The 57,671-nt window shown below is 38.3% G+C and carries 51 protein-coding genes and 1 pseudogene; 10 read left to right on the forward strand and 42 right to left on the reverse strand.

Translation table 11 applies throughout. The annotated features are described in order from the left end of the window. Window positions 1-44 precede the first annotated feature (44 nt). Window positions 45-2,279, reverse strand: a complete 2,235-nt coding sequence (locus tag J7E67_RS30435; RefSeq protein WP_214733433.1) for a SpoIID/LytB domain-containing protein — start codon at window positions 2,277-2,279, stop codon at window positions 45-47. Between the two features lie 368 nt (window positions 2,280-2,647). On the opposite strand from J7E67_RS30435, the gene J7E67_RS30440 reads away from it, so the two are divergent. Next, window positions 2,648-3,073, forward strand: a complete 426-nt coding sequence (locus J7E67_RS30440; RefSeq protein WP_214718257.1) for a hypothetical protein — start codon at window positions 2,648-2,650, stop codon at window positions 3,071-3,073. Between the two features lie 229 nt (window positions 3,074-3,302). Here the strand turns inward: J7E67_RS30440 and J7E67_RS30445 are convergent, their stop codons facing one another. The 7 genes from J7E67_RS30445 to dapA all read right to left on the reverse strand — a co-directional run bounded on the left by J7E67_RS30445 (window position 3,303) and on the right by dapA (window position 11,139). Then, window positions 3,303-4,286, reverse strand: coding sequence for a proline dehydrogenase family protein (locus J7E67_RS30445; RefSeq protein ID WP_214733434.1), 984 nt, complete (start codon window positions 4,284-4,286; stop codon window positions 3,303-3,305). Between the two features lie 111 nt (window positions 4,287-4,397). Beyond that, on the reverse strand, window positions 4,398-5,084 hold the full coding sequence (locus J7E67_RS30450) for a FadR/GntR family transcriptional regulator (protein WP_214733473.1): 687 nt from the start codon (window positions 5,082-5,084) through the stop codon (window positions 4,398-4,400). A gap of 123 nt (window positions 5,085-5,207) precedes the next feature. Further along, entirely contained in the window at window positions 5,208-6,335 is a 1,128-nt protein-coding gene (locus J7E67_RS30455) for a glycerate kinase (RefSeq protein WP_214733435.1), read from the reverse strand. Window positions 6,336-6,490: 155 nt separating this feature from the next. After that, the gene (gene gudD / locus J7E67_RS30460) at window positions 6,491-7,843 is read right to left on the reverse strand and encodes a glucarate dehydratase (RefSeq protein ID WP_214733436.1); all 1,353 of its coding nucleotides are present in this window, start codon (window positions 7,841-7,843) and stop codon (window positions 6,491-6,493) included. Between the two features lie 87 nt (window positions 7,844-7,930). Next, complete coding sequence (gene garR, locus J7E67_RS30465; protein ID WP_214718249.1) at window positions 7,931-8,815, reverse strand: 2-hydroxy-3-oxopropionate reductase; 885 nt, start codon at window positions 8,813-8,815, stop codon at window positions 7,931-7,933. 76 nt (window positions 8,816-8,891) lie between these two features. After that, window positions 8,892-10,217 (reverse strand): gluconate:H+ symporter, encoded by a 1,326-nt coding sequence (locus J7E67_RS30470; protein WP_214733437.1) that lies wholly within the window; start codon window positions 10,215-10,217, stop codon window positions 8,892-8,894. A 25-nt stretch (window positions 10,218-10,242) separates the two neighbouring features. Beyond that, entirely contained in the window at window positions 10,243-11,139 is an 897-nt protein-coding gene (dapA, locus tag J7E67_RS30475) for a 4-hydroxy-tetrahydrodipicolinate synthase (protein ID WP_214718246.1), read from the reverse strand. Window positions 11,140-11,366: 227 nt separating this feature from the next. On the opposite strand from dapA, the gene J7E67_RS30480 reads away from it, so the two are divergent. Then, entirely contained in the window at window positions 11,367-12,416 is a 1,050-nt protein-coding gene (locus J7E67_RS30480) for a CdaR family transcriptional regulator (RefSeq protein ID WP_214718243.1), read from the forward strand. 106 nt (window positions 12,417-12,522) lie between these two features. Here J7E67_RS30480 and J7E67_RS30485 read toward each other — a convergent pair whose 3' ends face one another. Together J7E67_RS30485 and narI are read right to left on the reverse strand one after the other, a co-directional pair. Continuing rightward, window positions 12,523-13,854 (reverse strand): hypothetical protein, encoded by a 1,332-nt coding sequence (locus tag J7E67_RS30485; RefSeq protein WP_214733438.1) that lies wholly within the window; start codon window positions 13,852-13,854, stop codon window positions 12,523-12,525. 240 nt (window positions 13,855-14,094) lie between these two features. Next, on the reverse strand, window positions 14,095-14,775 hold the full coding sequence (gene narI, locus J7E67_RS30490) for a respiratory nitrate reductase subunit gamma (protein WP_214733474.1): 681 nt from the start codon (window positions 14,773-14,775) through the stop codon (window positions 14,095-14,097). Between the two features lie 250 nt (window positions 14,776-15,025). Between narI and J7E67_RS30495 the strand changes: the two genes are divergently transcribed. After that, window positions 15,026-15,481 carry a S1 domain-containing RNA-binding protein gene (locus tag J7E67_RS30495; RefSeq protein ID WP_166259638.1) on the forward strand — a complete coding sequence of 152 codons (456 nt, stop codon included), beginning with the start codon at window positions 15,026-15,028 and terminating at the stop codon, window positions 15,479-15,481. A gap of 141 nt (window positions 15,482-15,622) precedes the next feature. Here the strand turns inward: J7E67_RS30495 and cysI are convergent, their stop codons facing one another. The 13 genes and pseudogenes from cysI to J7E67_RS30560 form a co-directional block, all read right to left on the reverse strand. Then, the gene (gene cysI / locus J7E67_RS30500; protein WP_214733439.1) at window positions 15,623-17,341 is read right to left on the reverse strand and encodes an assimilatory sulfite reductase (NADPH) hemoprotein subunit; all 1,719 of its coding nucleotides are present in this window, start codon (window positions 17,339-17,341) and stop codon (window positions 15,623-15,625) included. A 27-nt stretch (window positions 17,342-17,368) separates the two neighbouring features. Next, window positions 17,369-19,189, reverse strand: a complete 1,821-nt coding sequence (locus J7E67_RS30505) for an assimilatory sulfite reductase (NADPH) flavoprotein subunit (protein WP_214733440.1) — start codon at window positions 19,187-19,189, stop codon at window positions 17,369-17,371. A gap of 313 nt (window positions 19,190-19,502) precedes the next feature. Further along, window positions 19,503-20,648: a cell division protein FtsZ gene (gene ftsZ / locus J7E67_RS30510; RefSeq protein ID WP_214718235.1), complete on the reverse strand. Its 1,146-nt coding sequence runs from the start codon at window positions 20,646-20,648 to the stop codon at window positions 19,503-19,505. A gap of 448 nt (window positions 20,649-21,096) precedes the next feature. Next, window positions 21,097-21,600 carry a DinB family protein gene (locus J7E67_RS30515; RefSeq protein ID WP_214718233.1) on the reverse strand — a complete coding sequence of 168 codons (504 nt, stop codon included), beginning with the start codon at window positions 21,598-21,600 and terminating at the stop codon, window positions 21,097-21,099. Between the two features lie 98 nt (window positions 21,601-21,698). Then, the gene (gene hpt, locus J7E67_RS30520; protein ID WP_214733441.1) at window positions 21,699-22,226 is read right to left on the reverse strand and encodes a hypoxanthine phosphoribosyltransferase; all 528 of its coding nucleotides are present in this window, start codon (window positions 22,224-22,226) and stop codon (window positions 21,699-21,701) included. A 79-nt stretch (window positions 22,227-22,305) separates the two neighbouring features. Further along, window positions 22,306-24,909, reverse strand: a pseudogene (gene adhE / locus J7E67_RS30525) (bifunctional acetaldehyde-CoA/alcohol dehydrogenase). A 160-nt stretch (window positions 24,910-25,069) separates the two neighbouring features. Next, window positions 25,070-25,297, reverse strand: a complete 228-nt coding sequence (locus J7E67_RS30530; protein ID WP_214733442.1) for a hypothetical protein — start codon at window positions 25,295-25,297, stop codon at window positions 25,070-25,072. 301 nt (window positions 25,298-25,598) lie between these two features. Further along, window positions 25,599-26,255: a DUF2238 domain-containing protein gene (locus J7E67_RS30535; RefSeq protein WP_214733443.1), complete on the reverse strand. Its 657-nt coding sequence runs from the start codon at window positions 26,253-26,255 to the stop codon at window positions 25,599-25,601. Between the two features lie 417 nt (window positions 26,256-26,672). Then, window positions 26,673-27,401, reverse strand: coding sequence for an amino acid ABC transporter ATP-binding protein (locus J7E67_RS30540; protein WP_285290739.1), 729 nt, complete (start codon window positions 27,399-27,401; stop codon window positions 26,673-26,675). Further along, window positions 27,398-28,042: an amino acid ABC transporter permease gene (locus J7E67_RS30545; protein ID WP_168244251.1), complete on the reverse strand. Its 645-nt coding sequence runs from the start codon at window positions 28,040-28,042 to the stop codon at window positions 27,398-27,400. Before J7E67_RS30545 ends, J7E67_RS30540 begins: the two co-directional genes overlap by 4 nt. A 61-nt stretch (window positions 28,043-28,103) precedes the next feature. After that, window positions 28,104-28,874, reverse strand: coding sequence for a transporter substrate-binding domain-containing protein (locus tag J7E67_RS30550; RefSeq protein ID WP_214718223.1), 771 nt, complete (start codon window positions 28,872-28,874; stop codon window positions 28,104-28,106). A 384-nt stretch (window positions 28,875-29,258) separates the two neighbouring features. Then, window positions 29,259-30,449, reverse strand: coding sequence for a MalY/PatB family protein (locus J7E67_RS30555; protein ID WP_214718221.1), 1,191 nt, complete (start codon window positions 30,447-30,449; stop codon window positions 29,259-29,261). Window positions 30,450-30,647: 198 nt separating this feature from the next. After that, on the reverse strand, window positions 30,648-30,959 hold the full coding sequence (locus J7E67_RS30560; protein ID WP_088087928.1) for a MerR family transcriptional regulator: 312 nt from the start codon (window positions 30,957-30,959) through the stop codon (window positions 30,648-30,650). A 480-nt stretch (window positions 30,960-31,439) separates the two neighbouring features. Here J7E67_RS30560 and J7E67_RS30565 point away from each other — a divergent pair, with 480 nt between their 5' ends. The 3 genes from J7E67_RS30565 (at window position 31,440) to J7E67_RS30575 (ending at window position 34,301) form a co-directional block, all read left to right on the forward strand. Further along, window positions 31,440-32,414, forward strand: coding sequence for a 2-hydroxyacid dehydrogenase (locus J7E67_RS30565; protein ID WP_214733444.1), 975 nt, complete (start codon window positions 31,440-31,442; stop codon window positions 32,412-32,414). A 1-nt stretch (window position 32,415) separates the two neighbouring features. After that, complete coding sequence (locus tag J7E67_RS30570) at window positions 32,416-32,865, forward strand: YdeI/OmpD-associated family protein (protein ID WP_214733445.1); 450 nt, start codon at window positions 32,416-32,418, stop codon at window positions 32,863-32,865. A 299-nt stretch (window positions 32,866-33,164) separates the two neighbouring features. Continuing rightward, window positions 33,165-34,301, forward strand: coding sequence for a CAP domain-containing protein (locus J7E67_RS30575; protein WP_214733446.1), 1,137 nt, complete (start codon window positions 33,165-33,167; stop codon window positions 34,299-34,301). Between the two features lie 115 nt (window positions 34,302-34,416). Here J7E67_RS30575 and J7E67_RS30580 read toward each other — a convergent pair whose 3' ends face one another. The 10 genes from J7E67_RS30580 to J7E67_RS30625 all read right to left on the reverse strand — a co-directional run bounded on the left by J7E67_RS30580 (window position 34,417) and on the right by J7E67_RS30625 (window position 42,374). Then, window positions 34,417-35,190, reverse strand: coding sequence for an NAD-dependent protein deacylase (locus J7E67_RS30580; protein ID WP_214733447.1), 774 nt, complete (start codon window positions 35,188-35,190; stop codon window positions 34,417-34,419). A gap of 442 nt (window positions 35,191-35,632) precedes the next feature. Then, entirely contained in the window at window positions 35,633-35,980 is a 348-nt protein-coding gene (locus tag J7E67_RS30585) for a 2Fe-2S iron-sulfur cluster-binding protein (protein WP_214718211.1), read from the reverse strand. A 184-nt stretch (window positions 35,981-36,164) separates the two neighbouring features. Continuing rightward, the gene (locus tag J7E67_RS30590; RefSeq protein WP_214733448.1) at window positions 36,165-36,866 is read right to left on the reverse strand and encodes a GntR family transcriptional regulator; all 702 of its coding nucleotides are present in this window, start codon (window positions 36,864-36,866) and stop codon (window positions 36,165-36,167) included. A gap of 44 nt (window positions 36,867-36,910) precedes the next feature. Next, complete coding sequence (locus J7E67_RS30595; RefSeq protein WP_214718209.1) at window positions 36,911-37,441, reverse strand: chromate transporter; 531 nt, start codon at window positions 37,439-37,441, stop codon at window positions 36,911-36,913. Beyond that, the gene (locus J7E67_RS30600; protein ID WP_251027110.1) at window positions 37,438-38,067 is read right to left on the reverse strand and encodes a chromate transporter; all 630 of its coding nucleotides are present in this window, start codon (window positions 38,065-38,067) and stop codon (window positions 37,438-37,440) included. The genes J7E67_RS30595 and J7E67_RS30600 overlap by 4 nt, the downstream gene beginning before the upstream one ends. A gap of 84 nt (window positions 38,068-38,151) precedes the next feature. Further along, window positions 38,152-38,631, reverse strand: coding sequence for a GlcG/HbpS family heme-binding protein (locus tag J7E67_RS30605; RefSeq protein WP_214718208.1), 480 nt, complete (start codon window positions 38,629-38,631; stop codon window positions 38,152-38,154). Between the two features lie 29 nt (window positions 38,632-38,660). Beyond that, window positions 38,661-40,124, reverse strand: coding sequence for an aldehyde dehydrogenase family protein (locus tag J7E67_RS30610; RefSeq protein WP_214733449.1), 1,464 nt, complete (start codon window positions 40,122-40,124; stop codon window positions 38,661-38,663). A gap of 109 nt (window positions 40,125-40,233) precedes the next feature. Further along, window positions 40,234-40,965 carry an iron-containing redox enzyme family protein gene (locus J7E67_RS30615; RefSeq protein ID WP_088087939.1) on the reverse strand — a complete coding sequence of 244 codons (732 nt, stop codon included), beginning with the start codon at window positions 40,963-40,965 and terminating at the stop codon, window positions 40,234-40,236. A gap of 242 nt (window positions 40,966-41,207) precedes the next feature. After that, window positions 41,208-41,978 carry a creatininase family protein gene (locus tag J7E67_RS30620; RefSeq protein ID WP_214718204.1) on the reverse strand — a complete coding sequence of 257 codons (771 nt, stop codon included), beginning with the start codon at window positions 41,976-41,978 and terminating at the stop codon, window positions 41,208-41,210. A gap of 66 nt (window positions 41,979-42,044) precedes the next feature. Further along, window positions 42,045-42,374, reverse strand: coding sequence for a 2Fe-2S iron-sulfur cluster-binding protein (locus tag J7E67_RS30625; protein WP_214733450.1), 330 nt, complete (start codon window positions 42,372-42,374; stop codon window positions 42,045-42,047). 344 nt (window positions 42,375-42,718) lie between these two features. Between J7E67_RS30625 and J7E67_RS30630 the strand changes: the two genes are divergently transcribed. After that, a complete protein-coding gene (locus J7E67_RS30630; RefSeq protein ID WP_214718202.1) occupies window positions 42,719-43,054 on the forward strand; it encodes a hypothetical protein in 336 nt (111 codons plus the stop codon). 568 nt (window positions 43,055-43,622) lie between these two features. Next, window positions 43,623-44,846 (forward strand): hypothetical protein, encoded by a 1,224-nt coding sequence (locus tag J7E67_RS30635; protein WP_251027111.1) that lies wholly within the window; start codon window positions 43,623-43,625, stop codon window positions 44,844-44,846. A gap of 53 nt (window positions 44,847-44,899) precedes the next feature. On the opposite strand, the gene J7E67_RS30640 is transcribed toward J7E67_RS30635, so the two are convergent. Both J7E67_RS30640 and J7E67_RS30645 read right to left on the reverse strand, forming a co-directional pair. Then, window positions 44,900-45,607, reverse strand: coding sequence for a hypothetical protein (locus tag J7E67_RS30640; protein WP_214718200.1), 708 nt, complete (start codon window positions 45,605-45,607; stop codon window positions 44,900-44,902). Between the two features lie 193 nt (window positions 45,608-45,800). Next, a complete protein-coding gene (locus J7E67_RS30645) occupies window positions 45,801-47,243 on the reverse strand; it encodes a hypothetical protein (protein ID WP_214718199.1) in 1,443 nt (480 codons plus the stop codon). A gap of 663 nt (window positions 47,244-47,906) precedes the next feature. Here J7E67_RS30645 and J7E67_RS30650 point away from each other — a divergent pair. Beyond that, window positions 47,907-48,713 carry an aspartate dehydrogenase gene (locus tag J7E67_RS30650; RefSeq protein WP_214718198.1) on the forward strand — a complete coding sequence of 269 codons (807 nt, stop codon included), beginning with the start codon at window positions 47,907-47,909 and terminating at the stop codon, window positions 48,711-48,713. Window positions 48,714-48,764: 51 nt separating this feature from the next. On the opposite strand, the gene J7E67_RS30655 is transcribed toward J7E67_RS30650, so the two are convergent. The 6 genes from J7E67_RS30655 to J7E67_RS30680 all read right to left on the reverse strand — a co-directional run bounded on the left by J7E67_RS30655 (window position 48,765) and on the right by J7E67_RS30680 (window position 55,432). Next, a complete protein-coding gene (locus tag J7E67_RS30655) occupies window positions 48,765-49,442 on the reverse strand; it encodes a GntR family transcriptional regulator (protein ID WP_214733452.1) in 678 nt (225 codons plus the stop codon). 115 nt (window positions 49,443-49,557) lie between these two features. After that, a complete protein-coding gene (gene yyaC, locus J7E67_RS30660) occupies window positions 49,558-50,175 on the reverse strand; it encodes a spore protease YyaC (RefSeq protein ID WP_214718194.1) in 618 nt (205 codons plus the stop codon). A 189-nt stretch (window positions 50,176-50,364) separates the two neighbouring features. Next, on the reverse strand, window positions 50,365-51,279 hold the full coding sequence (locus tag J7E67_RS30665; protein ID WP_214733476.1) for a ketopantoate reductase family protein: 915 nt from the start codon (window positions 51,277-51,279) through the stop codon (window positions 50,365-50,367). A gap of 186 nt (window positions 51,280-51,465) precedes the next feature. Beyond that, window positions 51,466-52,548 (reverse strand): sulfate permease, encoded by a 1,083-nt coding sequence (locus J7E67_RS30670; protein ID WP_214733453.1) that lies wholly within the window; start codon window positions 52,546-52,548, stop codon window positions 51,466-51,468. A 262-nt stretch (window positions 52,549-52,810) separates the two neighbouring features. Continuing rightward, entirely contained in the window at window positions 52,811-54,454 is a 1,644-nt protein-coding gene (locus tag J7E67_RS30675; RefSeq protein WP_251027112.1) for a flavin-containing monooxygenase, read from the reverse strand. A gap of 30 nt (window positions 54,455-54,484) precedes the next feature. Then, a complete protein-coding gene (locus J7E67_RS30680) occupies window positions 54,485-55,432 on the reverse strand; it encodes an alpha/beta hydrolase (RefSeq protein WP_251027113.1) in 948 nt (315 codons plus the stop codon). Window positions 55,433-55,577: 145 nt separating this feature from the next. Between J7E67_RS30680 and J7E67_RS30685 the strand changes: the two genes are divergently transcribed. Next, window positions 55,578-56,273: a helix-turn-helix domain-containing protein gene (locus J7E67_RS30685; protein WP_214733455.1), complete on the forward strand. Its 696-nt coding sequence runs from the start codon at window positions 55,578-55,580 to the stop codon at window positions 56,271-56,273. Window positions 56,274-56,359: 86 nt separating this feature from the next. On the opposite strand, the gene J7E67_RS30690 is transcribed toward J7E67_RS30685, so the two are convergent. Beyond that, a complete protein-coding gene (locus tag J7E67_RS30690) occupies window positions 56,360-57,478 on the reverse strand; it encodes an NAD(P)/FAD-dependent oxidoreductase (protein WP_214733456.1) in 1,119 nt (372 codons plus the stop codon). Window positions 57,479-57,671 lie beyond the last annotated feature (193 nt).

Here is a 57,671-nt window from a genome sequence, read left to right on the forward strand (position 1 = left end):
CCTTTTGTCTACAATCTGAGGCAGAGAGAAAGTCTCTGCCCTTTTTATTTTATATATTTACTTGAAACATAACCTGTTGCTTTACCAAATTTGATTTTTTTCCATGAACCTGTTGTTGAGACAATGGTTACTGATTGATTTTTCTTTAAAGTACCAATTACCTTGCTTTTGGTTGATGTTGTTGCACGTACATTAAGACGTGATACAGTTACTTTTCCCGTTTTTGGTTTGACCACTTTTTTTACAACGAAAGTAGTTGTCACGCTCGAACGGTTTTTACTTGTGTCTGTCGCTGCCATCACTACAGAGTATTTCCCATTTCCAAGGGAGGCAGTGCTGTATCCTAGGTTGATTGTACCTGCTTTTGTTATAACGTCCTTTTTCAGGTAGCTAAGGGTTTTACCAGAACTATTTTTTATATAGACGGTTACATATGCAGTTTCGTTTGTTTTAAAAGAAATACCGGCTTTATTTTTTGTGTTATCTACACTTGCCTTAACGCTGCTAAATTTGGGAGCGGTCTTGTCTTTTACAGCCACAACTTTTTTTACTTCAAAAGATGGCAACGTCGATGATCGGTTATTACTCAAATCTTCAGTAATGATCCCTGCATAGTATTTTCCGTTTGGTAAAGAATTAATGGTATATTCCTTCTTGAGGGTACCTGCATTTATTACAGCTTCTTTTGAAAGATAGGTTATAATATTACCTTTACTGTCTTTAATATAAACAGTTACCTTCGCTTTCTCATTGAAATGAAAAGAGATATAAGCTTTATTTTTCGTGTAATCTACACTGACTTTTACTTCACTTATGTTTGGAGCAATTTTGTCTGAAATCGGAGTTGCTGCCACAGTTGGTTCAGTGGTTTCAGTTGGTGCTTGCACAGCTTTGTCTGCAGGTACCTGTTCATCAGGATCTTCAGAAATTTGGCCAGCTGGGTTTGTAGGTGTTTGTACTGTCTGTTCTTCAGATGCTTGTCCAGTTGGTTCGGAAGGTACTTGTACAACCGTTGTTGGTCGCTCACTATAGTCTTTTACAATTGCTGCTCCTTTATAATAGAAGGCAAGAATCTCATTATATTTTTGACCATCAAGCGCACGGTTCTGGGAACCCCATTGACTTAAACCTACGCCATGACCGTCACCCAGTCCTTCTACGGTGATTGTTTCATCCGTCTCTGTTATGTTCGATACAAGATAGCTCTTCATGATTCGATTGCCAACCATAGCACGGATCTGTGATGCAGCAACATTTTTGTATTCGAACTTCTGCGGGATATAAGAGCCATTTGCGTTCACTTTATCTTTTGTAAAAAATTCAACCGTAATATTTCCTTTAGACACACGGCCTCCTGATGTTGGTGTGTTTAAAGATAATACAGGTACTGCCGTTATTTTAATTTCTTTTCCGGCATAGCCATGATTTGCCATCCATGCTTTAATCGTGTTTGTTATCGTTGTATCATTTTCCTTCATTTGACTCCATGACAAATTGACCGGATTGAATTGTTGTTTTTTAACAGAAAAATTCCAACCAGTTTTTGCATCAAATTCATCTTCTTTAATAACCAAGTAAGAGACAGGTGTTGAGCCCCAAACATTTGCATTCGATTCTGTTTTCCCGCCATTACTGGCAGAAAAAACCGCACTGATTAAGCGGCCATTTACCTTTAATACTTCCCCTTTTGTTTCATCTACTGCTGCTGTACTATTTGGGTGCCAAACGTAACCACCATACACTTGGTAATTGATCGTATCATCGATGGTGATCGCTTGATAGGATAATGCATACGTTCTAGCTGCAACCGCTTGTGTTTTTAAGGCTTCGCGGTTCCATTTAGCATACATTTCAGAAGGGACGACACCTTTTAAATAATCCTCTAAGAAGATTTCATTAATTGGCCGCACATACTTTGAATTTTCGAGGACAAATTGAAATGAACCTAAATAATTACGATTATTAATAGAAAGATAGTTTGTGTCGTTTAATGGTAAAAGACTTAATGTATCTGCGGTAAAAAGTGGTGTTGTTCCATCTAAAATAGTTATTTTGTTATTATCGTATTTTACGAGATAATTCTTTCCGGTAGTTAAGCGGACAGTTGATTGCTCCACGTTGTAATCGCCTGTAGGTCTTATCGTTATCTCCATTTTATTTCCAAGATAATTGACCAGTTTTACTTTAATCTTTGGTTCTATTTTTTCGGCCGATACACTTAGTATGAGCACGTTAATTAATAATATAAAGGCAAGAAAACCTGCGCCTAATTTTATCAAAATCATTCTCCGTTCTTATGAGGATGAAGTACTTATATAACGATATTACTTTATTAAACTATTAGTTTACAACATGTTATTATTGGTAAGTCGTTCTACTAAATATAAATAATTGTAGAAATAAAAAACTCACCCAATTAGGTGAAAAAATAAGTTTTCCGACATATATCTACATATCTCGAGTTGAATCAGCAAACACAATCAAAATATGTTATAATAAAAATAACCTACTGATTTTTCAGTGAGTAACACTAAGGGTAGTAGCTCCTAATCGACTCAAATAGCCATAAGTTTCTTAAAAACTGACTCATTGGAAAATCAACTTAATGACTCGGCAACAGAATTTAAAATATAGAAAGGGTGTTTATATGGAAAATTTTATTGAAACGGTTTATTTCTTAGAAAATCCTGAAAAGAATATTATTAAATTTGCAACTGGCACCCAGCTGCGCTATGAGGACGTAATAAAAGAGGTTTTTGGCGTAGCCTGTATCAATGATTTGCATATGATGATCCAATATAACAAGAGTTTTCAGACAAGCATTTGTAACAGTCATGGTATTAGTGAAAAGAAGATAACTCTTGATAAAATCCTTCGTGTCGCTTCAAAACTGGACATGCTTCGTCTTAAAAAAGAGTTGATGGACCAAAAGAATAACATCCTTTATGAAACTCCTACAGATAGTGATTTAGCCATTACTTGCCCTTTTGATGCCACCATAAAACTTCAAGAAGGTATTTTCCAATGGGATGACAGCAATTTTTCATATAATGCAGTGAAAACTGGTGCCTAATACCTTTGTTGTTAATAAAATAACTAACAAAGGCTAGGTGCCTTTTTTTTGTTTCGGGAGGTTTGGTCCTAAAAAAATCCGATGTTCTAAGGCGACTGCATACCAAAAATAAGTGGTTCCATTGTTTACGCACTTTTTTAGCAGAATTTAAACCCATACAAAAACCCCCCATCTGCTTAAAATGGGAGGTTGAAGGATTGCTTTTAGTTTATCATAGGAATTTAGGTCATTAACGACGTTTTTTCTTATCCGCCTTAGTCATTCTTCCTAATAGAAATGCCCCTGCTGCTACACCAATCACTGTGTTCGTTTTTTTATTAAAAACTTGTTTAGCGACAAGATTTAAGTTTTGCGGTCTTTCAGCTAGCCGTCTCATAAAATAACCATACCAGTCATTGCCGAAAGGAACATAGGTACAAAAATTGTAGCCTTCACTGGCAAGTTGCAGCTGCATATCTTTCCTAAACCCATAAAGCATTTGAAATTCGAATTTCTCATTCGAAATATCGTGCTTCTTAACAAATTCTTTCACATGATTAATAATTCGATGATCATGTGTGGCAATCGAAGTGAATTTACCATTTAATAGATGCCATTCGGTAATCTTGATAAAGTTTGCATCAATATCCTTCTTATCTTGATAAGCAATTTCTGCGGACTCTTTGTAGGCACCTTTAACTAGACGAATACGGAAGTTTTTATATTTTTCAAGGTATTCTTGTGCTTTGTGGAAATAAGATTGAATGACGGTTCCAACATTATTATATTCTAGCGACAGGTCGTCCAATAAATTAAATGTTGGCTCAAGATGTTTGAAGTCCTCCATATCAATATTGACAAAAATATCGTATCGATGTGCTTGATCGACGATTTCTCTTACATTATTTAGACAAAATTCATATTCAATATCTAATCCTACTTGAGTTGGTTTTAAGGAGATATGTGCATCCACTTTATTCTCCTGAATCGCGTCGATTACTTTGAGGATTTGTTCTTTCGCAGCTGTCGCCTCTTCTTCTTTAAAAACGAATTCTCCTAAGTTATCAACAGTACAAGAGATTCCTTGAGCATTAAGTTCCTTAATACTTTTAATCATTTCAGGTATATTTGTTCCAGCCACAACACTTTGTGCACCTAATTTAAGGCCGTATTTTTTAGCTGTATTATTTAAAAATTGATTTTGAGATAAGCCGATAAAAATATCTTTCAACATAGCGATTTCTCCTTGCTGTTGTTTTTACCACCATTATAGCATACGCTTTCAATAAAATTTATTTCGAGAATTTTCCAAAATAAAGTGCCTGATACCGCTTAATATTTAGTTTTATTTCAATAGTTTCTGTCGTACAGAATCAAGGTGTAGGAACATGTGATGAAATGCTTCAAAAGGGTCCCTTTTTTCCAAAGCTTCGTATATAGCAATGTGTTGTTGGAGTGTTCGATCACGCTCACGATAGGTAATTTCGCTATCGATTTTTCTAATCGTGATAATTAATGGATCGATCATTCCTTCGACAATTGGATTATCTGCACTTAAGGCAATGATTTGATGAAATTCCTTATCCGCTTCGACATAGTTATTGTCTTTGCTGTTGGCGATAATATCAATCGTCTCTTTTAATTTTGAAAGCTGTTTCTCACCTATTTTCTCTGCTGCAAGTGTCACTAATCCTAGTTCTAATGCCATCCGTGCCTCTATGATTGCTGGCAAATTATCATGGGCCAAAGCTAACATGACTGAAAATGGATGACTTCCAATTTTATTGTTAAAAAAAGTTCCTTCACGGGTTTTACGTGTTATTACACCAAGTGTATCGAGTGAACTTAAAGCCTCACGTAACACTGGCCGGCTGACATCTAGAACTTCCATTAGTTCCATTTCAGTCGGTAATTTATCACCTGGTTTCAATTGTCCACTAATTAATAAGTTAATAATACTTTCAACAACCTGCTTCGATAAGGTATTTCGATTTACGGATTCTACAATTATTTTTTTCGGAGAACCAACCATCATTTCGCTCCTTGAATTTTTTGTCTTTATTTGTAAGACTAATAATATTATACCTATATTAGGCAACAATTTATATGAAAAATAGCTGTCGAAAACTCGACAGCTACTTTTTATGGATAAATATTATATTTTTAATACCCGGCAAATATTTTCTGCTGCGAAAGCAAGATTAGCTTCACCTGATTCTAGTGCTTCATTTAAAGATGTAACACCCGTTAAAATTCCAATAATTGCGGTGAATCCATGATCATATAATGGCTCGACACCAGTTCCAATTCTACCTGCAAATGCAATGACTGGAATAGTATATTTCTGTGCGATGGTAGCAACCCCAAACGGTGTCTTCCCAAATAAAGTTTGGCCATCAATACTGCCCTCGCCAGTAAAAACATAGTCTGCACCCTTAACTCTTTCCTCAAGTCCAGTATACTCGATTACAAGTTCGACGCCCTTTTTTAAATGAGCATTTAGAAATGCCATTAACCCTGCACCTAGACCACCTGCGGCTCCTGCACCTTCCGTATGTGCGATATCCTTTCCGAGTTCTTGCTTGATTAAGTCAGCATAAAGAGCTAAATTTTGATCAAGAAGTTGGACTATTTCAGGTGTTGCACCCTTTTGCGGGCCAAAGATTGCGGATGCACCGTTTTCTCCAATTAGTGGATTCGTGACATCACAGGCTACATCAATTTTGACTTGGTTAATTCGGTCATCTAATCCACTTAAATCAATGGAATGTAATTGACCCAACGCACCTCCGCCAAAGACAAGTTCTTCTCCGTTCTTATCCTTAAATGAAACTCCAAGAGCTTGAAGCATTCCAACGCCGCCGTCATTGGTTGCACTTCCGCCAATTCCTATAAGGATACGGGTTACACCCTTGTCTAGGGCAGATTTAATTAACTGACCGGTACCGTATGTTGTTGTGATTAATGGATTGCGATCCTCTGGTTGGATTAATTCTAATCCACTCGCTGTAGCCATTTCAATAACAGCTGTTTGCCCTTCCCCTAAAAGACCAAATTCCGCAAATCTTTTCTCTCCTAAAGGTCCTAGAACTTCAGTTTTGATGATTTCTCCATTAGTCATACTAACAAGAGACTCAACTGTTCCTTCCCCACCGTCCGCCATTGGCACGATTACGCATTCCGCATCAGGGAAAACCTTTAGGATTCCTTTCTCCATAGCAAGTGCAGCATTTTTCGCTGTCATACTTTCCTTAAATGAATCAGGCGCTAACACAAACTTCATAGTAATCTGTCCTTTACATTTAAAGTAGAAAAAATTAATAAATAATTACTCAACCGTTCTATGACAAAGTATGAGTTTAATGGTTTTTTAGTTATGTCCCAACCTTGTATTAAGAGTAAAAAGTTTAGGGTGACCTTTCAGCCACCCTAATTTTTTTATCGGACTAAACAAGGACGTTTATTATCGAATTTCCAGTCAGGAATTAAGAATTGCATTCCGACTGCATCATCGCGAGAGCCTAGTCCCATGTTGTTATACATTTCATGTGCTTTCATAATTTGATCCATATCCACTTCAACGCCTAGACCTGGTTTGTTAGGAACTGTAATGTCACCGTCAACAATTTGGAATGGCTCCTTAGTTAACCGTTCTGTCCCTTCCTGCCAAATCCAGTGAGTATCTATTGCAGTAATCTCGCCAGGAGCTGCAGCGGCAACATGTGTAAACATAGCCAGTGAGATATCGAAATGATTATTTGAGTGGGAGCCCCATGTTAGTCCCCATTCATTACACATTTGCGCTACACGTACTGAACCCTGCATTGTCCAGAAATGTGGATCGGCAAGTGGAATATCTACTGATTGTAAGGAAATGGTATGGCCCATTTGACGCCAATCGGTTGAAATCATATTCGTTGCTGTTGGAAGACCCGTTTGTCTTCTAAACTCAGCCATAATTTCACGTCCAGAATAACCATTTTCAGCACCGCAAGGATCTTCAGCATAAGCAAGAATTCCATGCATATCTTTACATAGCTCAACTGCTTCTTTTAATGACCATGCTCCATTTGGATCAAGAGTGATTCTTGCATCAGGAAAACGTTCTTTTAATGCTTTGATGGCTTTCATTTCTTCCTTGCCGTCTAATACGCCGCCTTTTAGCTTAAAGTCTTTGAAGCCATAAAGCGCTTGAGATGCTTCTGCAAGACGAACAATTGTTTCCGGTGTTAACGCTTCTTCATGACGAATTCGATACCAATCTACATCAGAATCTTGATTACTATAATAAGGTAAATCAGTCTTATTACGGTCTCCAATGTAGAACAGATAACCTAGTGTTTTTACTTTATCACGCTGCTGACCTTCACCTAAAAGAGCTGCAACTGGTACATTTAAATGCTTTCCTAAAAGATCTAGTAAAGCAGCTTCGATAGCAGTTACTGCATGAATCGTGATTCTTAAATCAAAGGTTTGTAATCCACGTCCGCTAGCATCACGACCTGCAAACGTTTTTCTTACATTATTTAAGATATTATTATAGTTTCCAATCGATGATCCTAGTACAAGTGGTTTGGCATCTTCTAAAGTTTTGCGTATCCCCTCACCGCCAGGTACTTCCCCAACACCAACATTTCCATTGCTGTCCTTTAGAATGACAATATTACGTGTAAAATAAGCACCATGAGCACCACTTAAGTTTAAAAGCATACTATCTCGGCCTGCCACAGAGTAAACGGACATTTCTGTGACAACTGGAGTAACATTAACTTGGGTCTGAACTTTATTCATATGGAAGTCTCCAATCTAATTTTTAGTAGATTTTATTGGTAAAGGAAGTGGTATTAATTGAAACACTTCCCTTACCCTAAATAAGAACTAGCGACTTACTTCTACGTTTGCTAACTTTTCATAGAACTTCACAAGACTGCTGTGATCCTCGAACTCATGTCCATCGACTTTAAGTGCATACATCATTTCAAGGACAGATGATGTTAATGGAAGTGGTACCCCAAACTCATGTGAAGTTTCAAGCGCATTTGTAAGGTCTTTAATATGAAGGTTAATTCTAAAACCAGGATCAAAATTACGATCTAGCATCATTGGACCCTTTGCTTCAAGAACAGTACTACCAGCTAATCCGCCGCGGATTGCTTCAAATACTGCTGCTGGTTCAACACCTGCTTTTTGAGATAAAACAAACGCTTCGGAAACAGCTGCGATGTTTAGAGCAACAATTACTTGGTTGGCAAGCTTTGTGATATTTCCAGCACCAATCTCGCCCACTAACACAACGGAACCAGCCATTGCATTTAAAACTTCTTTACATTTTTCAAACACTTCTACTTTCCCGCCAACCATGACAGACATCGTACCATCAATAGCTTTTGGTTCTCCTCCGCTAACTGGTGCATCTAGCATATCAACTCCCTTTTCAGCTAATCTCTGATACACTTCACGGGAAACACCTGGTGAAATAGAACTCATGTCAATATATACTAATCCTTCATGAGCACCTTCTATTAATCCGTTTTCTCCCAAGGCTACTGCTTTTACATTCGGAGAGTTTGGCAGCATTGTAATAACGATATCAGATTTTTCTGCGATTTCTTTAGGAGTAGAACCGAGTTCAGCACCTAATAATTCTAATTCATTAACAGCCTCTTTATTAAAATCACTTACAATTAATTGATATCCTGCTTTGATTAAATTTTTACTCATCGGTTTACCCATAATTCCGAGTCCAATAAATCCAATTTTCATTTTTTATTCCTCCTGAAGTATGATCTAAGAAGAAGTAAAAATGTCTTTTTTACTCCCAGCTTAGTCTTTATTTTTTTTAGCCTACAAACATATTTAGGATTAATACCCCTGCTAAACCAAGGATTGCGAGTGCTGTTGTATAAGTGGTTCTTGTTTTAATCGCTTCACCTACTGATAAGTTGAGATATTCTTTATACATCCAGAACCCAGGGTCAGTAACGTGTGAGAATGCGACACTACCACATGTAACGGCAAGAGTCATTAATTCCATACTAACACCAGAAGATTGTGCGATTGGCAGAACCACACCAGCTGCAGTCATTACAGCTACAGTTGCTGAACCAAGGGCAATACGTAACAATGCTGCAATTAACCAAGCAAGGATGATAGGTGAAATATCCCATCCGCCCGTTAAATCTTTGATATAATCAGCAATGCCGCTATCAACTAGTACTTGTTTAAACGCACCGCCTGCACCGATTACAAGAATGATCATTGCCATCGGTTTTACACTATTTGCACATGATTGCATGACATCTTTTAATGAACGGCCTACTCTAGTGCCAAGAAGATAGAATGAAAGTAAAAGTGAAATCATTAAGGCGATTGTAGCAGAACCAAAGAATTCCATGATATGCCTAAAGCTATTTCCTTCTGGTAGTGCTACTTCACATACTGCAGATATTCCCATTAAGACAACAGGGATAAGGGCAGAAGTAATACTTGCCATGTAGCTTGGCATTTCTTCATCTTTAAAAATTTTCGAACTTCCAAGTCCTTCTGGAATGCTTGGATTCATCTTTTTAATGAATGGCAATCTTGGCCAAGTTAATGCGATAAAAGCACCAACAGGAATGGCAATGATGAGTCCGTATAATAATGTTAAGCCCATGCTTGATCCGAAAACCCCTACTACTGCAGCTGGTCCTGGATGCGGCGGTAGAAAACTATGTGTTGTGGATAATCCAACTGCTGTTGGAATTGCTACCCAAAGTAAATTTAATTTTGTTTGACGAGCAACGGTGAAAACTAGAGGAATCAATAATACAAATGCGACTTCAAAGAACATTGTAATTCCAAGGATATAAGCAGCAATCAACATGGCGATTTGTACTCGTTTAACACCCATCTTGTCAATTAAAGTGTTGGCAATTCGTTGAGCAGCTCCGGCATCTGCCATTACTGTTCCTAACATGGCTCCAAAACCTAGAATTAACAGCAGGTCATCGAGTTGTCCACCAATTCCTCCATAAATGGATTCCATCAACTTTTCTATTGGCATACCTTGGAGAAAACCTACAAATAAAGCAGCAATGATTAAGGCAATAAATCCATTCATTTTAAGTGGAATCATCAAAATAAGTATGAGGGCAACTGCTAATGCAACATATACTAATGGCATAGTGGTTACTTCCTTCCGCTAGGAATTAATGTGTTTGATTTAATTCTAGATCTTTCAGTACATTTGCTAATAATCGCTTACTTTCAGGACTCATCTCTCCTGCTGGTGCTAATGCATAACCTACATCAATGCCGACCATTTTCAATCCTTCTTTTAAGACAACTGGGAAGGTCGCTTTATCGACACAGAGTCGTAATGGTGAGAGCTTTAATTGCAATTCTAGTGATTTTTGATGATCGCCTGACACAAAAGTATTGTAAATCTCTGAAACTAATTTTGGAGCGATGTTCCCTGTACTTGCAATGGCACCAGTTCCCCCGTGACAGAGCCCTGAGTAAATGAGGGTGTCACGACCTGCTAGAACAGAAAAGGTTTCACGATCAGTAACTCGAAGATACTCAGCCATTTTGGTCATGTCCCCGCTGCTATCTTTAATTCCGATAATGTTGTCCACCTTGCTTAATTCCTCGCAAGTCTTGACATCGATTTTCACTTGGGTTCGTGCTTCATTTCCATACAGGATAATTGGTAGATCTGTCGATTTTGCAATCGCTTTAAAATGGTCCATTAATTCACCTTGGTTCGGCGTTAAGAAATAAGGAGTAAGGACAGATAATGCTGACACGCCCCCGATTTCCTGAACCATCTGTGCGGTTTGGATACAGTCTCGAGTGGTAATTTCACTTGCACCACAATAAATAGGGACTCTACCTGCTGTGTGTTCAACTGTAACTTCAACAACACGGCGTTTTTGCTCATTCGTTAATCCATAAATTTCACCGCTGCTTCCTAAAATAAACAGCCCATGGACACCACCTGAAATGGTGTAGTCAATTAATTTTCTGAGTGCATCCTCCATTAATTTCCCACTTTTGTCCAACGGTGTTACTAACGCAGGAATGACTCCTTTTGGTTTAAACATTGTTAATCCTCCTAATCTTCCTTTTCTATGTGGCTATTTTGTTACAATAAATCATAAAAATTTTTAGTTCCTACTAAATTTCTAGTAACCGTTTACATTTCTTATTGTATAATTGTCTTACAAATAAATCATCATTCAAATTACTGATATTTTTACTATTTTTTTGTGCAATCAACCAATTTATATTAATCGTGTATTTTAGTGCTTAATAGTATCGGAGGTAACAAATGAAAATTAACAAAGTTCTAGCTCAAGAGATTGCTAACAAAGTAATGAAGGTCCTCCCCTATAATGTAAATATTATGGATGAAATTGGATTAATTATTGGCAGCGGCGACCAGGACCGAATCGGTACCTATCATCAAGGGGCGATAGCAGCCATCGAGAAAGGCACCATTGTTTCCATTTACAATTCAGATGCTGGAGCAAAGCCAGGAGTGAACATCCCCATCCATTTTAGAAATAAAATTATCGGTGTGATTGGTATTAGCGGCGATCCAAATATTGTTGAGCCTTTTGCTGAATTAGTTCGAGTAACAGCTGAACTATTAATCAACCAAGAGTTTTTATATAAAGAACGTAGAATTAAGGAACAAATGAAGGAAGAATTTTTGTATCACTGGATTTTTCGGAACGAAGAATATGATGAATCATTTATTCATAGCGGTGAAGCCGTTGGGATTAAACTTGAGCTTGAAAGAAAAGCTGTAATAGTTAAAGGAAACAGCATGAAAGAGCCGTTCTTATTAGAACAGGAATACAGCTTCCGGCTTAGTCAAAATACGCTTTTGTTCATTGTCCCAATCGACAGTGATATTTTGAGAAGATTAGAGGATTTTATTTCGAAAGATAACACCAAAATAGGAATTGGTACAAATCACTCTCACATTGGTAAATCAGTACACGAAGCCAAAAGAGCTTTAGAAATTGCTGAAAAACTAGGACTGACTGAATACCACTGTTATTATCATAATTTGAAATTTATCGACTACTTAGCAAATAAAGCGATTGAGTTTGAAGAAATCAGTGGATTCTTTCAGGACCTTGAAGCAAGTCCCAAAGGAACTGAGCTGATTGAGACCTTAATTAGCTTTATTGAAAATAGTGGTGATATGAATGCGATCTCATCGGAACTTCATATTCACCGGAACAGCTTAGCTTATCGACTGCAGAAAATCGAACAATTAACAAACAAAAACCCCAAAAATTTTATTGACTTATTCCAACTCTTCACAGGATATGTCCTTTATAAAATGAAATATTCAATCATCGACTAAAAAGCGCAAGCGCCCATTTAGCGGCGTATGGACTGGAGCGCTTCACCCAATATAAAAACAGCCTTCACACATTGATGATGTGTGAAGGCTGTTTTTATAAAGCATCTTATCCAATAACGGAGATAATGGCAATTCCAATGAGTGCAACGAGCGTTAGATGAAGTCCATTGGAACGGAGTCCCACCTGAAACCCAGAAATACCAGCAAACCGGCTCACCATTAAATTCAGACCTGAGAATGGGCTAAATGCTGTTGATATAGACCATGTCAGCAAAAGAAGCATCGCCAGGCCTATGTTACTCATTCCGAGCTCGGCCGGATTCAATTGCATTGCTAATGCACCTACTGCAGCAATTTGGTGGATTCCAATATAGGTAATGCAAAGAACAATTACCATGACAGCTAGTGCAAATAAGAGGAAGGATTGATGAGCTAGATCCGAAAGGAAGAGACTGATTCCATTAGCGACACTAGTCCCTTTCATCGCAAAAGCTAACATTCCTGCACTCATAAAAAGCATGATTTCATTGTTCATCATCGGTACCGTCCGGTCACGAAAGTCAACCAATGGAGGAATAATTTGTTTCTTATCTGCTAATAGAATCCCAAATAAAAGAGGGACAACAATTGAAACAAGACAAACAATCACGATCATCGACCAATGGGATAATGACTCGATTAATAAGCATGAACCCATTAGCAAGACCACGAAAAATACTAACTTCATTAATTGATTGCGGTGTGCATTTAATATAGGTACCATTGCTGACAACTCTTCTTTAACAGGGTGATGCTTCACCCAGATTGCAAACAAAATATTCCCGATCAATAAGGATAGTATGGATAAACCGATCCCATACAAAATATACTCTTTGAATGAAACATTCATGTAATGAAGCACAAGAGATACAGACGCAAAATAAGGTGACCACAACACCGCCGTTGAGAAGCCGACAAGATAACTTTTCGCTGACACCTCGGAAGGAAGCTTGAGTTCCTCCAAAAATTCATTAATGATTCTGACTGAGCCTAAACTTAAGATTGGGCTTAATAAAAAAAGCGTTCCAGTTATTCCAGCATACAACTTTTTCGGGTGATGTAATAAATTGCGTAATAGTATCGCAATCGATTCAAAGTAACCCCCGAGCCTTAATGGAATCGACAGAAGCGGTGCCAGAGTAATTAGGCTTAGCAATGGAAGAATTAAGAATATCCCATCACTGATTTCTTCAGCCCCAGTCCCTTTTCTCCATTCAATCATCACTCCAGCCGTCATCATAACAATACCGAGCCAGCGAGGAAAACGGTCTGCTTTTAGAGCACTCCCCAAGAAAGCAAGTAAAGATAGGACCACCACTACATATTGAAGCCAATGCAGTTCCACAAAATATTGAATCAAATATAATGCGCACATCCCCAGAATTAGATAACTTCGCATAAGACAACCTCTCCCTGGTGTAAAAGTGAAAAAGAGGAAACCCCCATTCGCTCATCTATCATCATGTATTTTTTTGTTTTTATCGTAATCCTATCAAAACCTTAATACAATCATATTTTTCATCCAAACTCAAAAATCATGCCAATAAGCACTCAAAATTCCTGATTTAGACAAAAAAAAACAGCCAAAAAAATCAATGGCTGTTTTTTCTGTAGGTTCCTTATGGTGTCAGGCACTAATTCAGCTCTTATCATACCCATCACGTGAACGGTATTGCTGTGGAGCTCGTGTTGGATAACGTGCTGGAAAACTAAACATATCAACTAGCTGGGTAAACGGTATGGATGCAAATAAAAAGAATGACAAAATTACATGGACCTTAAAGAGGGTTGGTATCCCTAACATGAGCTCAGAAAGCGGCTGGAAAGTGAATATACTCCTAAACCACGGACCAATCGTTAATCGATACTCATAGGCTACCACTGTATAACTATAAATGAGGGTCATATAGGTGCCAAGGGCTGCAATTATGAGTAACAGAACAATCGTGAAATAATCTCCAAAGGTCGTATGTACGCGTACCTTCGGAAACGACAACTTCCGAATGATCATCACCACCAAGCCAATGACAACCATTAGTCCTGCGACCCCACCGCCTGCAATTGCACCAATATGGTACAGATGTTCACCAACGCCTAGTGCTTCATAGACCCCGATTGGAATCAAGACGCCCATTACATGTCCAATAAAGGCAAAAATAATCCCGTAATGGAAAAGGACGGAACCGAATCGCAACCACTTTTTTTCAAAAATTTTTGTTGACGGGGCATACCAGCTTTTCCCTCGAAAAATAAAGCGATAAAATGTCCCAACGATGAGAATGACACCGCATACAGCCTCATTAAGTGCTGCTTCTTGGATCGACGAATGTGCATCCGGTTTTCTTAAACTTGGTCCTGACAAAGTCACTTCACTCCTTTATTGTCGAATGATATCATTTAACTAAAAATGGAAATCATTATAATCTTTTCCACATAACACATCAATAAACTTTAGAAATTGAGGGTTATATAAAAAAAGATGTCAGGCACTTGATGAAAGAATTGATATTATACCCATCTATTTGTTATAATGAGGTGGTTGTAACATTATTGAGGAGGAACATTTTTTTATGTCAATCGAGGTAGGTACTAAGGTACAAGGTAAAGTAACAGGCATCACTAGTTTTGGGGCATTCGTAGAATTGCCTGGTGGCACAACAGGGTTAGTCCATATCAGTGAGGTAGCGGACAGCTATGTTAAAGACGTTAATGACCATCTTAAAGTTGGCGACCTAATTGAAGTAAAAGTAATTAGTGAGAAGGACGGAAAGACTGCCTTGTCCATCAAAAAAGCTATAGATAAGCCCGAAGGACAAACCTCGTCTTATTCCCAACGTCCACCACGTCAGGGAAGAGTAGATAGCCGTTCTAAAGATTTCCGTTCAAAAGGCGGCAGCAATTTTAAACCTAAAGAAAATTTTGAAGACAAAATGGCTAAATTTTTAAAGGCTAGTGAAGAGAACTTATCCACCTTAAAACGCAGCACTGAAACAAAACGGGGCGGCAGAGGCGGAAGACGCGGATAATTGTATCGTTTTTAATACATCATTATATAGCGAAAGGCAAACATGTATTTAGACATGTTTGCCTTTTTTATTTGCACATAAAAATTCCATTTGAGTTAAACGACAAAAAAGACAGGGATTTTCATTCCCTGTCTCTTTTGATTAATTGTGAAAATTGGTACCGTCAGTTGTAGCTTCGATCACACCGGCTCGAATGACAAAATCACCAAAGTGTTCGCCATCTTGCCGTTCTTTTGCATAGCGAGGGAGCAGCACTTGCAGTTCGTTTAAAATATCTTCTTCTCCAATGTTTTCACGGTACATTTTGCTTAGACGGCTGCCGTCATGGGCGGCACCAAGATACATATTGTATTTGCCTGGTGCTTTCCCGATAAAGCCAATTTCCCCAAGGGCATGACGAGCACAGCCATTCGGACAACCGGTCATACGGATGGTAATCTCTTTGTCGCTCAGACCGTTTTCTTCGACAATGGTTTCGATTTTACTGATTAAAGATGGTAAATACCGCTCTGCCTCCGCCATCGCCAAACCGCAGGTTGGAAGTGCAACGCATACCATTGAACTGCGGCGCAGCGCTGAAGCATGCTTGCCATCTGTTAAACCATATTGTTCAATCAAATCATCAATTTTTTTCTTTTTCTGGGTTGATACATTGGTTATAATTACGTTTTGATTTCCTGTTAAGTGGAAATCACCGGTATGAATTTTAGCGATTTCACGCAAGCCTGTCTTCAACTTGTAATCATCAAAGTCTGCGACACGGCCGCCTTCAATAAACAGTGTTAAATGCCATTTCCCATTTACGCCCTTTACCCAGCCATAGCGGTCACCATTATGGTCAAAATGGTAAGGCTTTGCTTCATCTAATGTCCAACCAAGTCGATGTTCCAATTCAGCCTTAACGGTTTCAAGGCCAAGTCTGTCTACAGTGTACTTGAAACGAGCATTTTTGCGGACAGAACGGTTACCGTAGTCCCGTTGAATCGTAATCGTTTTTTCAGCTATATCATACAATTGATCAGGTTTACAGAAGCCAATGACTTTAGCAAGCTGTGGATAGGTTGCTTTGTCGCCGTGCGACATCCCCATTCCGCCGCCAATCGCTACGTTGAAACCGATAAGCTTATCATCTTCAACAATCGCAATAAATCCAAGATCCTGTGAAAAGACATCAATATCATTGCCAGGCGGAACAGCAATTCCAATTTTGAACTTCCGTGGCAAGTAAAGCGGTCCGTACATTGGTTCAACTTCGTCGATTTCCGGTGTTCCGGCTACTTTTTCTTCATCCAGCCATATTTCGTGGTACGCTCTTGTTCGCGGTAATAAATCATTGCTCAATTTTTTTGACCATTCATATACTTCTGCGTGAAGCTCCGATTGGTATGGATTAGAAGTACACATGACATTTCTGTTCACGTCTCCGCAAGCTGCAATCGTATCCATCAGCGCGTTATGAATCCCCTGAATGGTACTCTTCATATTCCATTTTAAAATCCCATGCATTTGGAATGTTTCACGAGTAGTCAGTTTTAATGTGCCATTCCCATATTTATCTGCAAGCTCATCCATAACAAGCCATTGATCCGGTGAGGCAACCCCGCCAGGCAAACGGACACGCAGCATGAATTGGTAGGCAGGTTCTAACTTCTGTTTTTGACGTTCATTGCGGAGGTCCCGGTCATCCTGCAAGTAACTACCGTGATGTTTCATCAGACGGTTATCATCATCCGGTATACCGGCGCTAATCCGATCGAGCATTACTTCTTTTAGAGTTCCGCGCAAATAATTACTTCTTTCTTTAATACCTTCTACATCACTTGGCGGGCCATCCGGCGCCTTTAATATTTGATTTACCATGTTGTTAAAACTCCTTTCCATCCCAAATCAGTATACATCACGCTGATAACGTTTTTGCTGCTGCATCTCGGCTAAATATTCTTCAGCATTTTCCCGGCTCAAGCCGCCTTCTTTTTCAATAATCTCAAGTAAAGTGTTATGAACATCATGTGCCATGTGTTTTTCGTCACCGCAGATATAGAGGTGAGCACCTTTTTGAAGCCACTCAAATACCTCTTGACTATGTTCTAACATGCGGTGCTGCACATATACTTTTTGATCCGTGTCTCGTGAAAATGCAACATCCATTTTCGTCAGCACGCCATTTTCCAGCCACTTTTGCCATTCTGTTTGATAAAGAAAATCCGTCACGAAATGCTGGTCTCCAAAGAACATCCAAGATTTACCTGTTGCTCCGGTTTCTTCACGTTCTTGCATAAAGGAACGAAACGGTGCTGCGCCTGTCCCCGGACCTACCATGATAATTGGGGCATCTGGGTTCTTTGGCAGCTTAAAGTTTTCGTTATGTTGAATATACACTGGCACTGTTTCGCCTGGCTGCAGACGTTCCGCAGCTAGAATGGAACATACACCCTTTCGCTCACGTCCATGTGCCTCATAGCGGACCGCACCGATCGTCAAATGGACTTCATCAGGATTTGCAGATAAACTGCTCGCGATTGAATATAGACGGGACGGCATCTTTCGAAGGATTGAGACAAACTCTTGAGCTGAGCCAATCCATGGTGTAAAGTCCCGAACCAAATCAAGCAAATCGCGTCCATCAATGTACGTTTTTAATTGATCTTCATTCCCTGCTGATAGAAGTTCCTGTATTTTCTTATTGGCAGAAAGTGATGCTGCCTTCTCAAGAAGCGGTTTGGTTAATGTTGTTATTTCAAAGTGTGAAAGGAGCGCGTCGTTAAGTGAAAGCACCTCACCCTTTTTATTGACTGTCACCTTCTGTTCCGGATCCCAGTTCATTTCGTCTAGCAGTAATTTAACAAGGGCGGGATCATTTTCCGGATAAATACCAAGACTATCCCCTGGTTCAAAGGTAAGTCCAGAACCTTCGAGTGATAACTCGAGGTGACGTGTTTCTTTATTCGAGCCGCGGCCGTTCAAATTTATATTTTCAAGTACTTCTGCTTTAAACGGATTGGTTCTTGAATACGTTGATTCAACTAGTTGTGATGCTAATTCTTGTTCAGGAATTGGACTGACGCCCACGGCTTCATTTAGGCTGATAAGGACACCTGCCAGCCATTCAGCTGCTGGCTCATCATAATCAAGGTCACAGTCAAAGCGGGGATATAGCCTTGTTCCTCCAAGTTCCCCCAGCCGGGCATCAAAGTCTTTTCCCGTTTGACAGAAAAACTCATATGAGCTGTCTCCAAGCGCCAATACGGCGAAGCGGAGATTATCAAGCTTCGGAGCCCGCTTTCCTATTAGAAATTCATGAAATGACAGCGCGTTATCAGGGGGCGTGCCTTCTCCATGAGTACTTGTGACAATCAGCAGGTTTTGGATCTTCTTTAAATTGTTTGGTTTAAAATCGCTCATTGACTGAATCGTTACTTGAAAGCCTTCTCCCTCAAGCTTTTTGCCCGCCTTCTTAGCAAGGCCCTGAGCGTTACCTGTTTGTGAACCAAAAAGGATGGTCACATCTTTTGAAATAGTTGGGGCGGTGTTCCCTGCAGGACCATCTGCCACCTGAATATTTCCTGAAACCGGAACCGAAGCAAATTGGGCTGCTGCCAAAAAACCGCTCAGCCAGACTTTTTGTGATTCTGTCAAGGTAGGCAGAATGCGGTTGAGGAGCTCTGCCTGCTCCTGATTAAAAGGACTGTTTAATACTTGAAGTTGCACCAAAATCCACCTCACAAAGGATTATTAACTTACAGTGATCATTTATTTATCATGACTAGTTTCAACAATCTTACAATACATACTTTTCAGTCAAAAAATGATTAATATAATAATAGTTTTACTATTCCTATAAGTCAAGTCGGTTTTAACGATTTAAACGATTAAAATCAGATTATTTCTTATTTTTATTAAAATATTTTATTGAATATTGCCATATTTATAACAATGGCGCAAGGTAGGAGTCCACAGGGACATCATCTAATTTAGGCTGTTGTCCTATGCACACTACTCATTGCGCCGGATGAAGGAAATACTATCGATTCCTTTTGTTTCGGTTACGCAAAAACGTCGGAATGTCGAGCGAATCCTCTGATTCCTGCCCATATTGATCGTTACCATGAATTGGTTCTTCATGTCTCACTTGCTCACGTCGGGTTGGGGCATTTATTTTTGATTTTGATTGACCTTCCATTTGTGAATGGGTGGATGGTTTGGTTCGTGCCTGTTTATCAACAAAACCAGTTGCAATCACCGTGATCATAATTTCATTTTTAAAATTTTCATTAATAATTGAACCAAAAATCATATTTAGTTCCTTATCTGCTGCAGAAGCCACAAGGTCGGCTGCCTCTTGCACCTCATAAAGACTTAAATCTTTACCACCTGTGATGTTCATGAGTATCCCTTGAGCTCCGTCAATCGATGTTTCTAATAATGGACTAGAAATAGCTTTTTTTGCTGCTTCAACCGCGCGTCCATCCCCTTTTGCAACCCCTATGCCCATTAAGGCTGTCCCTTGATTACTCATGATTGTCTTAACATCTGCAAAATCCAGATTAATTAAACCTGGGACAGCAATTAAATCCGAAATACCTTGAACCCCCTGGCGAAGGACATTATCCGCCTCCCGGAACGCTTCAATCATCGGTGTTCTTTTGTCAACAATTTGCAATAATCGATCGTTAGGAACAATAATTAAGGTGTCAACCGCTTCCCTCATTAATTCAATACCGTTTGCTGCATTTTGCGCACGTTTACGTCCCTCAAATCCAAACGGACGAGTAACGACACCGATAGTCAATGCACCAAGTTCGCGTGAAATTTCAGCAATCGCTGGAGCAGCACCGGTTCCCGTACCACCACCCATTCCAGCGGTAACGAACACCATGTCTGCTCCTTTTAATACATCTTCCAACTGCCTTCTGCTTTCTTCAACTGCTTTCCTGCCTACTTCTGGATTAGCACCTGCCCCTAATCCTCTTGTCAATTGTGCACCAATTTGCATTTTTATCTCAGCTTTTGATAGGTTAAGAGCTTGTGCATCAGTATTCACTGCAATAAATTCGACCCCTTGAACTCCACCTTCAATCATACGATTGACAGCATTATTCCCTCCGCCGCCAACACCAATTACTTTAATTCTTGCAACTTGATCTATATTCATGTCAAAATCCCACATATTCTTCCTCCTCATCATGCGTTTATTAATTGCCTCACTATTCAAAAAAATGATCGTAGACTTATGATCTAATTGAAGATTTTAATGACCTAGTAGTAGAGATTGTTGAATGATTAACTTTACAACTAATCTTTTTGAGTATGTATAATTTTTGCTTATTGATATTTTACCAAAATAATGGAGGATTTAATATAGAAAGGTGACACTTGATTTAGATTATTTTGTAGAAAAATGTAGAAATATTTTACATAAATGCAAAATTAATAAAATGTGCAGATAAAGTAGTTCTTTTGATATACAACCAACGATATATAAAGAGAAACACGTTAATAGGATAGCAATATCAAATATATATTAGTTTGCTAGCACTATGATACATCGTACTAGCACGTTAGGCATAAAAATAGCACACCTTTGTTAGGTGTGCATGAGAGTCTAGTATGTACATTTATAGTGCTGGAGCTTCCATCCCCATTTGACTCCATTCGTTTCTTGATGGGCCATACACTCCAGGGACATTTAATCCAGCTTGGCGCATTAAGACTGTCATTTGTCCGCGGTGATGAATGATGTGTTTGATTAAAAGAGAAAGTGTTACTGCTTTTTGCATATCCATCCCGAAGACATTTTTCATTTCTTTTAAGGATGCATCTGTCCACTGCTTCTTGACAGCGTCTATAGTGTCTTCATTAACCTTGCGAAAGGTGTCCGCTATTTCTTTTGCCGAGGACGGAACCGTACTTGAGTTTTCAACATTTTCAACCGTAACTCCGAACTCGTTAAGCATTTCAGGTGTACTCGTTACGACATGCCATGCGATTCTCCCTAACGTACGATCATCTGGGGACACCGCTTGTTGAAGTGAACCATCTGTCAGAGCATCCAAAACCTTTTGCGTAGAAGCCGCTTCTTGATTCCAATCCTCAATAAATTCCGATATTGAAGTATACATTATTCATTCCTCCATCATTCAACAGTTTTACAGTAAAAAGTATATCATTGATTAATTCGATAGCAAAATTTCCCACACCAAAAAAGTTTTCCGAATCCCTAACACTCCTCAACAGTGAAGATATGAGGTAAATTTCTATACTTTTGGGCATAGTCAATCCCATAGCCGACAATGAACTCATCTGGGATTACAAAGCCAACATAATCCACAGGTAACTCGACTTTTCTTCTTTCGGGCTTGTCTAACAATGTACAAATTTTAATTTGCTTTGGCTTGTGTGATTTTAAATGACCTCGTAAGAATTGTAATGTCAGGCCGCTGTCGATAATATCTTCAACCACGAGGACATTCTGATTGGTAATATTCTCATCAAGATCCTTCAATAACCTTACTTTCCCTGTTGACTCGGTTTCATCTCCATAGCTGGAAACCGAGATGAAATCAATTTTTATTTCCCCCTTCATCTCACGAATCAAATCTGCAGCAAAAACAAACGACCCCTTCAGGACAAAGATGAGGATAATTGCTTCATTATTAAAATCACTTTCAATTTGCTCGGCTAATTGTTTCACTCTGTCTTTAATCTCTGTCTCGGAAATCATCACATCTTTAATTCTGTACCCCACAAAATACACCCTCTTCTTAAAAAATAAAATGCCAATACGAAAAACCAATTAGTTTGATTTTTCGTATTGGCAATGATTATTATACCCCTTTATAGGCTTGGCGGTAAATTTCAGCCAATTCTGTTACTAATGGAAGCTTAGGGTTTGCAGTGGTACATTGGTCTTCGAAGGCCCGGTCTGCTAAATAGTCAACCTTGCTTTCAAACTCGATTTTATTTATATTATTTGCTTCAAGGCTCATTGGAACTTCAAGTTCCTTCGCCAATTTAATAATGGCTTGAACGAGGCTCTCTACACCTTCCTCATTAGTACTAGCAGGTAAACCTAGTATTCTAGCAATTTCAGCATATCGTTTGTCAGCTTTGAAATGATCATACTTCGGAAAGGCTGTGAATTTCTTCGGTTTAGTCGCATTATAGCGAATCACATGCGGCATAAGCACAGCATTTGCTCGTCCGTGTGCGATATGGAATTCCGCTCCCAGCTTATGTGCAAGACTATGATTAATGCCTAAGAATGCATTTGCAAAGGCCATGCCGGCAATGGTTGAAGCATTATGGACCTTTTCGCGCGCTTCTTCATCCTGACCGTTTTTGTAGGCTCTAGGCAGGTATTCAAATACAAGCTGGATTGCTTTTATTGCAAGGCCATCCGTGAAATCATTGGCCATACAGGATACAAATGCTTCAATCGCATGTGTCAACACGTCCAATCCCGTATCAGCAGTAATATGTTTAGGTACCGTCATCACAAACTGCGGATCGATAATTGCTACGTCAGGAGTCAATTCATAATCAGCAAGCGGATATTTAATATTGGCCTCTTTATCCGTAATAACCGAGAATGAGGTTACCTCAGAGCCCTTCCAGAAGTGGTAGGAATGGCCACAAATTGTGCCCTTTGGCCGAGATTCGGATATTTAACAATTCGTTTTCGAATATCTAAGAATTTTTGTTTTAGACCAAAGAATTCTGTATCTGGATGTTCGTAGAATAACCACATTCCTTTGGCCGCATCCATGGCAGAACCGCCGCCAAGCGCAATGATAACATCTGGCGGGAAGTTAGCCATCATTTCTGCACCTTTCATCACTGTTTCAATCGATGGGTCTGGTTCAACCTCTGAGAAAATTTCGCAGTGAACATAATCTTGACGCTTTCTTAAATAGTAAAGGACTTTATCCACATATCCTAATTTCACCATTCCAGGGTCGGTGACAATAAATGCTTTCGAAATTTTCGGCATTTTGGCAAGATATTGAGTTGAATTTTTCTCGAAATAAATTTTAGATGGAACTTTAAACCATTGCATATTAATATTCCTTTTCGCCACTTTTTTAATATTAATTAAGTGAATAGTACCCACATTTGTAGAGACAGAATTCCCACCATACGTTCCACATCCGAGGGTTAAGGACGGCATATAGGCATTGTAGATATCACCGATCGCACCTTGTGATGATGGAGCATTGACAATAATGCGTCCCGCTCTCATACGCAGTCCAAACTTCTTAATCACTGTTTGATCAGTGGTATGAATAACAGCTGAATGACCTAGCCCGCCGAACTCCAGCATTTCTTCGGCCCGTTTTAATCCTTCCTCAATACCACTTACCTTGTAACAAGCAAGCACTGGGCTCAATTTTTCCCTTTGAAAGTGGGTATCCTGGTCCGACACCTTTTAATTCTGCGATAAGGATCTTTGTATCATCAGGAACCTTTACTCCTGCTAACTGTGCAATCTTTGAAGCAGCCATCCAAACAATTACTGGATTAACAGCACAGGATTGCTCATTAATAACTAATTTATCAACCTTCGCTTTTTCTTCTTCATTTAAAAAATAACAATTATTTGCTATCATTTCTTGTTTTACAACGTCGTATATTTCTTTATCAATAATGACTGCCTGTTCGGAAGCGCAAATCATTCCATTATCAAACGTTTTTGATAAAATTAAGTCATTAACTGCCTGATGAAGATTGGCTGTTTTTTCAATATAACAAGGGACATTTCCTGGCCCAACTCCGAGTGCTGGCTTACCTGAACTGTAAGCAGATTTAACCATCCCCGCACCGCCAGTGGCAAGAATTAATGATATTTTTGAGTGGTTCATTAAGGCTTGTGTTGCTTCAAGCGACGGTGTTTCAATCCATTGAATGCAATTTTCTGGCGCACCCGCCTTGATTGCTGCATTTCTGAGCACCCTTGCCGCTTCACTGCTGCATTTCTGTGCCGATGGATGGAAGGCAAAAATAATTGGATTTCTGGTTTTAATTGAAATGAGTGCTTTAAACATGGTGGTCGATGTTGGATTGGTTACAGGTGTAACTCCAGCAATAACCCCAACCGGTTCCGCAATTTCAATCATTCCTTCATGTTCATTTTCGTTAATGATACCAACGGTTTTATCATACTTGATATTATGATAGACATATTCAGTAGCAAACATGTTTTTGATGATTTTATCTTCGTACACGCCTCTTCCTGTTTCTTCAACGGCTAGCTTTGCAAGTGGCATATGCTGATCAAGACCAGCCAAGGCCATTTCTTTAACAACATTATTAATCATTTCTTGGTCGAAGCTTCGGAATTCTTTCAATGCTTTTAGACCGTTTTCCACCAAAACATTAACTATTTTTGTTACGGTTTGCTTTTCTTTAACTGCATTTTCTACTACTGCCATCGTAATACCTCCATTTGATTAAGTGTTTGTGAAGTTTTTCGCAAGTATTTTTAAAAAATAATACACAATCAAGCTGGTATTTTCTCTGAATGTCATGAATCGTAATGTTTGTGAAAAATTTCACATTTTTGATTAAAAATAATAACACTCTACTTGATTTTTACTCACAAACTGGATTGCGTGGAATCTTTTCAAATAAAATGTCAGTTAGAACCTTCGAATACTTTTTAACAATAACCACGTAATTTACGGTCCAGATATAGGCGGGGATTTCTTCATTTTCTTTAAAATACATTGCCTCAAATTCATCCTCAACTGCTTCTTCAAATACTTCTAGGGTATAAGTTTCAGAATCTGTAGAGAAGGTTTTCCATTCACATACCATCATGTCTTATCACTCCTTGATTGTTTATGGATTTATCATAACATGTATTTTGAATAACGGTTTGTGAAGTGTTGAACAAAGTGTGAATTGTGATTAATTTCACTAAAAATAGTACTATATCCTTAGATATCAATGGTTATGAATGATAATTTTGGCATGTATTTGGTGAAATACTATATTATCTGAAAACGGTTACATCCATTTTATTATATCGGAATAATATTAAATAAATGAAGTTATCGATTGTATATGTACGGTTATTGAAAACGAACAGTTAGTGACTGTAACATTATTTGAAAGAGGGTTACGGTCTGATCCCTCTTTCTTTCTTATATTTCATTCCCTTAATTTTTTCTAATAGTCTGTTATGTACTTTTGATAAGATGAGTAACGCGAGGATAGAACCAATAAAGGTTAACAACATATCCCACTGTGCGTCCCAAATATCACCTTGTGCTCCTAAAAACTCAGTGGAAGTCTTTCTGTTCTTTGTTAATTTAGTCGATAACCATTCGATAATTTCATACATAGCTCCAATTGCGAGTGAAAAACTTAATATCACAGAAATTAACCAAGGACCTTTTTTAGTCACTCTTTTTCGGATTAATATTTCTCTTATTACAATGGCAAACAATCCTTTTAAGAAATGCCCAAAGCGATCATAGTGGTTTCGGTTTAATTCAAAATAATCTTTTATCCAAGTAAAAAGTGGAACCTTTGCGTAAGTATAATGACCACCAATGAAGGTAAGAATCGAAAGAATGGCAATTATGATATAGGATAGCGTAGTAAGACGAAACTTATTATAGGTAATAAGTACAATCATACATATCACAATGGCAGGAAGTACTTCCATCGCCCATATTAAATATCCTGCTGGCTTATAGGTTGACCAAATAAAAACGGCAATTACAAACAAGATAAGTAGTACATGAAAGTAAGCACTTTTATCTCTTATCACTTAACTCACTCCTAATGATATTACAGTTGTAAAGTTAAAAACTAACTAACTTGCTCTCCGGTGCAAAGGTAAAAGATAACTGTTATAGGTTGTCCATCCATTCTTTTATTAAACAACATAGCTTTTTAAATTTCTGTTCAAAATGAATATCAAAAGCGGTAGGTTTTAAATCAATGGAGTTATCTAGGAGTAGAACGAAATAGGAATATATAAATTGAAGGTGTTTTTCTAACATCACTGGTATCCTCTCCAATAAGGACCACTAATATAGTAAATAAAAAAAGCCATCAAATACTAGATTCGTTCTTACTCTAGTATTTAATGGCTTATATATGCTACGCCTCAATTTAAAAAAATGTATTAACAGGTAATTTGCAAACATGTTTTCCTTATTCAAGTAGGAAACCATGTTATAGTTTAAAGTACCTTGCTTAAAAACGCCTTGGTTCTTTCATGCTGAGGGTTACTGAATAACTCATTCGGTTCATTTTCTTCAACAATGTAGCCTCCGTCCATGAAGATGACCCGATCGCCGACTTCCCTGGCAAAGCCCATTTCATGAGTAACAACAACCATTGTCATACCTTCTAGTGCCAGCTGTTTCATTACTTCTAAAACATCACCAACCATTTCAGGGTCAAGTGCGGATGTCGGCTCGTCAAATAGCATAATTTTTGGATTCATGGCGAGTGCCCTTGCAATCGCAACCCGTTGTTTTTGCCCCCCAGATAGTTCCCCTGGAAAGCTATTGGCTTTTTCTCTTAGACCCACTTTATCTAATAGATCAAATGCCAATTTTTCAGCAGCTGCTTTATCTATAGAGTGAATTTTAATAGGTCCCATGGTGATGTTCTCTAATACACTTTTATGAGGAAACAGATTAAATTGCTGAAACACCATTCCTACTTCTTGTCTTACTTTGTTAATATTGATTTTTGGGTCTGTTATATCCTGTCCGTTTATGACTACCTCTCCGCCTGAAATGTCTTCAAGGCGATTTAAGCATCGAAGGAACGTACTTTTACCTGAGCCAGATGGACCAATAACACAAACTACCTCTTTTTCTTTAACTTCTGCATTGATATCTTTTAATACCTCAACATTACCGAACGATTTTCGTAAGTTTTTAACTGTGATCATGCTCATCTAAGTTGAATCCTCCTTTCGATGAAATTAGCAAGCATGGTTAATAAATAAATAATAATAAAGTAAATGATACCTACAGCCAGCCAAATCTTAAATGCTTCGAAGGTGGCAGAAGCTTGAATTTGTCCTTGCTGTGTTAAATCTGCAATCCCAATTACAGATAAAAGTGACGTATCCTTTAAACTGATAATGGATTGGTTTGTAATCGTAGGAAGCATTCTTCTAAAGGCCTGAGGAAGCACCACATATCGCATGGTTTGTGCGCCTGTAAAACCGATCGATCTTGCTGCTTCTGTTTGTCCTTTATCAATTGATTGAATTCCCGCTCTGATAATCTCAGCAAAATATGCACCCGCATTAATGGCAACAGTGATGATCCCAGCAGTAGTGCTATTTAGGGACACCACTTGTAGAGAATTTACACCGAAATAAATAAAAAACAATTGCACAATAAATGGTGTTCCACGAATGGCATCAACATAAACCTTAGCAATCCAGTTCAAAATCTTGATCGGAGCTAAACGAAATAACGCTATTACTAAACCAATTAAAAAACCTAGAATAATGGCGATTACAAATATATATATGGTCACTTGAAGACCTTTTAATAACATTGGCAGTGCTGCAGAAATAATATCCATCCTGTTCATCCCCTTTCAAAAAGAAAGCGCGCATTAAGCGCGCTTAATCATTTCGTATCCTCTATTCACCTAGATACGTTTTAATAATTTTATCATACGTACCATCTTTCTTTAACTCAGCAAGACCATTGTTAATTTTTTTCAAAAGATCTGCGTTTTGTCCTTTTAGAACAGCAATTCCATATTGATCTCCATTTAAGCGATCACCAACGATTTTTAATCCAAGGTCTTTTTGAGCAATTGCATAAGAAATTACAGGATAATCTTCAATAAGTGCATCTGCATTTCCGTTAGATACTTCTTGGAACATGGCAGGACTATCATTAAATTGAACAACAGTAATTCCTAATTTTGCAGCATTATCTTGTGCATATTTTGCACCGGTTGTACCTTTTTTAACAGCAATTTTTTTGCCTTTAAGATTTTCGACTGATTTAATACTTGTATTATCTTTTTTAACAACGACTGTTAAGCCTGCATCAAAATATGGTGTTGAGAAATCTACTACCTTTTTTCTTTCATCCGTAATGCTCATTCCTGCAATGGCCACATCTAGCTGATTTGCTTGCATTGCTGGGATGATACCACCGAAATCCATTGGAGAAAGTTCGATTTTAAAGTCTTGGTTTTTCGCAATTGCATTGATTAACTCAATATCAATTCCCTTATAATCGTTTCCTTCTTTAAATTCAAACGGCGGATAAGTTGTATCAACACCAACTTTATATACTTTTCCACCTTTTTCTTGCTCGTCTGCTGTGTCTTTGCTTCCACAAGCAGCGATAAAGATTGAAAGGATTAATAACAAACTTAATAGACCTAACTTTTTCATTTCATTCTCCCCTTAATTTTCAGATTGTTCTCACTTGCTGAATATAGCAAATTTACTTATTTAATATATCACATATAGTTAACAGAAAAAAGGGATTAAACTATATGAATATACAAAAAAATTTAATAATACACATAATATAATAATATTGATGTTTATGATTTATTGAAATAATAGAGATTTGGATTAAAAAATCAATATTATTAATACTTTTATTTTATCCATACTTTAAGAATGCATTCATTAAAGGAAAAATTTACTTTTCGTTTTTTAATCAATTTATATTTCAATATTAAATATCCTAAACTTTACCTCACTCTTTATCCACAAGACAAAACCACTTGGAATATAGATACCAAGTGGTTTTAGTTATAATTTCACCTATTAATTGACATCCTCGAATTCTCTTGCAATCCTTTCAAACGCTTCCTGGATTAATGGACGAGGGGACGGGATACAAATTCTTTGCCATTGTAACCCTTCTTTACCAAACATCTTCCCATCTTCCAGTAGAACATTTGCTTTATTATAAATCCGATTGTGGACTTCTTCTGGAGTTAGTCCATACTCACTAAAATCCAGCCACATGATATAGGTTCCCTCTGGGATTCTTACCTTAACTTTCGGCATTTTCGCCGCTAAGAATTGGACTGCCCATTCCATTGTCCCATCGATATATTCCTTTAATTGTTCTAACCAATCTTCGCCCTCATTGTATACGGCGATCAGTGCAGAAACGGTAAAAGGTGAGGGTAAATGCATCCCCATAACAGTATTAAAGGTTTTTCTAAGTTCAGGATTTGAGATGATTACATTTGTACAATGAAGCCCAGCAACATTGAATGTTTTATTGATGGCAGTAAAAGTAATAATACGATCACTATGGTCGCTAGCTTTTGCAATCGGAATAAATGTTTGATTACGTCGTACTAAATCTCCATGAATTTCGTCAGCAACGATAAGGACATCATTTTTCGCACAAATATCGGCTAATTTCCTTAGTTCTTCCCTAGTAAACACTCTGCCGGTTGGATTATGGGGGTTACATAGGATGAACATTTTCGTCGTTTCTTCTTTTGCCTTCGCTTCAAAATCCTCGAAATCGATTTGATAATAGCCTTCGCTATTCGCTTTAAGTGCATTATTCCGAACTTTTCGTCCGTTGGCTTCAATTGCCGAAGTAAACGGAGGATAAACCGGTCGTTGGATAATGATGCCATCTCCTGGATTGGATAATGCTTTAACAGCAACATTTAAAGCATGAACGGTTCCTGGGCTAAAGCTAATTTCTTCCTGCGGAATATCCCAATCATGTCTCTTTTTAAACCAATGCTGGATGGCTTCAAAATACTCTTTTGGAAAGATGGTATATCCGAAAATCCGGTGATCGACCGTCTTATGTAAGGCATCTACTAACGGCTGAGGCACTGGTAAATCCATATCAGCTGTAAACAACGGAATCGTCTCATCGTCATATCGTTCCGTCAGACCAATCTGTTTAATTAAATCCCCGCCATCCCATTTGATTGAATAGGTTCCTCTTCGGTTGACAATTTCATCAAAATTATATTTCATTTACATCCACCTTTCATTTTTCATTCCTGCGAATGATTCACATGTAAAAATTTATTGATTACTCCAATTATAACGATTAATAGAAATGATTAAAAATTTGGAAAGCTAAATTTTTCAAAAATGTCGGCGATGACACTAAAAAAAAGAGCAGGCCCAGTATATGAACCTCGCTCTTTATGTTAATCTTCCAAAACCTCGTTATTTTATTGGTCCGTTCCGATTAAAATGGGAATTGATTTGACCTATAATCATCTTATGTTTTTCCCGTTTCGCTAAATCCCTGCGAATTTCAAGTGTTTGTACTCCTTCTTCTATTTTTTCCGCAATTTCAATCAGTCTTTCAATATCCGCAAATGAATACTTACGGGTCCCATTTGGGGTCCTATCTGGAAAAATTAGCTTCCGCGTTTCATAATAATGAATTTGTCTGCTTGAAAGACCTGTTAATTCTGTCACAATTCCTATGGTGATAACCTTTTGATCACGATAGGATGGATTTTCGTTTCCCAAGATACCACCTCCTATTTTGTTTTAGTTTATTTGAAAAAATATGAATTTTAAAACAATTATCATGTTATATATTCTAACATAAGATGTAATATACTGAAACAAGAAATTCCTTTCTTACAAAAATTTCATTTTCAAGCTAACGCTACTATTATCTAAAAAAAGATTTAGTCTAAAAATGTAAGCGAATTCAACATTGCACTTATTTAACACGGTAAAATCGTATAAATTTAGATTTGATAATTATGAGTAGATTATTAAATATTTTGGTGAACGCTTACACAAATAATACCTTTTTGATATACTAATATAATCTTGATTCATCAAAAAAATTGAAAACTTTCAACTGACTTGTCGTGATTCCCATGGTTTTTTTATCAATTTTCGATTCCAATTATTTTCTGAATTGTTGACTCTTTAAAAATTCAATGTCACTTTAAAAATATATTCTTACTTACAGCTACAAAAGGAGAACTCATAACGATGAAAAGAAAAATACTTGCCTATAATTTTGAATTCTCTGAAACCCTGGTTCGTTTAAGAGATAATTTTGACGTTGCAATTTTTGAAAGAATAAATCCCAAAACAGACCCGGCTTTTTTACAGGCTCTTAAGCAAGCTGTGGGTATTGTCGGTCTTGCCCTTCCAGTCGACAAAGAATTACTGGATCTTGCCCCAAATTTAAAAATTGTATCTAATAACTCAACTGGATTTAATAACCTTTCCATTGATGAGATGACAAAACACGGTGTTATGGGAACAAATACACCCGGTGTACTTGAAGATACTACCGCTGATGCGATTTTCGGGATTCTTCTTGCGGCGGCTAGACGTATCCCTGAATTGGACCAGTTCGTGAAGGTCGGAAATTGGAAGCAGCATTTAACTAGAAATGAATATGCCATTGATGTTCATCATAAAACCTTAGGAATTATTGGGATGGGAAAAATCGGGTCATTAATTGCGAAACGCGGGCATTTAGGCTTTGATATGAATATCCTGTACCATAATCGCACTCGCAATCTGGAGGCTGAGGAAAAATATCACGCTGTCTACACAGAGCTTGACCGCTTACTTATGGAAAGTGATTTTGTTTGTTTAATGACACCGCTCACACCTGAAACAGAAAATTTAATGGGTGCACGGGAATTTAAACTGATGAAAAAGTCAGCTATTTTCGTGAATGGTTCCCGCGGAAAAACAGTCGATGAAAAGGCACTAATTGAAGCATTAACAACGAAGGAGATTCACGGAGCGGCATTAGACGTATTCCAAAGCGAGCCAGTCAATGCGGACCATCCGCTTCTCCAATTTCCAAATGTGGTGACAACCCCGCATATTGGGTCTTCTACTTTCGAAACAGAATTTAAAATGGCCAAGCTTGCGGTAGAGAATTTACTAGCAGGACTAACGGGAAAACGCCCAAGGAACCTGATTAATCCCGAAGTACTGAATTAATATGTACTTTGCCTATCCAAAGAAGAATAATCCAAAATATAAAGAATACATTGAACGCGACAGCTTGTTAAACGTATTTGCTATGGATGATGAGGGATATACGCTTGACAGTGATATAAAGTTTTCTAGAATGGTCAGTCTAAACGATGTTTTTACAGTGGTGGGCTTAAAGTCTGCCCCAAAAAAGACAAAAAAGGCTGACAGCAGTAAATCTAGCCAATGTGTGGATGACTATATTATCCATGTGAATGAAATTAAACAGTACTTAAACAAAAATGAGGATCTATTGGGAGCCTATAGTCAATTAACTTTTGGATATCAAAAGGATTGGGCCCGTTATGTCTATAGTGCGAAAAGAAAAGAAACTCAAGATAAGCGTTTGTTAGAAATGGAGACGGTTCTTGGAGAAGGTTATAAATCAATGGAATTATATCGAAGGAAGCAGAAATAGTCAGTGGATGTAATTTCAAATGATCCCGTCTATCTAATTAGATAGTCGAGATTTTTTTATTAAGAGGGCAAGAGCAAATTTTATCACAAGTAAGCAGAAGGGTGTCTAAATTTTTTATACAATCAGCTCCTATCAGTTCTATTCCCCACTTTCTTCCTATATTACTTATTAATACCATCCAAATATTATGACATAGCCATCATTTTTCTAAAAAAACCTAAATATCATTCCCTCCAAGCATATTACTTATACATTTTATCTAGATTGGGTACAATTCTAATAGAAATGGAGGAAATATCATGGTTCGTTTACTTGCGATTATCTCATTTATACTTTTATTTTATTTTTCATTGCCAGTTATTGATAAACAGATGGGGAAAAACGATATAGAAAAAAAGATTGATTCTGTTCAATCTGAAATGAATATAAAAGATAGCTCAGCAGTATTAGAAACACTTAATAGTTTTTATGAAAAGGTTCAACAATTAGTTGGGCAGCTTGGCTTTCAGGCAGGAGAAAATCCTCTCACTAAACAACAGCCCCAACCACAAAAAGAAAAAGTAGAATTAAATATCCCTACGAACCAAGTATTTTCAGTAAATAATATTGAACTCGGTAATCTAAAAGAAGATATTGATCATAATTTAGGCAAGGCAAATCGGTCATCTCTTAATGAATATGGGACGAATTGGTATGCCTATCACGAAGATTACCACGATTTTTTTATGGTCATGTATGATGAAAACAACAAAGCGGCAGGATTATATACAAACCAAGATTTGATTGCATCCACTAAAGGAATCAAACTCGGAAGTTCCAAGATAGATGTTCGCGCAAAACTAGGTGAACCGATCACCAACATCCAAAAAGGATTGACAGTTTATCAATTACAGGAAAATAGTGACTATGATGTGTTCTTGCTTGAGGGAACTTACGTAACCATCTTTTATGATAAACATGAAAATAATACGGTAACTGCGATACAACTAATCAGTAAGGACTTTGAGCAAAAGAAAACAGGCTTTTACACCAAAGCCAATTCAGCGTTAAAAGAAGGCTTTGAATATCAATTATTCGATTTGACCAATGCTGCACGGGTCAATCATCAGCTTACAGTTCTAACATGGGATGAGCATGTTAGAGGAACAGCCCGTAAACATAGCACCGATATGGCGGTCCATCAGTATTTCGATCACACCAATCTGAAAGGACAATCACCGTTTGACCGGATGAAAGAGGATGATATCAGTTTTCATATGGCTGGGGAAAACCTTGCCTATGGGCAATTTAGCAGCATCTTCGCCCATGAAGGTTTAATGAACTCCCTCGGACATCGTGAAAATATTTTGCGGGAGGGTTACGAGTTTTTAGGGGTGGGAGTAGCTTTTAATGACGAATCGCAGCCCTACTATACAGAAAACTTTTTTGCGAAGTAATACGGCCAAGGGGTTATTATTCAGAACACTAAAAAATCCACAAAACCCCATGTTTTGTGAATTTTACTTTTACGATGGAAAAACGAGGAACATCTTATAAAGTTATTGTACGGTTTCAGTTTCCTACTTTTTGATCCAATAAGGTCAAGGTTTTCCCGATAGACTCTTGAATAACATATGTATTCCTTTCAGTATCATAAGGGGTTTCTCCTATATTAATAATAATTAGTGGAATGCCTTTCCTTCTGTATTGGGGGAAAGTGGAGAATGGCGTTACTTTAAGACTCGTTCCTAATACCAACACACAATCCGCCACATCTATCATATGTAAAATCGCATCAAATCCCTCCACAGTAAACCACTTGCCTGTATCACCGAACAAAACGACATCCGGTTTTATAAAACGTTCTCTTTTATCGCTGGTATCACAATGGTCACAGATATAGAATTCATCGATGGTATCGAGACGATTTTCCATCTCTTCTGTCGAATAGCTTTTACCGCAATGCAAGCAAGTTGCTGTTTTTATGGTTCCATGGAATTCTATGACTTTCTTACTGCCCGCTTTTTGATGAAGTCCATCAATATTTTGGGTAATGATATGAGAAACCTTCCCATCTTTTTCCCACTTCGCCAAAATCCTGTGCCCTAAATTCGGCACAGCATCCGGATGGTAAAGATTTTCGAATGCAAATTGATAAAACTCCCTTGGATTTCGATAAAAATAATCCAAGGAAAGGATATATTCCGGCGCAAGTTGATAAACCCCAGACCTTGAACGAAAGTCTTTTATGCCAGATTCTGTACTAATCCCCGCTCCAGTTAGCACAACGATGTTTTTTGCATTTTTAATGACGCTTGTACAGGTTTCAATCAGTTTGTTTTCCATCGATTCCTTCTCCTTTAAATACGCTGTTAGGGCAACAATAATACTACTTAGTTTATAGGAAAAAACCAATTCCTAGTCACATGTCAAGTATAGTATTTACAAATCAGGATTTATATCATAAAAAAACTGCCCCAAGTTAAACTAATGGGACAGCCTTTATAAATGGTGCCTGTCCCTCACTACTTTACAACTTAAAGCACTCGAGGTAGGCCATAATAGATGCTATGCAAATGCACGTAATTTTTTATTTTTTTTCAAATGCAAAGGTTTATGAGTGTAATAGATTTTTGCTAGTGCATGATTATCACAAAGTGAACATTTAATTTGATAAGAAGCTTTGCTAATATGGGGAGTTTCTAAGAAGGATAATATTTCTTTCATATGTTTATCACAGGCCCACATGATCTCACCCCGAATTCATATTTTTCTTTAACTAAGCTTACTAAATGGTAGAGACTTCTTTCTGGAGTTTATCAGGCTTTCTTTTCTTCACTACTTCTGTGAATGCATCATCCCAAGAAATTGAAATATCTCCGTTTGTCACAAATGTTTGACACCCAAGGCGATACCCTTCATTTAACCACTCTTCACCTAATTTTCTTCTTTCCTGTACCTTAACTTTATCTAGGAATTCAGCGCCGTCCTCCGCCTTAAATACGCAGCTGCCGCAAATTCCTCCGCCACATCGGTTTGGGAGTTCTCCATCGTAACGAAGGGACATCCTCAAAATATTCGAATCCTCTGGTACCTCTAATTGTTTATTGCTGTTAATGAAATTTATTTTTGGCATGCCTCGTATCCTCCCTAAAATTAATCTTCTTGGTATACAATATACCATATTTATAATTTTCAGACAATACAAATTTTTTAAATCTTTTCATTTTAAAAAAAGATAAATATAAAACCACATCGAGTAGACGGTGTGGTCATTTATATAGAGGATATCTCGCTACGAGAACTTTCATTGGTATTTTTCAAGTGGACATCAATTTTTCTTTTTTATACAGCTTTTCTTTAAAATTTTCAATATAAGTGATATACGCTTTTTTCGAGTTTTCAATATGAATTCTCATTAAATACTCTGCCATTTCCGCTTCTTTATCACGCAAAGCTTTCATAATATCAATATGTTCCCTTAGTGATTCTTTTCTTCTGCCTGGTGTCTCATATCCCATATTTGCAGCCATATGTATATAGTCAATCAGACCAGAGAGAATCTCAAACAATTTGGGGCTTTTCGATGCCTTATTAATCAGACGATTCATTTGTATATGTTCAAGATTAAAGTTTTCTTCGGCTTGATCTCTTAACAACATCAGTTCTTCGATCTTTTGATCCAATTCTAGTTGCGTTTCTCTATCCATCCGCCCCGCAGCTAATTTAACGGCCAAAACTTCTAAAGAGGCAAGAATTGTAAATACCTCGATGACTTCACTCTCGGAAATATTGGAGACGACGACACCTTTTCGGGGAACCGTTTTTACAAAGCCTTGGGATTCCAATCGGAACAAAGCCTCCCGAATCGGTGTCCGGCTGATGCCTAATTTCCCGGCAAGTTCTCTTTCAATTAAACGCTCGCCCGCTTTTAATTCTCCCTCCAAAATCATTTCCTTTAAATAAATATATGCATGCTCTCGAATCGATAAAAGATTGTTTTCCTCCCATCTTATGTCCATAAATTCCACCCGCTTATTTTATTATTATTTTCTAACATTCATTTTTACGAAAGAAAAACTCCACCATAGATCAAGCAGCAAACAATTAACAGGGATGGATGCATTTTTACTCTAATCAATGCAAAATAACTAACCACAGCCAAAAAGACTAAATGAAAAACACCACTATTCTCATAAGCTGTTAAAAAGAATTGATAGGCCATCACAGCAAGTAAAATCGCAATAATCGGCTGCACAGACTTTGTCATAAGCGCTACTTTTGGAGAACCTTTAAATAGATTCACAAACTTAAATAACAAAATGACAGCAAGAGCGGAAGGAAGAATCGTAGCAATAAGCGCTATAATCGCACCAAGAATCCCCCCCACTTCATAACCAATATAACCGCCCATTTTGGTGGCAATCGGTCCTGGCAAGGCATTCCCAATCGCCAATACATCCCCAAACTCGGATAAACTCATCCAATGGTAATTGTTGACCACTTCATTTTGTATTAATGGAATGGTTGCAGGGCCGCCGCCGTATCCCAATAAATTAGCAATAAAAAACGCCCAAAAGATATGCAAATAGATCATGAACTTTTTTCCTTTCTCTGAAGAAGCAACTCAGCTGAAGCTTTTGCCGCTTTTTCTTTTCGATCCGCAATGAAATAGGCAGTGATGAGAAATACCGCAATCAAGATGCCGGGATGCCAATTAAGAAACTGGACAAATATTAAAGAAACGACCGATAGTGAGAGCATAATCGGAAAACCTAATCCTTTACGGCCATTTTGGAAAAAACGATAGGCCATCTCCAAGAGCATAAATCCGATCACAGGTGTAACCCCTTGAACCATCCCACTGACAATTGGTGATTCTTTAAACCTATAAAGCACACCCAATAAAGCGATCATGGCAATAATTGATGGTAAAATGTGAGTAAGAATAGCCACGGTCGCACCTAAATACCCCTTCACTTTATAACCAATATACGCCGCCATTTTGGTGGCAATCGGTCCTGGCAAGGTATTGGCTAATGCCAGGATTTCGACAAATTCCTGTTCGTTCATCCATTTGTATTTTTTAACAGCTTCAAATTCAATCAGCGGTATCGTCGAGGGTCCGCCCCCATAACCGGTCACACCGGTGCGGGCAAATCCAATAGCTAACTCAACATATGCTTTCAGTTGACTCTCCCCCTTTTTATACCAATATAACATTCTGTCGCATATTTTAATAGAACCGAAGATTAAGATAGACCCCATTCTGCTAAAACAAATGCTTTGAATGAGGTCCTGTTATTATTATTTTTTTATATCGGCTTCCGTAATTACTTCCAGCCCATCACTTTCAAGATAACTTTGCAATGCTTGCAGGGCGGCAGTACCCACAGCCGTGTCTTGCTCGCCGTTTCCGCCACTTACACCAATTCCACCTACCACGTCACCATTGACAACAATTGGGAATCCACCAACAAAAATAGCGAATTTCCCTGGAAGCATCTGTTGAATTCCAAAGGCTTCATTTCCAGGAAGTGCAGGTCCATTCGGCTCCTTGTTAAATAAATGGGTAGAGCGTTTATGGCCAGCAGCTGTATACGCTTTAGCAATCGAGATTTCAGGTCCCGTGATGCGCGCTCCATTCATACGTTCAAGCGCTAGCAGGTTGCCTCCATCATCGACAATAGCGATGGTTTCTAGAACATTGATCTCTTCTGATTTTTTCTTAGCTGCCTCAATCATTAACTTTGCTTCTTCTAGTTCTAATTTCAACACAGATTTCATGGCTGTTCTCCTTTACCTAATGTATTATTTTAATAGCCCATATAGACAGTTTTTAATTGCGTAAAGAACTCTAAGCCCACTCTTCCGGATTCACGGAATGTAGATGTACTTGATTTTTTCAGGCCTCCAAATGGTGCATTCATTAAGTTTCCTGTCGTTGTGCGGTTAACCTTGACTGTTCCCGCTTGGATATCCTTTGTAAATTGGTTGGCGATTTTGAGATTATTGGTAACAATCGAAGCGGATAAACCATACTCGACGTCATTCGCAACGGCAATGGCTTCTTCATATGTATCTACTTCAATCACAGCCACAACTGGGCCAAAGATTTCTTCTTTCGCAATCCGAGAATTAGCGTTTACATTGGTAAAAATAGCAGGCTGGACATAGTATCCCTTTTCGAATTCTCCAGACACTAATGGCTCACCGCCATATACTAATTCAGCACCATCTTCTTTTCCGAATTGGATATATTTCATGACATTCTTCAATTGTTTTTCGTTGGCAAGCGGACCAATTTTCACGCCTGCTTCAAACCCATTACCTATTTTTAGTGCCCTCGTTTTTTCAACAAGTTTCTGAACAAATTCATCTTTTACGTCTTTCAAGACGATGACACGGCTCGTTCCCGTACATGCTTGCCCTGTTAACGAAAAGCCCCCGTTTACAGTCAAGGTTGCGGCTAGATTGAGATCTGCATCATCCATAACAATTAGCGGATTCTTCCCGCCTAGTTCCATTTGTGTCCGAGTGGTAAAGCCTGCCTTTTTATGAATGTCTTCTCCAGCTGCGGTTGAACCTGTAAATGTGACGGCTCTAACAGCAGGATGGGTTACCAGCAAGTCACCGACGTCTGAAGCTTTTCCAGTAACAAAGTTAATCACGCCTTTAGGAATTCCTGCCTTATCTAGTGCTTCGACTAGACGATAAGCTATTAATGGAGTATCTGAGGAAGGTTTAAATACAACCGTATTCCCCGTGATTAGAGCGGGAGCGATTTTTCGGGCTGGTATAGAAAGTGGAAAGTTCCATGGAGTGATGACACTTACTACTCCGAGCGGTTCTCTTTCCGTTGAAACTTTCATATTTGCGTCATCGTTTGGAAAGGTTTCCCCCGTAAAGCTTTGTCCTTCTACTGCATAATAGCGGAGCGTTTGCGCAGAACGAAACACCTCATTCTTGGCATCATCAACATGCTTTCCTTCTTCTCTTGTTAATTCTTCTGCCAAAGAATCTGCATTTTGTTCTAGGATACTGGCTGCTTGATTTAAGATAGCCGCACGCTTGGATGGAGCTGTTAGGGCCCAGCTAGGAAAAGCATTCTTGGCAGATTCAATCGCAATTTTAACATCCAGTTCGTTTGAAGCTTGGAATTCCCCAACAAGATCTTCGGTATTTGCAGGGTTCACACTAAAAAATGTTTTTTTACTCACCGATTCCTGCCATTCTCCATTTATATAATTATTGAATGTCTCTACTTTTGTAGTAATCACTACTATCACCTTTTTTCATTTATTTATTTCCATGTCTTTTATAAAAAAATGGCCGTCACTTAAACCTTTAAAATACAAGATTAATAGGACGGCCGGTAAAGTTTTCTTATTACTTTGTTTCTACTAGTGCTCCTAAATCCTGCTCACAATACTCTCTCCATAACCCATCCATGTACATACGGCGCATTTTTGCACCTGTACGAACGACTTCTAAGCAGCGTTGTTGCAACTCAGGAGTATCGGCGTGGTCAAGAACAATTTTATAACCGCGCTCACCATGGATTTCATCAGATACGATGTGTAAATCAAAGAATTCAATTTCTTCATCTGTAAACCCATATTGTTCACGTAAAGCAGGTGTTTGCTTACGGTAAATATCTGGTACTTGTGATTCCAAGCCTACAACTAGAGCTGCTGTTGCTACGACGAAATTTTCGCGTGCTGCAACTGCGAAACACCAGCTTTGAAGCCCTAAAGTGGTTGGAGCCATATTGTTTGGATCGATAATTCTTTCTGCAGTCGTACCACATGCTTCCGCAAAACGAATCAATAAATCAGTGTGACGGTCAGCTGCAATTTCTTCTTCATACATGTTCTGTAAAGTGAAATCTTTTGCAGCGGCAAATTTTGGATCTGATGGAGTGTTGTGATAAATATACGCTAAATAGTCTGCGAATGGTCCTACATAATGGTAGTGATTTTCAGCCCATCTAGAAAAGTGCTTTCTTCCAAGTTTGCCCTCAGCCCAAGCTACTGTAAATGGAGCCTTCTGGCTATGGTTACCTTTAATTGCTTCTTCTAATTGTTTGCGAAATTCATCTTTAGATAATAATTCTGTCAACTGAAACTCCTCCTCTAATATTATGTAGGTACCCAAGTTTAACTTGGTATTTGATATTTTGTATACCAAATTAGATTAAAAATAAAAAGATTGTGGATTCTTTCCTCTTCCAGCACTCTTTAATTCGGTGAAAATATCGTTTTGGTATACCTTACGTTTATACTACCAATATATTGTTTATTTGTAAATATAATTTTTAGAATTTTTTAAAGATTAATAATCTTCCCTCTCTACTACTAAATTTATGGAAGGACATCCACTTTCAGATCTAGTAATTTGAAGAGTTCTTTTGAAAGATTAGCTAAGGATTCCTCCACGATCTGCTGGCCCATTTCCCAGCTTGCTGTTGTGGCATCCCCGATACAGCCGTTATTCGTCATTTCTTCATAATAATAAAATCCTTGAATCGCTTTTCCAGGTCGAAGCTGCTTCCATCTTCCCTCTTCTTGGATATCACCTTTTTCAAGGTCTTCAAGACGGACAAGCTCGGGAGCTAAATATAGTGCTTCGGAAACTTCTCGTTCACAGCTATGTCCATATAATGGTGAAGTGATATTTTCCTTTATCGCCTTTTTAGCAGATGCAGTCGTCTTAGCATAGTAAATTTCAACATCCAGTTCTTTGGTTAACATCATTGAGGCAACATTAAGCGTCGACTGGTTACCTCCGTGAGAATTTAAAAACAAAAACTTTTTAATGCCGTGATGCTTCAATGATGAGATAACATCCTTTAATACCGCAATTAATGTCGTGGGCTGCAAGGAGATCGTTCCCGGAAAATTTAAATGGTGTTGGGAAACACCCATATTAATGGTTGGTGTGACCAATGCAAAAGGAAACATTCGTTGGCCTAACTTCTTGGCCATCTTTTCAGCTAAGACAGCATCGCAACTTTCTACCATATGGGGACCATGTTGTTCGTGAGCACCAATTGGAATGATCGCAAATTCAACAGTCTTAAGCGATTCTTCTACTTCTTTCCATGTCATGCTGGTTAAATCATAACAATCCATTTTAACTCACCTACTTAAGTTGGTTGTATTTTGTATACCATTAATAAATATAAAATAAATTCCCTATCAAGATTGGATAGTAGATTGTTTCTTCGGGGCTTGGATCGAGATATTTTCTTGAGAAATTTCAATATCTTCTTTAATGGTTAATTGACATGTTAAGCGGTAGCCCTCATTGACCTTATCTCCAAGCATTTTTTCTTCTTTCCAATTCGGTGGAGATAATGACTCAGCTCCGTTTACGACGATACAAGTGCATTTTGTACATCGCCCCATTCCGCAGCCATACTTTAATTTTGGTAATTGACGGGTCCCTGCTAATACTACTAAATTGGCATTGGCTTTCACTTCTTGTTCAATTGTTGTTCCATCAACATGAAGAATCACTTTTGGCATATTGTTACCCCTTTCTGTTTATTCTAAAAATTTTGATACTTTTCTGAAGTATACAATCTTTTTGTTAGATAAGCAAACTAGAATTTAAAGGTAGAACGAATTTTTTTCATGTAAATCAGTAGTCTATCAACAACTTTGGTAATTATTTAAATATTTAGAATATAACCTTGAACATTTTAACATCCTGATATAAAATACACATAAGTAGTTTGGTATACAATATTCCGTGGAGGTGAGTAAAGAAAAAAATTAACGTAGGAAGTTACTATACTTAGAGTAACAGAAATTAAATACTTATCTGACTTGAAATTTAAGGTTATTAAAAACTCAAAGGAGTGTTCTACATGGGGAAATATATTGTCTTAACTAATAAAGATACCTTCCAAACAATTCTCGAAAACGATGGGTTAAAACCGATTGAAACCTACCATTTCTATTTCTTTGACAATTTAAAAGCGAAATATACGATTGCTGAAGTCCTTGATGAAACGATTAAAATTCGATTATTTGAAAATTTTGAAGGAAAAGAATATGTTAATCAGATAGCTGTAAAGTTTTTTGAAAAGTTTGATACAATTGAAGCTGCTCGCGAGGAATTAAATGAGATTGTCAAGGCGTCCGGGAACAGCGAGGATTCTGTCAACTCCAAACTGGTAAAATCTGACGAGGTAGCCGTTTAGAATATTTATTGTGCAAAAAAAAATAGTTTTTCTATATATAAAATCCGGAGAGGTAGCTTGGCTCTCCGTTTTTTTGTCTTGATATTGTTTTTAAAGCACAAAAAACCGCCGGCTTTTAAGCGGCGGTTGAATAAGTAACGTTAGAACTTAAGAGTTTTTCTTAGTGAAGCTAGTTTTTTCTCAGCTTTTTCTGCAGCCCTTTTGGATCCAAATAGAAAGTTAAACATTTAAAATCCCCCTATTAATTGAGTTATTTGATAATGTAATTGTATAATGGGATTAACAATAAAACAAGTTTTTTGTATACCAAATACCACAATTAATCATAACAAATGGCAAATTTGTGACAAATATAGCCTAAATAATACTATTTGGTATACAATTCATAAAAGATAGGGTGGTTGATATGCTGAGGTATATGTTTTTTATCGTAATTTTATTGTATCTTTTCTCCGTGCTGGTGCCTGTGCTAAATCTTGGTGTACTAATCTCCTGTCTATGTCTTGCGATTGTGCTTATTACCCTATTTCAAGCCAAGCGATTTGTTCAAGTTTTAGGAGGTACATTTTTGCTGCTTGGAGTGGTCTTATTGTGGACAAGCGGGGCTTCCTGGCATCAATATATTCTTTCTTTCGGCCCTATGCTGGACTTGCTTACCATGTTTACACTGATTCCGATTTTAGGGATACCGATAAAACTGGGCGGTTATAGCGGGGGCATACAAAATATTATTCAAAAAAGAGTAAAAACCTCTGGTCAACTGTATATGATTACGTCTGGCATATCGTATTTTTTTAGTATTTTTATGAATCTGGCCACATTACCGATGACTTACTACTCGATTAGGCCTGCTTTGGATGTCATTCCCGTTGAGAATAAAGAACGGTTTATGAGCAGAGCGATTACGCGCGGGTTTGCCATGCCTTTACTTTGGGCACCTGTTACACCGATTGTTGGGATCGTCATCACGATGACGGATGTAAGCTGGGTCTCGATTCTTCCTTATGTTATTCCCTTAAGCATCGTGGGTATGGGGGTGGATTGGTATATCGGCTCACGTAAAGCAAATTTCATGATCCAAAACAAAAAGGACCTATCCGTCCACGAAACCGCTGCTACGATAGAATCATCGGGTCAGATGAATCGTTCGGGTAGAGTCTTTCAAATTCTCCTGGCAATCATCATTTTTAACGTGGTCATTTCTTTAGTAGAAACAAAGTTTCCTTATCCGTTTTTAATTTTAGTATCCTTACTTGTCATTCCATTTTCCTTTTCTTGGTCTCTATTCTTAAAACAGGGGAAAGAGTTCGGGGCCCAATTGGTTAAGCATTTTCAAACCTTCTCTGTAAGTATGAAGGATCAATTTTTTATTTTTTTATCGACAGGATTTTTTATCTCAACCATTAATGTTTCTCATACCAATGTATGGCTGGATACTTGGGTAAATAAGTTTATTAGTTTAACAGGTGTAGAAATCTTTTTGATTTTATTGCCTCTAATCCCGTTGGCTTTTGCTTTTCTAGGACTGCATCCCGCAGTTTCACTAGCCCTAATGACAGAGGGTTTGAACCCAGAGGTGATTGGGATATCACCGCATATCTTGACTGTGGCGATGTTAGCAGGAGCTGTTTCTGCTTTTCTAGTGGGCCCTTATAATGCGACATTAGGTCTTATGTCAAACATCGTTAAGGAAAGCTCCTATAAAGTGTCTAACTGGAACCTGCCATTCGCAAGCATTTATATTGGCTGTGTCATGTTATACTTATTTATTTTACAAGTGTTTTTAGCTTAACGAAGCCGCTCATAACTAAAGGTGTCAATCATTGAATTGACACCTTTAGCAATTTAAGGGGTTTTAACATTTTTACTAGAATTCTCTGTTTGTATTTCTTTGACAATTTCCTTGGCAAAGTGACCAAGACTCCCCTCACTATAGGAACGTATCACTTCGGGTGCTAGCGATGTTAGCGCTCTTTTAAGATATTCTGGGGATAATCCTCTGTCCGCAAATTCAGTCTCGATATTGATGGCCGTTTTTAAGGCAAAATAGGTGGCTAATTTATTTACCTCTGTTAAACAACTTTCACGATCAATCTTTACCTTTCCAATCTCCTCAAAAAGCTCCTCAATCTTTGGTGGTAATACGGATTCAGTTATAAATAAACCATTTGCGTGTTCCAATAAATCTCTCGAATGACCCATATACTTCACACCATGAATCTCTAAGCATGGAAACTTGATCGTTAGCTCATTAGTAGCAAGGTTCGTGGCCATATTAATGATAGATGGTGTATGCTGAGCATTGCTCTGGAGCTTTAAGCTTGAGATAAATGGAATAATCTCCGTAGCAGGAAGTGCGAGAATTAAAATATCTACATTACCTATTTCACTTTCTGTTAAGTGATAGCCATTTTGAAATAGGTGGAGATAATTTCTGGCTTTTGTTTCCACTGGGTGGTAAACACCTATTGGGATTGATTTTTTATCCCAATGAGTCATCAACGCTGTTCCTAATTTTCCTATCCCTACTAAACCAATCCTTTGTTGTTTCATCCTTTATCCCCTCTCTTCGTTTCATCCTATGTTTATTGTCTTTTCAAGATAACAAATGTTTTCTTGTTTAAACTACAAATAATAAGGCTACCCCAAAAATCAGTTCGCTGCTGACTTTTGGAATAGCCTCTTTATTTATAAGCGACACCTAATTTCTGTATCTAGTATACTTAAATACATTAAAACTGTTACTTTACCAAATGATAACGGCCAGTATTGTAGCAATGGTAAGTCCGGTTATAACTGGGAAGAAGTTCTTTCTGGCCAGTTCTAACGGTGATACTTGGAGGAACCCGGCAACTGCAACAAGAGATGACCATGCAATCAGCGTACCTCCGCCACTCCAAACCGCTCCCATCTGCCCAATAGCTGCCAGAACGGAAGGATCGATATTACTTCCAGGTCCAATCGCTCCAGACAGTGCACCTGTTAACGGTAGCCCTGCAAACCCAGAACCATCTAACCCTGTAATGATTCCAACGATTAAGATACTAAATGCTGCTATAAATGGGCTATGTGGAATATAATTTTGACCTGCTTGGATCAAATCAAATAGAAATCCTGGTTTTGCTGCATCTTCACCTAAAGAAAGGATAGACGCTGAAAAGTCTCCGCTTCCCATAAAGAAGTAGCCTGCAATCGGAATAACGGGTGCCATCGCCCTAAATGCGAATACAAAACCTTCGGTAATATGTTCACTAATTTTATCTAGTGCATGAATTCGGTTAAAAGCAATCGTCGCCAACACTAAGAGAATGGTTGCCACCCCTCCAATAAAAGCTGCGCCGTCGCCTCCCTCAAATCCAGCTCCACCGCCAATTTTTGTCTGGAACATAAAAATCATAACAGCAAGCATTGCTAAAGGCACAATAATCGCAAAGATTTTTCCCCATTTTTCTTTTACCTTAATAACTTCAGCAGTTTCTTCTACTGTAGCAGCAAGTTCTTCGGTAACTTGGAAGAATGCCTTTTCCTCTTTATTAATCTCATTAACAGATCTTTTTGTAATCGCTTTTCGATGTGTGGCATACACAATCGCTAGAGAAGTTATTCCAGTAATGAGAGAAAGAATGAAGGCCTTATCTGAAACTAAGGATTTATCAATTCCTGCGGCTTTCGCACTAAGCATTGGGGCTACTTGCATAATATAGTCTGATGAAAGTGCCATACCTTGTCCTGCAATAACAATAACCATTGCTGAAGTCATGACTGGCAATCCTGCGCTTACTGCAGCAGGCACTAACAAAGCACAAATTAACGGAACAGCTGGGGTTGGCCAGAAAAAGAGTGAAATCACAAACGTAGTGACCATTAACACTAAATAAGAAACGTGTCCATTTACCATTATTTTTTGGATCGGCACGACCATCCTTTTATCTGACCCTAGATCCTTCAAGGAATTAAGGAGACCGATCATGATGGAAATGATTAGGAAAATACTAAATAGTTCCTTAGCGGCAACCAGGTTTGCATTAAAGACGGCTTGAAAACCGCCGATCACGCTCCCTTTATACACGGCCGCTACTAAAAAGGTTCCAACTATAAGAGGTAACACAACACCTTTTCTAAAAAGCATGATAATAATAACGGCTACAGTGACTACTAGATAAACCCAATGAGCTGCTGTTAATTCCATATTTCCCCTCCGTTTGTTTTAAAAAATTTTTAAAACGATTGTAGCGAAAGATTTCCTTAATTATTGGAAAAGGACCGTAGGAGAGGAATATTAGTTATAAATGGATGGTTATCATGGTGTATATCCTCTACTTCTGATTTGCTTTTCTTATTCCTATAAAGATAAACAATTGCTATTCCATTAAAAGAATAAATCGAAGAGATAATATTTTGAATACTGTAGATTGTATACCAAAGATTTATAAATTTTTTACGAAATTACATGACAACCAAAACACTAAGTTGAAGGCTCTTTTATATCAGAACATTTTCTAGTCCCTAAATCATTCAATCTACAAACAAAGAAAAACTAGTGGGAAAGAGTCTAAGTTGCGTTTTATGTAGTTTGATTCTTTAGGAATGATTAAGATCAACCCCTTTCTTTTCACTATGTACACCTTGTTTACTTTAAGGTTGAAAATAATATACCATTATTCTCTTATCTTTGCAAACAATTTTGAAAATTTAGAAGTTTATATAAATTTATATTATTACTATTGCTTTTGTGATTCGAATCGGCTAAAATGTAGAAAATTGATGGTATATGGTATACAAAGAACTTTTATTACATAGATTGGTAACTTTATAGTTTATTGGAAAAAAATTCAATCCGAGGAGAATGAATATGCTTAGAGCTGGTATCATAGGATATGGAACGCTTGGAAAGAGTATAAGCCAGTTAATCGAATCAGGACATGCTGGCGATGTCGCCCTTCAAGCCCTTTTGGTTAGAACCCCACTTGGTCCTTTAGGCAACCCACCTAGTCAATGTACAGTAACTACTAATGAAGATGTTTTTTTTAACCAAGATTTAGATATCATTATTGAAGCAGCCGGTCATCACGCCCTCCAACTATACGGTGAAAAAGCCCTTTCTTCAGGAAGTAATTTAGTCATTCTTTCTGTCGGTGCATTAGCAAATATAGACTTTTATGAGTCCTTACAGGCGGCCGCAACTAAATACAATCAACAAATAATCATTCCATCTGCTGCCATCGCAGGTTTGGATCGGATCGCTGCTGGGGTATTGGGTGAAATCGATGAAATAACCTTAATTACAAGGAAGCCAACAAAAAGTTGGTATGGGACGATTGCTGAGGAAAAAGTAGATTTAGAAACAATTACTGAACCTTTTTGTGTTTTTGATGGTAATGCCAGAAACGCTGCAAAATTATTCCCTGAAAACGTAAATGTTTCCGCGGCACTCAGTCTTGCCGGGATTGGATTCGAAGAAACGAAGGTTCAAGTTTATGTGGACCCAACGATTCAAATGAATACCCACACAATCATTGCGAAGGGCTTTTTTGGTCAAATGGAAATAACGATTCAAAACAAGCCTTTTAAGCAAAATCCTAAATCTAGTCCTATTGTGGCGATGAGTGTCGCAAAAGTATTACAGAATCTAACCACCTCAGTCGTAATCGGACTTTAATAACATGCAGACAGAAATAGAAAAACTCCACCAGTGGATGGAGTTTTTTATTTATTTACTCTTTTTTCCTTGATTAACAGCCTCAATATATGCTTTTCGAGAATTTTCAATATGAATCTTCGTCAAATACTCAGCCATTTCTATTTCTTGATTGATAATGGCTTCCATTATTCGTAAATGTTCTTCCATCGACTGCACCGGTCGGCCTGGATTTTTATAACCTGTCTTGGCAAATGCCCGAATATAATCTGACAACCCACTTAGTATTTCATATAGTTTCGAATTTTTTGCTGAACTGTATAATAGATGATTCAATTCACCATGTAAATTAGAGAAATCATTATCATTCTTATCGTTTAAGCAGACTTCTACTTTTTTACAGTACTCGACAAACTTACTTTTGGTTTCATCGTCTAATTTTTGAGCAGCTAATTTTGCTGCCAAAACCTCAAGTGAGGAAAGAATCGTAAATACTTCAATAATTTCCTTATCTGAAATATCTGCAACTATAACACCTTTTCTTGGAACGGTTTTTACAAACCCCTGCGATTCTAATCTAAACAACGCTTCACGGATAGGTGTTCGGCTGATATTCAATCGCTCTGCCAGTTCCCGTTCCACCAAACGATCACCCGTTTTAAATTCACCTTCTAAAATGAGATCTTTAATGTGAATAAAGACCCTTTCGCGTAAAGACAATAGATCTTCCTCTGCCCAATTATTCCCCACGGTTTCTCCTTCTTTCTAGGTATACATTGTACCAATTATAACTTACTCTAATTGTAAACATCAAATACTATGGTTGAATTTTCCAAGGAAGTGGGAAATAATTTTAAATTTTTCATCATTGGATAGTTTCAATAAGTCTTTTGCGAGTTGAGGGTTCCCCTAAGACTGCTTGCGTAATAATCTTTGCCATAACTTCGGCCAACTTCACGACAGTGAATAATCTCGTATTATTTAAGGATTGCGCAGGTGCTAATGGATCCAGGTAATTAACCACAGCTTTCATATGGTATTCACCTACACTAGGTAAAGATTTATTAACCGCCATACCTGGGACCAAAGAACCTTCTTTTAAAAAAATAAACCCAATTTGTCGTTCATCACCCAAACAAGCATCAATACCCAAGATAAATGGTTGATTATGTTTTTGATAAATGTCCTTGAGAATTTTCTTTATATTTAAGGCATGAACTGGTTTTTCTAAGGTTCCATAAACTGGAAAAGGAATGTCAGCTTCAGTTAACATCGTCCCGACAATCGGGCCTAGTGAGTCTCCTGTAGAACGGTCTGAACCCACACACAAAATTATGACTTCCCTCGAGGTGCTACTAAGGACTTCTTTTAGTTTAGTTACAATATCAATTAGCTCGTTTCCCTCTGTAGTCTCTTTAACGGAAACATAGCATGACCTTTCTGCCTTCTCAGTCGTCTTTTTCTTGCCGTCAAAAGGCCACATAAACATCAACCCTCTTCTCAAGTTGTAGTTTATACACGTTTTCTTTTATTTTATGATACCTAGTGTAAAACCTGCCATAATCCTGCAAATAAAAATCACATAAAAGAACTCTAGAGTTCACCATTTTGTAACAAAACAGTGCCTGACCCCCGCTATAGTACAACATTAAAGCAGTGGGAGTCAGGCACTTTATATACTTTCAAATAAGTTAATTCGATTATAAAGTTCTTTATTTATTGGAGTTGAGATCCCAAATTTATCTGCCAATTTTAGGACAGTTCCGGAGAACAGGTCCACCTCACTTGGACGTCTGGCTTCGACATCTTGAGCCATGGATGGTTTACCGTCTGGACTTAAGGTTGCTAATACACGTAACCAATAGGCTAAATCTGCTTCGGTTAAGTGGATGCCTGCTCTTTCAGATAGCGTGATTACCTCTCTCATCGCCGCAATCATCATCTCTCTTGCTTCTCCTTCTCGTTGAATCTCACCATAGTTGCTCTGAAAGACAGCTACGGTTTGATTGACTCCGACATTTAACATAAACTTCCCCCATTGTCTCTTAACCATATTGGTATCGACCTCATAGGGAACTGCCATTTTTTCAAAAAAAGCCGCGACACTGTTAACATTTTTGGAAATGAATCCTGGTTCTTGTTCACCAAAGCAAAGCATTCCCCTATGGTCGTATGTGAGTTGATTCCCCACTTTAACGGCATCCATTCCTTGGGCAACACAATATAAAATTTTCTCATGCCCATATGCCTGGCCAATGACAGCCTCACTGGAAATCCCATTTAAAGCCGATAAAATGATCGTCTGGTCACCAATATGATTCTTTACTGCTTGAATCGCATCCTTTAAACCATTATATTTCACCGTGAAAATAAGCAAATCAGCTGGCTCGCATCTTTCATCAGGTGTCAGATAAGTGAAATCGCAGCGTTCTCCGTTACAATAGACGTGTTCATTTTTATATTTGGTTATTCTGTCCCGGTCAGCAATAATTCGTAAATCTGCTTTTGGCATTTTCCTTGATAAATGATGTCCAAAAAGTATTCCTAATGCACCTAAACCAATGATCGATACCTTTTTTATCTCCATCACGCATTTCATTCCTTCCATATTGAAAAAGTGCTTTTTAAGAATTTTATATTTTGATTTAGCAACTAAATAGTATGTAAACAGGCTTTCACAAATCTATTTTACTACTTGTATTTTATTAATGAAATTAAAAAACTCTGTGGAAATAGATTCCCAACAGAGTTTTTAACCAGCAAAACCTATTACTTATATTCCGCCTCCATCATCATGGATGGTACTGTTTTCCTTGCGAATGGTCGCTGAAAGGCTGATCACACCCACGGTTGCGATCAATGTACTTACAATGATAATAATATTATAAATATTAATCTTAACTAAGAGATTAATCAGGATATAAGAAATAACAAGCGAAGCTAAAGGTGAGATTAGCCAGACTTTTAGAATCCTTTGAATGACTGATTTTTGCCAAATACCTAACCCCTTTTGTGAGGCACCCACACCTAATATTCCACAAGTCGTTACTTGGGTGAGAGGAATTGGCAAACCAAACAGTGATGCGACAATAACGAGGGTTCCTCCTGTAAAGGAAACCGCACTCCCTTCTAGCAAGGAGAGTCTGGTGATTTTCTTCCCATTCGTTTCAAGCACCTTGCTCCCTAGTAAAATAGCTCCGATTGAGACGAATAAACCGCCGATCCAGATTCCTTTACTCGTTGAAATCATCCCAGCCCCTACTAGCGGGCCAACGGCATTTGCTACATTATTCATCCCAGCTGAAAAGGCCTCTAAACAGCCCCCTATGACTAGTAATACCGCCAGCCATTTTTTCCATTTTCCATTCTTAGTTAAACCGACCCAACGCTTTTCAGCAGAGGATATCAACTTTCCAAGTCCAAAGGTAATGAGAAATGAGACGATTGGAACTAACACCCAGAAGGAAACAATCACCAAAAGATTATTTAAATATAAACTTTTAAAAGCGATCCCAGCACCTACAATCGATCCAACGGTAACCTCACTTGTCGATAAAGGGATCCCTAACAGATTTGCAATAAACAATGTCAACGTAGCTCCTGCAAGGATAAGGACGACTAATTTAATCGTTAGGAGATTGGAAGGAATAATTCCCTCGCCAATCGTTTTCACAACCTCCCCACCACCAAGTACAGCACCTAGAAAAGCTGCTAACGCAACCAAAATCATGGCCAAGCGCTTACTCTTTATGGCATCTGCACCATAGGCCGATCCCATTGATGCTGCCGTCCCACTTGCTCCAATATTCATCGCAAAGAAAAAAGCAATAATAAAAGCAATAGACGTCCAAACCATGTATAATCTCTCCTTATGTACCCTATCTATTAAACTGGTAAACACGCAACCAATTTTAAACTCCCAATTCATACTATTCAGGTAGGAATAATTTAGTATTTTGTTTATTATACATTCCCAAATCACATTAATCAATCAATAATTTCAGATGTCTTCAAATTTTCAAAAAATAACTTTTTACCTATTTTTAAAACCCATTTTTTGAAAATAAAAAAAGAGTCCGAAGACTCTTTTTTTGTAGTAATTTGGATTCATACATCCACTAATGTGATGCTGTCTTAGTTGAACTCTTTAATGAAAATCCCTCGTACCCTTTAGCAGCGATTTCGGTACACTTTTGGCGATAGGCGCCGACTCCGCCTACATAAATCAGGAAGCCACGCGGCTTGCCTGGGATATTCGCCCCTGTGTACCATGAGTCAGTTTTAGTATAAAGCGTGGATTCGGCTACTTCTCTGCAATGGGTACTCCAAGCTTCTTCCGCCTCAACAGTCGCCTCAATCGTTTCCACACCATTCTTATTCATATACTCAATACAATCCGCAATCCATTCCACATGCTGTTCAATGGAGACAGGCATATTACTCAGCACAGAAGGACTTTCAGGACCAGTAATCATAAACATGTTCGGAAAACCAGCGTTTGCAATCCCTAGGTATGTCCTCGTCTGTGCTCCCCCAGCCCATTTCTCTTTCAGTGACACCCCGTTTTTACCCCGAATATCCATCTTCAATAAAGGCCCAGTCATTCCGTCGTATCCTGTGGCAAAAACAATCGCGTCCAGTTCATATTCCGCTTCCGTGGTCCGGATCCCTTTTAGAGTAATCTCCTCAATAGGTGCTTTCTTTACGTCTACCAAGGTGACGTTTTCACGGTTATAAGTTTCGTAATAATTCGTGTCAATGATTGGCCGTTTTGTACCATAAAAATAACTTGGTAAAAGCTTTTCAGCCACCTCCGGGTCATCGACAATCTTACGGATCTTGGAGCGGATAAATTCGGCAGCCGTTTCGTTGGCTGCATCATTAATAAGCAGGTCATAATAGGCAGTAAAAATGCCTAATCCACCCTTCTCCCATGCCTCCTCGTATACACGCTCTCGCTCTTCAGGTGTAACCTCCAGCGCTGACTTAGTAGGTGGTACCATTGGCTGGCCTCCCTGGGATTCACGCATTTGTCGTTTTATCTCGCTGAAATTTTCTTTAGCCTGCCGGATATACTCCGGGTCGTACGGATGATTTCTAGCTGGGGCACAATACTGTGGAGTTCGTTGGAAAACGGTAAGGTGTTCGGCCTCTTGAGCGATGACTGGGATGGCTTGGACGCCAGTTGAACCCGTGCCAATAATGCCGACTCGCTTACCCTTGAAATCTACCTTTTCGTGCGGCCAATGTCCAGTGTGATACCACTTGCCCTTGAAATTATTGATCCCGTTAAAGTTTGGTACATTGGCAGCAGAAAGGCAGCCGACTCCTGTGATGAAGTATTTCGCTGATACACTAGTTCCATCGTTCAAATGGATCATCCATCTATTATTCTCTTCGTCATAATGGGCAGCCAAAATACGAGTCTTAAACTGGATGTCACGACGGAGATCAAACTTGGTTGCTACAAAATTTAGGTAACTTAGTATTTCCGGCTGCTCAGGATATCGAGAAGTCCAGGTCCATTCCTTATAGAGTTCTTCTGAAAAAGTGTAGTTATAATAGATGCTTTCCGAGTCACAGCGTGCTCCGGGATACCGGTTCCAATACCATGTACCGCCAACACCATCACCCGCCTCGAAAACACGGGTAGAGAAACCAGCCTCACGTAAGCGATGAAGCGTATACAATCCCGAAAACCCTGCCCCAATAACAACAGCGTCGTAGTTGGCAACTTGATTTGACTGTTTAGTAGATTTCAATATTCCTACCTCCCGCATCTAATATAATCGTTAAACCCTGCTGACTTTTTGGTCAATTTCACTTAAAAACTTGGCAAATCTAGAAATTGATTCTTTAATTCGCTCTGGAAATACCGCCATATTCGTAAAATAACCATGTACTAAACCTGATTCGATAATCGTTTCAACCTTGACCCCTGCATCTTTAAGACGCTCAGCATAGGCTAAACCTTCATCCCTTAGGACATCATTTTCTGCGGTAATAACGTAAGCTGGCGGGAGATTGCTTAAATCCTCTGCCAATAATGGAGCAATATATTTATTTTTTGTATCCTCATCATTGTTAATATAATAATTTCCAAACCAAATCATTAAGTCTCTATCAAGACCAAATCCAGTTTGGAACTCTTGATATGACTTGGTGTCGTACCCGAGGGCCGTTACAGGATAAATAAGAACCTGGGCAGCGATGTCTGGACCATTTTGTTCTTTGGCGATTAACGAAACGACGGCTGAAAGATTTCCACCTGCACTGTCACCGCCAACAACTAGATTGGAAGCGTTTCCATTTATCACCTCAGCATTTTCACTAACCCATTTTAATGCCGCATAGGAATCCTCTACAGGGATTGGAAACTTATATTCAGGTGCAAGCCTATAATCGACAGAAACGACAACTCTGCCAGTTCGATTAGCAATCATTCGGCAACTTGGATCTGCTGTCTCAAGATCCCCAATTACCCAGCCACCGCCATGGTAATAGACAAATAGAGGAAATGGTCCTTGACCTTCCGGTGTATAAATTCTCACCTTAATCTCGGCATCATCGGCGACAGGAATCATTCTGTCCTCTATCTTCGCAAGCGGGGCCAGCTCTACCTCTACGGGAGGGGCTAATGAAAACATTTCTCGTACTGTCTGTGCATCTAATGACTGGATTAATGGCATCTGGCTGAACATTTCTAAATAAGCTTTTGCTTGCGGGTCTAAATTGGCCAAAAAACATCTTCCTTTCCTAAATGGGAATTTTTCAACTTTTAAAAAAAAGATTTTCCTAAAAGTGTATCTTAAGGATATATTTTTTTGTATAATTTGAATATTCCCAATTTTAGACGTGCTATATCCCTATAAAGGAGATGATAATATGACATCTCAGTATACCTTACAGCATCGAATTCACGATTTGGAGGAAGCCACCTGCCACGAAGAAAGATTATATAAAATTCTCGAAGTATACATGGACCTTTATCCTGTCATGAATGCCTATTTATTTAGATTTTCTCCGTTAGGGTTTCTTGGTGAAGGAATCATCTCATTGTCATCTGCTGGTATGGTCCATATTGGGGATATTCGGGATGATATCCGTTCCCTGCCGATCATTTACTCAGCCATTAATGAGAAGAAAGCAAAGTATTGTTCTGGTATTGAGTATCTAAAGCAAACAAGTAGTAAATACATAACTTCTTCAAGTGTAAGTTCGATTGTAGTTGTACCTATTTGTTACCGATCGGTTATTATTGGATATATTTGCTCAAATGAGTTCGTGAAAGAATCTTCAATTGATGATAAACATCTTGTCTCATTAACCCTTTATGGCAAAGAAGTTGGAAAGTTTTTAGAAAAATTCGATAGTGTGGAAGACCCGCAAGTATTAAGTAAGCGGGAACTAGAAGTTATGAGGAGAATTGCCTGGGGAGAAAGCACAAAGGAAATGGCCGATTCGATGGAAATCAGCGAATTAACGGTAAAACAATATGTGAAAACGGCAATTAAAAAGCTTGGCGTTCAAAATCGTTCCCATGCAATTGGAGAGCTTTTCCGGAGAGGAATACTTTCGTAGTTTTTTGAAAGCGCTTTATTTCCCAAAGTAACTTACCTTAGATTAGATAAACTGGAGTATCAGCACCCAAGTGGGTGCTCTTTTTATTACTCATCAAGTGCCACGGCTACTTCATAGCAACTCAGGTCAATCTCTGTTTGTTTTCCTAAAACAAGCTTTGCTAGTTCCACGCCGAGATACGGTCCACTCGTTAATCCTGAAGCCCCTAATCCATTGGCTAAATAGATTCCTTCATAATCAGGTAAAGCCCCAATCACAGGCAAAAAGCCAGGGGTGAACGGCCGAAAACCGACTCTTGTTTCAAGATACGTACCTGCAGCTAATCCAGGTGCTACTTCTAGGGCTTTGCTTAATATTTCATGGATTCCTCCTGCCGTTACACGATTGTCAAATTCAGCCTCATTTTCATGAGTCGAGCCGACGACGACCCGGCCATTATCAAAGGTAAGAATGTAATGGTTTTGGGGTGGAATAACAACCGGCCATTGGCTCGTATCTGTTTCAGGCAACTCAAGGTGGATGATTTGTGCCTTTTGTGGTTTGACTAAAAAATGAACTCCTAATGGCTGTAAAAGCTCTTTAGACCATGCACCTGCCGTAACAATGACCTGATCCGCTAAAAATGTTGAATCATCAAGTATAATGCCAACCACTTTGTTTCCCTGCATTGCTAGGGAGGCATTCCCGTTACGGAAAGTAACTCCATGCTTGATCGAGGCGCGGATTAATGACTCACGTAATGCTCTTCCATTTACCCGTGCTCCTCCACTAACATGAACAGACCCATACTCTTCAGATAACGGCGGGAAAAGCCGCTTTGTTTCAGCAGGTGAAAGAATGGTTATCTCCCCCATTTCGGGTGCATCGTCCCTTCGTTTCCGTGCTCGTTCAGCCATTTGTTCGAGTTTACTCATTTCTGTATGAAGACTAATTGCCCCTACCCGTTGATAGCCCGTTTCTTTCTCTCCATCTGCTTCCAATTGAGCAATTAATTCTGGATAGTAACGAGCTCCTCCTTTTGCTAACTGATACCATGCTTTGTTTCGCCGCTGCGAAAGCCAAGGACAAACAATCCCCGCTGCTGCATCAGTGGCCTGCCCGGGATCCATACGATCCACTAATGTCACCTCTGCCCCTAATTGTACAAGGTGATACGCTGTTGACGCCCCGAGAATTCCTGCTCCTATAACTACTATCTTCTGCATATTACACCTTTTCCGCACTTTTTAAAAAAAGGACTTAATGATTTCTTGTTCATTCATACATTCTGTACAAATGTATTCAATTTCTAGAGCATCTTCGCGTACCATGTGCTCTGTTTCTTTACCGCACTTTTCACAATAAAGATTTTTGGGGAATTCTATCATAATTACATCACTCGCTTTTTTATATAATGTT

The sequence above is a fragment of the Bacillus sp. ISL-46 genome (assembly GCF_018613205.1).

What these genes read in the sequence shown, in the direction of transcription:
- ftsZ (WP_214718235.1), bottom strand. Translation starts at nt 20,648, where the DNA reads ATGTGGGATTTTGACATGAATATAGATCAAGTTGCAAGAATTAAAGTA.
- J7E67_RS30540 (WP_285290739.1), bottom strand. Translation starts at nt 27,401, where the DNA reads ATGAGCATGATCACAGTTAAAAACTTACGAAAATCGTTCGGTAATGTT.
- J7E67_RS30625 (WP_214733450.1), bottom strand. Translation starts at nt 42,374, where the DNA reads ATGCCAAAAGTGATTCTTCATGTTGATGGAACAACAATTGAACAAGAA.
- J7E67_RS30585 (WP_214718211.1), bottom strand. Translation starts at nt 35,980, where the DNA reads ATGCCAAAAATAAATTTCATTAACAGCAATAAACAATTAGAGGTACCA.
- J7E67_RS30545 (WP_168244251.1), bottom strand. Translation starts at nt 28,042, where the DNA reads ATGGATATTATTTCTGCAGCACTGCCAATGTTATTAAAAGGTCTTCAA.
- J7E67_RS30630 (WP_214718202.1), top strand. Translation starts at nt 42,719, where the DNA reads ATGGGGAAATATATTGTCTTAACTAATAAAGATACCTTCCAAACAATT.
- J7E67_RS30480 (WP_214718243.1), top strand. Translation starts at nt 11,367, where the DNA reads ATGAAAATTAACAAAGTTCTAGCTCAAGAGATTGCTAACAAAGTAATG.
- J7E67_RS30590 (WP_214733448.1), bottom strand. Translation starts at nt 36,866, where the DNA reads ATGGACATAAGATGGGAGGAAAACAATCTTTTATCGATTCGAGAGCAT.
- garR (WP_214718249.1), bottom strand. Translation starts at nt 8,815, where the DNA reads ATGAAAATTGGATTTATTGGACTCGGAATTATGGGTAAACCGATGAGT.
- J7E67_RS30495 (WP_166259638.1), top strand. Translation starts at nt 15,026, where the DNA reads ATGTCAATCGAGGTAGGTACTAAGGTACAAGGTAAAGTAACAGGCATC.
- J7E67_RS30485 (WP_214733438.1), bottom strand. Translation starts at nt 13,854, where the DNA reads ATGCGAAGTTATCTAATTCTGGGGATGTGCGCATTATATTTGATTCAA.
- gudD (WP_214733436.1), bottom strand. Translation starts at nt 7,843, where the DNA reads ATGAATAAAGTTCAGACCCAAGTTAATGTTACTCCAGTTGTCACAGAA.
- J7E67_RS30650 (WP_214718198.1), top strand. Translation starts at nt 47,907, where the DNA reads ATGCTTAGAGCTGGTATCATAGGATATGGAACGCTTGGAAAGAGTATA.
- J7E67_RS30620 (WP_214718204.1), bottom strand. Translation starts at nt 41,978, where the DNA reads ATGGATTGTTATGATTTAACCAGCATGACATGGAAAGAAGTAGAAGAA.
- J7E67_RS30575 (WP_214733446.1), top strand. Translation starts at nt 33,165, where the DNA reads ATGGTTCGTTTACTTGCGATTATCTCATTTATACTTTTATTTTATTTT.
- J7E67_RS30555 (WP_214718221.1), bottom strand. Translation starts at nt 30,449, where the DNA reads ATGAAATATAATTTTGATGAAATTGTCAACCGAAGAGGAACCTATTCA.
- J7E67_RS30605 (WP_214718208.1), bottom strand. Translation starts at nt 38,631, where the DNA reads ATGAAATCTGTGTTGAAATTAGAACTAGAAGAAGCAAAGTTAATGATT.
- J7E67_RS30600 (WP_251027110.1), bottom strand. Translation starts at nt 38,067, where the DNA reads ATGTTATATTGGTATAAAAAGGGGGAGAGTCAACTGAAAGCATATGTT.
- J7E67_RS30450 (WP_214733473.1), bottom strand. Translation starts at nt 5,084, where the DNA reads ATGGTTGGTTCTCCGAAAAAAATAATTGTAGAATCCGTAAATCGAAAT.
- yyaC (WP_214718194.1), bottom strand. Translation starts at nt 50,175, where the DNA reads ATGTGGCCTTTTGACGGCAAGAAAAAGACGACTGAGAAGGCAGAAAGG.
- J7E67_RS30515 (WP_214718233.1), bottom strand. Translation starts at nt 21,600, where the DNA reads ATGTATACTTCAATATCGGAATTTATTGAGGATTGGAATCAAGAAGCG.
- J7E67_RS30455 (WP_214733435.1), bottom strand. Translation starts at nt 6,335, where the DNA reads ATGAAGTTTGTGTTAGCGCCTGATTCATTTAAGGAAAGTATGACAGCG.
- cysI (WP_214733439.1), bottom strand. Translation starts at nt 17,341, where the DNA reads ATGGTAAATCAAATATTAAAGGCGCCGGATGGCCCGCCAAGTGATGTA.
- J7E67_RS30470 (WP_214733437.1), bottom strand. Translation starts at nt 10,217, where the DNA reads ATGCCATTAGTATATGTTGCATTAGCAGTTGCCCTCATACTTATTTTG.
- J7E67_RS30595 (WP_214718209.1), bottom strand. Translation starts at nt 37,441, where the DNA reads ATGATCTATTTGCATATCTTTTGGGCGTTTTTTATTGCTAATTTATTG.
- J7E67_RS30440 (WP_214718257.1), top strand. Translation starts at nt 2,648, where the DNA reads ATGGAAAATTTTATTGAAACGGTTTATTTCTTAGAAAATCCTGAAAAG.
- J7E67_RS30685 (WP_214733455.1), top strand. Translation starts at nt 55,578, where the DNA reads ATGACATCTCAGTATACCTTACAGCATCGAATTCACGATTTGGAGGAA.
- J7E67_RS30690 (WP_214733456.1), bottom strand. Translation starts at nt 57,478, where the DNA reads ATGCAGAAGATAGTAGTTATAGGAGCAGGAATTCTCGGGGCGTCAACA.
- J7E67_RS30645 (WP_214718199.1), bottom strand. Translation starts at nt 47,243, where the DNA reads ATGGAATTAACAGCAGCTCATTGGGTTTATCTAGTAGTCACTGTAGCC.
- J7E67_RS30445 (WP_214733434.1), bottom strand. Translation starts at nt 4,286, where the DNA reads ATGTTGAAAGATATTTTTATCGGCTTATCTCAAAATCAATTTTTAAAT.
- J7E67_RS30550 (WP_214718223.1), bottom strand. Translation starts at nt 28,874, where the DNA reads ATGAAAAAGTTAGGTCTATTAAGTTTGTTATTAATCCTTTCAATCTTT.
- J7E67_RS30530 (WP_214733442.1), bottom strand. Translation starts at nt 25,297, where the DNA reads ATGATGGTATGTGAATGGAAAACCTTCTCTACAGATTCTGAAACTTAT.
- J7E67_RS30640 (WP_214718200.1), bottom strand. Translation starts at nt 45,607, where the DNA reads ATGAAACAACAAAGGATTGGTTTAGTAGGGATAGGAAAATTAGGAACA.
- J7E67_RS30665 (WP_214733476.1), bottom strand. Translation starts at nt 51,279, where the DNA reads ATGGAGATAAAAAAGGTATCGATCATTGGTTTAGGTGCATTAGGAATA.
- J7E67_RS30670 (WP_214733453.1), bottom strand. Translation starts at nt 52,548, where the DNA reads ATGGTTTGGACGTCTATTGCTTTTATTATTGCTTTTTTCTTTGCGATG.
- J7E67_RS30565 (WP_214733444.1), top strand. Translation starts at nt 31,440, where the DNA reads ATGAAAAGAAAAATACTTGCCTATAATTTTGAATTCTCTGAAACCCTG.
- dapA (WP_214718246.1), bottom strand. Translation starts at nt 11,139, where the DNA reads ATGTTTAAACCAAAAGGAGTCATTCCTGCGTTAGTAACACCGTTGGAC.
- J7E67_RS30580 (WP_214733447.1), bottom strand. Translation starts at nt 35,190, where the DNA reads ATGGAAAACAAACTGATTGAAACCTGTACAAGCGTCATTAAAAATGCA.
- J7E67_RS30570 (WP_214733445.1), top strand. Translation starts at nt 32,416, where the DNA reads ATGTACTTTGCCTATCCAAAGAAGAATAATCCAAAATATAAAGAATAC.